Origin of the sequence: Pseudomonas sp. H3(2019), from assembly GCF_007713465.1 — a bacterium.
In the GTDB taxonomy this organism is placed as follows: domain Bacteria; phylum Pseudomonadota; class Gammaproteobacteria; order Pseudomonadales; family Pseudomonadaceae; genus Aquipseudomonas.
The window spans coordinates 1-41769 of the sequence record NZ_VMSG01000038.1 but is presented as its reverse complement, the minus strand read 5'-3'; the positions used below and the strand labels follow the sequence as shown (position 1 = coordinate 41769).

Below are 41769 nucleotides of genomic sequence, written 5' to 3'. Positions count from 1 at the left end.
ACCGCTTCACCCCCATGTCCCAATTCGCCACCGACTGCCCAGTCCTGCACATCGACAGCGACGTCCCGCTCCGCGAACTCCACAACTGCGTCAACGAACGCCTCAACGCCGTCCTCAAATACCTCAACCTCATGGCCTGCACCAGCCTCCCCGACTACGCCGAGAACGACATCAACACCGTCACCAACATCGCCCGGATCATGGTCCAGGATATTGCTGATGTGTTTGGGGTGATTGAGCAGCGTGGGTTTGATACGCCCAAGGGTCAGTGACCCGCATTTAGTTGAAAAAAAAACGTATTGCTGCGGTTTTTTGCCTGCTTACATTCCGTTTTTATCCTGCCGGAAGCGGTTAGTCGATTACGACTGACCGCTTCCACAACCCAAAGCTGACGGTCGCGACAGGCAGAGAACGGCCAAGAGCGGACGTTTAGAGCAGAGAAATAAATCTGTTCTCTTTTCCCAATGGACATCACCGCGGCGTACGCAGGACTATCGCGTGGTGCGCGCAGCGCTCTCTACAAAGGCACCTGAGCACTTGGCGCCGCGCAATGAGGCGAAGCATGGACTTCGCGTACGCTAACGTTATGCCTGAGCCAATGCATTAAAGAACCACTCGTAGAGTGCCTGTGGGTGGTATTGGGGAAAATACGCAACTAGCACGGTTGAAGTTACAAGCGCCAGCACCACCAACAGCGCGGTAAGTAGCTTTACCAACGTCGAGAGAGGTGGATTGGGCGGGCCGTATTTATTAATCGCTTTACGCCCCGGAAGCATGATGAGCGGAAGCGTTATCACAAAACCGATAACAGGGAATACGGAGAGCATTCCCCATATCGGACTCCAGCCTAGATCACGTGCCCTGCGTACCAGTAGAGACACGTTGAGCAGGATGGCAGGAACGACAACGGTGACACCGACTATCAGCAAAACCACCAGTTGATGGCGCAACCCCACCATAAAGAACAACAGCAAAATGCACGGAAGAACCAGCACCAAGGGCACATGAATCAGCCAGAAGCGCGCCAGAGAAATACGCCCGGAAAAATCAAAAATCTTGGAGTTTGAAAACGTGACAACCTCGTCGTCAATCAGTTGGGCGTCGCCCGGTTGGTATGGGTTTTCGATTTCGCTGCTGATGCTGCCGAAAACGGGCTCTATCCTGGCCATTTAGTGCTATTCCCTTGTGTTTGATGGTGCTATTCACGTCACAACGTTTACGCCTCATATCTAATCGAAGGCCGGCATCAAACTCAAGAGAAAAGACGCTATCGTGTAAGGGGGGCTGTGTGCACCACAGCATGTGTGGGGCTGTCGCATGGTGCGCGCAGTACACCTTATGAAGTGTTTTGCCGCTAGTAAGAAGGCGGGTCATGTCCCTACTCTGAACGACGGCTTCTGGCCGTTTTCTGCCTGTCACGAATGACCGGTTTGGCAAAGCGGACAGTCAATAGCGCCAGGTGCTACCGACCAAAAGAGGCCACTCAGATGCATCTACATAACCGTCCAGGCAACACACCCTTTGATGCCGTCGCCTAAGGTATGTATCTGCCAAACACATCTGCCTCTCGAGCTTTCACACCGCTTGCAAAAATTGTGCGAGCGGGGCTAGATCACCTTTAAACGTCCATCCACCATATGTCCTGTCACTAGGTTCTATCAATGCCGCTGAGTTTTCATAAAATGCACGCCAATGGCGATGACTTCGTTATCGTAGACTCGCGAAATTCGTCCAATCCAATGACAAGTAACATGGCGCGGCGGATGGGGGATCGGAACCAAGGAGTCGGATTCAATCAACTCGCAGTGGTGCTCGATTGCGATGATGCAGATGCGCGCTTGATGTTTTGGAATGCAGATGGTTCCACGCTGGACGTTTGTGGCAGCGCAACGCGGGGTGCCGCGGATATGCTGATGCGCGAATCCAATATTACTTCGATAGCGCTCCGAACCAACCGTGGTCTCCTGACTTGCGAACGAACCTCAACCGGCGCAATTTCGGTCGACATGGGAGAGCCACTTTTCGGCTGGTCGGATATTCCTCTGGCTCTGGAAATGGACACAGCTGTTTTGCCGCTTGCTGGTGACCCATCAGCTTGCAGCATGGGAAATCCGCACTGCACCTATTTTGTGGATGATCTAACAGCTGTTGATATCGCGACAATCGGGCCGGCAATTGAAACCAACCCCCTATTTCCCCTCAGGACGAACGTGCATTTCGTCCAGATCATTGACCGAAAGCACATTCGATTGCGCATTTGGGAGCGCTGGGGCGGTATTCCGCTTGGTTCAGGTTCCTGCTCTTGCGGCGCTGCTGTTAACGGAATTCGTCGTGGTTTGTTAGACAACTCCGTGGAGGTTGAATGTGATGGCGGGACTGTAACGGTTCAATGGGATGGCGTGGGACCTGTCTTTCTGACCGGACCGGTCGAGGCGATTTTTTCGGGAATAATTACAGATGGCCTGGTACAGGCTTTGTAGTTTCTATATCTGTGACAACAGCGAAATTAATCATTCACAACCAAAATCTGGTACTTATTGCGTAACAAAGGGGACACCCATTAGCCTTGATTTGAGACCGATTAATGGGCGCGTCCCTTTTTCCAGGTCATTAACTTATCTGGCGGCAGTGACGCCTAATAGACGGTTCAAGGCCATTCGCGTCGCTTACTCGGAGCTGCACTCCGCAGCCCTCCCCTAAACCAAACATTAGGCTTCGTATGCATCCAGTAGCGAAAAAATATTTTGAGTTACATCCAGAGAAACAAAAAAAGGTCCAGATTGATCTTTGCAAAAAGGCTTATAAGCTTTGGCTTAACTACACCAGCAACAACGGAATCACTGAATACCGTGAAACCATTGCAGGAACAGTGCAAAAAATTGACTTTTCTTTACCCTACGACGCAATAGAAGCAGTCATCCATGGCAAAGACGAATTAAATATTAATGAGCGATACTTAGAACCTGCTGCGGCCCTACAAGACGAAGATCTAAAATTTAGCGCCGACATGGAAATGGCATATTATTCAATTTACAACCTTTACCAGCACCACATAACAGGGAAGCTAGGTGATAGCTGGGTTATAGTTAATCAGGCTCTATCGGCACTCGGAGAGTACGATACGATTAAACATTTAGAAGCTGCAATTAACAGTGCAGCCTAACCCTATACAAAGGTGACCTATCTATTTACTCAAATAGATAGGTCACCTTTTTCCTGGCACCTTTTTCCTAAGCAGATTTCCGGCCCGCTGATTAACCAAACGCTGGTAGATTTTACGTAGCAACGCAGACTTCAAAACGGCGCATGCGTTTTCACCCAGCCTGGGGCGAAAGTGGACGCTCGCATCACCTGTGCTAACGTACAGCGAAATTTTCAGGCTCGTTCGACCGACATGAATACTTCATACCTCGATCCACTGCGTCAGACTATCGGCCAGCTTCCCATCTCCCCACCACCGTCCCCTTGGGAGATCGCCGCTCAGTTTGCCGTGGGAAGCCTTCTGGAAGTTGGTTTCGACCGCGACTCCGAACTGTTACTGGTGACCTCCAGCTCAGGACGTAGCGTTATCGATTGCCTGACAGGTCAGAAGATCGCAAGAGACTATACGGAGGATGTCGAAAGTAATCAGTACTTGGAGGCTGAAGGTATCGGTCCACTGACAGGCAAGACTATTCCCATGGCCGGTATCAATGGAGGCAGCCTGCCTGTGGGTGCTTTCGACGGTTGGATGATCGAGAACGTTCCCTTGAATTGGCCGTGCCATCATTTACTTCTGGTCGAGCCGGGTTCATGCCTGTATGGCGCCCGATATAAACAGGCCAGTGCCTTTCACAAACTGGCGATCGAGATCGGACTGAGAGCTTTCGGGTTCTCCTATACTGGCCAAACCTTAATTATCGCTACATCGGACAGCCTGATCGTTTACAGGCGTAGCACAACACCAAACGCTGCTCTGTGAGTTCAATGTCCGTCTATAGATAACAAAGGGGCCACAGATTTATTTTTGGGCCAAGATTTGTGCCTAGGAGCGGAACCCGCCAAGGCAGTAAATAAATCCACCCCTTCCTGTTTTTGTACAAAAGGTAGACATCACTGTGGAGAGATTCTCAATTTATAGCGGAGATGTTTTGGTAGGCCACTCGACACTCGAACAAGGGGATCCACCCATGGGCGTAGTTTTTGGTCAGTTCGAACCTGCCGATGGGTATTCTGTAATCCAGAATGAATGTTGCACAAACCATCACGATCAGTCCGCACTAAATATTTCTGTTCAGACTGAAGCAGGTATGGTTATTCCATGCGCTGGTGTGAGCATCCTGGATTATTCGAAAGAGCTTCTGCCTCCTTGCATTGAGATAAATATACTCGGCGTTCCGTATCACTTATATGAGAAATTATTTACTCAACACGTTGCTTTGTACGAATACCAGTTTAGCTAAACGAATGTGAAGGCAGCCCCAGTGACGTCAAACGGGCTACCTATAAGGGAATTTCTTGCAAGGCCCTGTCTCCAGGGCCTGCCAGACAATTGCGGTTAGTAAACCTGCGCCCGCCACAGCTCCCGCGAGGCGGAAGCCGCCGACATCGGCAGTCGGCCGTGCAGCGTCCGATAGTTGTCGATCAGCACCAGATCACCTTCGCTCCATTGATGGGCGATCAGGCAGTCCGGGTCATAAACCAGCGCGTTGACCTGTTCAAGCAGCGCCTGCTGGGCCTGCTCATCATGGTCCTGCACAGACTGGCTCAGTGTCTGCAATCCTGAGTCGGTGCCCTCTTGGTAACGCAGGATGAGTTCGCCGCTACGGGGGTGATGATCCACCAGGCTGAACATGCGCGGCGAACCACCGAAGTAAGTCATCTTGGTGTAGTAGGTGATGTTCACCGCCTGCCATTGTCGGGCGACTTGCTGCCCGGCTTTTCGCAGCACGTTTCGGCTGTCGACGATGATCGTCTGACCCTCGCCCGGCTGCGGCGCTGTCTTGCAATACAGCATGAATTTGCTGGCGCAGAATTTCGGATTGCGCTGAACCTGTGGGTCGCTGTCGGGCAGCATGTTCAGGTCCCAGTGCAATGGCGTTTTCTCCAGCGAGTGCACCACGCCTTGGGGTTTGTCCGCGGGCTTGACCACATTCACGGCACCGAAGGCCCACTCGTACAGCGTGCCAAAGCGTTCGCAGCTGCGAGCGAAACTGTCCTGGTCGTCGAAGCGACAGCCCTTGAGACAGACGAAACCAAAGGTTTCCACCAGTGCCTCCAGCAGGCCGCTGGACAGTCGCTCGAAACCCAGCCCCAGCGGGTCTCGCACCACCAGGCCAAATAGCGGAAGCTTTTGTAGTTCGTATTCGAAGCCTTGGGCCTGCGGGCTTTCGGTTTGGTGGTAGAGCCATGGCCGCCCCTGCCAGGTGACCAGCACATGGTGGTCGAGGTCGACCTGGGCCCGTGCGCGAAGACGCTGGCTACCATCGATGTTGCACACCGGCACGGCATGCCAGGGGCTGTCGACACGGGTCAGCCCTTCAGCCATCCCAACGGTGAATTTGGGCCCGGCATTGCTGTACTGATGGACCGATAATCGAATGTCGTCGCCGAAGAAACGATCCACTACCGCATTCAATGCCTGCCCACGAAACATCATCTGGTAGGCCTTGAAGTTAATTTGCTGCAGGTACTCGTCCTCGCTCTGCCCGTCCTCACGGCACAGGCGCAGGTCGTTATACAAATGACTGCAGAGGTTGTCATGGGCCTGGCCGAGGGATTCATCGTGCCGGCTCTGCTCGATCAGTTCTCCAAGGTTTTTCCAGGGTAGACGGGCCTGCTTGACCAGGCTGGCGCGGACCGCCTCGGCACTTTGGGCCTGCGGGAACAGGTCTTCCATGCTGACCCACTGAATCGTATGGGTGGTGCACAGTTCACGCAACGCCCGGTTGTAGGCTGCGCGAACGTCGTCGGCCACCCCAACGATGTCATTGAACGTCGTCCCGTCGCTGAGGATCGACACCACACAGCCCGGTGTGTGCAACGCGGCGATCGCTTGGCCGAGCTGGTCAAGGCGCTCGATGGCCATTACCTCACCATAATCCGGCAGCACGCCGAAGGTCTGGTCACTGGCATTTGGCGACTTGCAAGGGAAACCTGGCAGTACCAGACGCACTGGCAGGTTTTGATCAAAGTACTGCCCCAGGCTGCGCGCCAGATGCGCCCGGCCTTGTGTTTCGAAACAATCATCCGTGCCTTTGAGCAGATAACCAGACAGCAAATCGCTGACGGCAGCGATCCAGGCATCTCTATGTTCCATAGAACAACTTCCTTGAGGGTTTGTGTGTATCAATAGGATTTGACGGTATCGCCATGTTCGGTGAGCGCATGCGCTGTCCCGCAGACTTGCTGCAGAATGCGCAACAACCCGGCCGGTTGCTCACAGCAGAAGTCCGGAGTGTGGGCCTGCAACGTATGAGTCAGGCCATACCCCCAGGTGACCGCTGCCGAGTACATACCTGCAGCACGGGCAGTTTTCAGGTCGATCTCTGTGTCACCGACGAACAAACAGCGTTGCGGATCAACCGACAACCGCCGGGCGGCTTCCCAAGCGACATCCGGCTGAGGTTTGAGTGACCTGCCCGTGCGATGCCCCAGAATCGGCCCGAAAGCATTCTGCGGCAGCAATGTTCTGGAAACCTGCAAGGCCATTTCCTCGGCCTTGTTGGTCACGATAGCCAGCGGCAGCTGTAATTGGCGGCAGCCTTCGAGCAACTCCAATACACCGCTGAATGGCCGGGAAAATTGAACCAGGTTGTGCTGATATAGCGTCACATAGCGCTGGTGCAGGGCAATCGCATCCGCGATAGCAAACTGCGCGGCAACCCGCTCAATCATCGCAGTGGTCCCGCCACCGATATACCCCCGCACCGTTTCCGCAGTCAGCGCCGGGCAACCGTGTTCGAGTAACAGCTGGTTCAGGCACCAGGTGATGTCAGGCAAGGTGTCCACCAGGGTTCCATCCAAATCGAAGAGTACGGCTTCGACCCGCAACCGAGACGCCATCATTGAGCGCTGGCGTAGTGACAAGGACGCCCCTTGCGGAACACCAGACGGTGGTAGCGCTCATCGACATTACTGCGTTTTTCGAGGGTGACCACACCCCGTCGCTTGATGGCTACCGAATGCCAGGGAGTACGCCACAGGTCACTGGTTGGCACCAGCCGGATACCGATCTTCGTCGACACCGCCAGTTGCGGGTGAATCGACAGGCGCAGGCAATGCGGGTAGCGCGCCAGTAACAGGGCGCTCCAGGCTTCACTGCGCTGAATCACCCGCTGGGAGGCCGGCTTGGCGACCTTCTTCACCGCATTCAGGCTCATGCCGGCGAATACCTTGAGCCCCGAGTAATCCTCGGAAAGAAAGCGATGGATACCGCAGTACATCAACATCATGTGCGGTTCATCCTTGAAGCGCTGCTGCAATAGAAGCAATGACTGGCCGTGCTCGATCATCATTTCCTCACGCATGGAGTCCAGACAATCAAGCTGAGGATAGGCATCCCTGAGGTCGAAATGGGCGAACGTACCGGGATAAAGCTGATCGGCGTAATCCTGGATAGCGTCGGTGTAAGCCTTGACGTCAGAATCGGGAACATGCACCAGATCAGAGAACACATAGCCATCGGAGCAGATATGAATCAGCGCACCCGGCGCATAGATCTCCCGGATCTCCTCACACAGGCGGTGTAACTCGTCGATTGCATGGTGTTCAGCTAGATCAGGGAGATGGCTCAGGGTTTTCTTGCGGCTGGGCGACTTGCCGGGAAAGGCTGGCAAGACCATTTCGACCTTGCGACCGCTCTCGACCGCCTGCATTACCTTCGCCAGATGGGGTTCCAGCACCTGCAACGAAAGCTCATGATCCTGTTCCGGGGCAAGACTACGACGCCGAAACAGACATTCGAGGATTTGCTGGGCAATGTTCATGTGCGGGGTGTTCTGATGCGCATGCACCAGCTGACCGCCCGCCTGTTGGGCAACGGTATTTGAACCTTGCATAGACAATCCTTTGTATGGTGATTAACGGCCGTTTTTTGGCCATTAGCAGATATGTCCTACCTGCGGGGCGGCTAAATTCCTACAAGTCGTGAGAGTTTGTCAATCGTAGCCATCTGGAATATTACGTCCTGCACGAGCCCCCCGCCCCGGGGTCTGCAGCCAGTTAAGCAACTAACCCATGCCTGGCCTACAAAAGCCCTTTCACCATCGGTACACAAGCCAACTGAAGCCCGGAAGGTGAATAGTAAATAGCAGGTTCGTCACCCACGAAACCGCATCGCCGGTAAAAGGCAGCAGCGTTCAACGTAGCGTCCAGATTGACTGCTTTTAGCCCCATGTTCCGCGCCCGGCATTCGAGGTGGTTCAGGATTTTCAAGCCGATGCCTTGCTGCATAAAACCGGGAAGCACAAAGATTGCGCCAATTTCGCTGCTCTCCAGATCAAGCATTCCCGTCGCCACGGGTTCTCCTTGAATACAGCCCAGATAAAAGTGTTTTTCCATCAGGTCGCTGTACCCGTCCTTGGCTGATCCTGCCGTCCAGGCCAGCATTTGCTCCGTGGTGTAGGCGCCGATGCATTGATGCCGAAGGTGGTGCGCCAACCCACGAGGCCGCCCAACCAAGTGCCAAGTGGCACGCCCAGGGACAGGGCAATTGGTGTGCCGACCATGGCCAGCGCCTTGCCCTGTTGATGAGGCGCGACCATGCGTCGGGCGTAGCCGGCCAGCAGGCTCCAGGCCAGCCCCGCCGCGACACCGGCAAAGAAGCGCGCCACCAGGGTCACGCCGTAGTGGGATGACAGCGCGGTGATGGAGTTGAACAGCAAGAAACCGACGACTGCCCGTTTTCGTTCCCACTGACCAAACAATTACATTGGAGCCGACCACCGTTTACATCAGGCATTGACCAATGCCTGCCGAAGAAGCGACCGGTTGAATCCACAGTCGATTTCGGCCAGTCATAACAGGCAGAAATCGACCGAGAGTGCGTAAAAAAACAACTACGCTCAAAGGCCCTGTATCCAGTTATTATTTCGTTGTACGTTGAGGCCACGGTCGGCCTTGAACTGAAAGATGAGCGTCCCCGGCCACAACACTCGCAAGGAATGCACATGATCGATGGTCCCGCCGTTTTGACAGTCTTTCTGGTTTACCTGGCTGGCGTCCTTATTCCAGGGCCAAATTTCGTTGCGGTAGTCCACAAAGCGGTGGCGGCTACGCGGTCAGAAGCTTTGGCCTTAGTAGCAGGCATCGTATTGGTCAATTTATTCTGGGCCACCTGCGCAATCGCAGGTATCGGCGTTGTATTTGCTGCGTTCCCTTGGGCGGCGCTGATCGTAAAAGTTCTGGGGGCGGCCTATCTGATGTGGTTTGGATTCCGACTGCTGATCAAGGCTGGGAAGAGCGCGCTTACCCCCTGCAACAATCTTGTCGTCGGAAACTTTCGGCAGTCATTCAAGGGGTCGTTACGAATATTGGCAACCCTAAATCTATGGCCTTCTATGCCGCTATTTTTTCAGCGGCAGCCCCTGCCCACGTTTCACCAGGCACGTTTTTGTCGATGCTGGCAGTCGTAGTGGTGGTTTCGATGACGTGGTATGGAGTGGTCGCAATCGCCCTTTCGCAACCTAAGATCGCTTCAGCGTATCGAAGGGGGAAAAAAGCTATTGATCGATTATGCGGCGGTTTGATTTTGTCTCTAGGGATCCGGCAGTTGGTTCAATAAGTTACCTTTTTCTTTGGCCTACCCACCTCTCGCCCGGGTCTCTCAATGCCGCTGAGTTTTCATAAAATGCACGCCAATGGCGAAGCCCGCTAAGGATGCTCCGATCGACTTGCCGCACGGCGGCAAGTCGAAATTTCCTCGGTACTCACCGCTACTTGCCGAAAAATGCCTCATGTATAGCGTTTTTAGGGCTTTGCCACCCGGTCTTCCGTGTTATGCGCGCAACACGCCCATACCCATCAGCTGTTTTCGAGCCATCCACAGGTTTGAAAGGGCGAACAGCGTGGTCAGCTGAGCCGTTTTTTTCATCCGCCCACGAGAGCGCACTTTCATGTAACCAAACTGGCGCTTGGCCGTGATTTCGTAGAGTGCTTCTTCCATGGCCGGATCGCTCAGGGAGAACCCGTTCTGCAACAGGTGGATGCGCAGCATGGTTTCCAGGGGGTAGGGTTTTCTACCGCCGCCGGCCTTGGGGTAGAACGGTTCGATCAGCCCTAGCAGGCCTGTCCAGGGCACGACCTGATCCATCTCGGCGAGGAAGCGTTCGCGGCGTGTCTGCTTGCGCTTGCCGGCGTATTCGAAGTCGGAAAAGTTCATCTGGCTCATGGGCTGCTCGGATCAGGTGGTCAGGCGTATTTCAGCACATTTGAAGACTTGTTCGGAGATTCCCTAGAGCCAGATATCGAACTGGCGCTCCTCAAAGACCAGCGGTTGACCTTGCTCGAGCAACCGTCGAATACTCGGCCCAAGCAGGTCTTGCGGGCCATCCAGAGGTGCGACCAAGGACGCCTGGAAGCGTCGCTGATTGGCGCTGACCTGCTCCAGTATCTGTCGGTCCTGGCGCAGGACCACCCGAAACAACTGGCGCAATACGCTACGTTTGACCGCAGCGGGAAGCCAGCCGCGCGCTGTGGCGATCCGAGCAAACAGGCGTAACTGACTGTCGCCGCAAGGAGTCAGCCAAGCGCTGACCTGCAGATTGAGGCGGTCGCGGTGGTCGCGATACTCGATTTCCGCCAGGCCCGGCAGACGGAAACGTCCCATGCTAGCGCCTCGCTCACGTTCGAACAGTCGCGAGATCAGCCCGGACTGTTTGCCTTCCTCGCTGTACACCGCCTCGACGCCATCGGCGAGCGGGCGTACTCGGGCGCTGATTTTCTGCCGTTGCTTGTCATGGCGGATCCAGCCGGCGTGGACGAAATGGGTGTGGAAACCGTCGAGGAAATTCTCTGCCGCGTCCTGCAACGAACATTGCACTTGATCCGTGATCCAGAACGTGTCGAGTTTTTCCCGATGTTCGGCGGGGGCAACAGGCGGCACTGACGGGCGTTCGGCACTAAGGCCGACCCACACCAGCCCATGGGCTTCGCAACTAGGGAGACTGTCGAGTAGCGGCTTGCTGCACGGACCCAGCTCGGTGCCAGGCACGCGGGTGCAACGCCCGTCGGCGGCAAACCGCCAACCGTGATAAGGGCACTCGATCTGCCCGTCGCGGACCTTGCCCGCGCTCAACGGCGCGAAGCGGTGCGGACAGCGATCCGGCAGCGCGGCAGGGCGGCCGTCGTTGGCGCGGAACAGCACCAGCGGCGTGTCATGCACCTGGCACGCCAACGGTGTGTTTCGCAGTTCGTGGCTGAGTGCCACCGGCCACCACTGAGCAAGCGGATTCACAGTTTGAGCTTCCTCATCATGGGCACGCCGATTCCATGCAGCAGGCGGCTGAGCACGGTCCATACCAGCCGTCGGCCCCAGGACAGATGAGCGACGTGGATCAGGCTGTATTCGATCTGCGGTTGACCGCCGCGCAAGCGTTTGAACTCGGCGGCACCGGAGCTAAAATTCAGCACCTGGCGGCGCTCGACGGCTTCTTGCAGGCACAGGCGGGTCAGTTGCCGATACAGCCCGGCCCGTTGCGGCAGCGCGGTGTCGTAACCGACTATCGGAGTGCTGATCACTGCCGCATTGGCGAACCAGCCCAGCGCGCCGTCGATACGTCCGTCAGGGTTGCGCAAGGCGCGTAATTCGAGCCAGCCCTCGCGTTGGCCGCGCTGCATCCACTGAGCGCTGTAGTGCGGGTTTAACGTGCAGTACTTGTCCAGATAAAGCAGGTTGTAGAGGTGTTCGATGCGCTGGAAGTCGGCGTCGCTGAGCGCAGTGCCCGGCACCACTTCATACGGGCTGCGTCGTAACAGTGTGGCGTCCAGTCGGGTGTTGTGGTGCTTGAGAAACGGCGCCTGTGCCCCGGCCCTGCCGTCAAACAGATAGACCTGGCGGCTGGGGATGCTTAGGTAGCCGAGGGCCTCCAGGCATTGGCGCAACTCACGGTTGCTGAAGTCGTTTAGCGACCGAAAGCCGAACCCGTGATCTGGGAAGGCTCGCTGCAACAAAGCAGTGATCGCTGGCAGTTCGGCGACGTTCCAGTTGCTCGGGTAGAGGTTGGTCGACAGCAGCCAGTTGTTGACCTGCACCAGTTTGTCGACCTTGGCCGCGCTCAGCAGGCGGGCAACGCATTGGGTCAGCAGCTTCAGCGGCCAGGTCAGCCATGGCCGGCCGAGGCGCCTGAGTTCTTCGCGGGCATAACCGCTGTAGGCGGTCTGGGGCGACACTACGTAGCAGTTGTCGTCCGGTTCGTTGCCTTCGGTGATGCTGACCGGAAACTGCTGTGCGCCGGTGTCGAGCAGCGCCATGCGGGTGCTGACATTGCCGATCAAGCCCCCTGCGGCGCAGGCCCGTACGTAGTGCCGGGCGAGGCTGTCATCTGGGTTGGCAGGCTCGCTGAGGAGTTGTTCTTCGAACAGCAATTTCATTGCGTGTGCTCGCTTAACGGTTGACCGTTCCACTCGATGTCTGCCGTGGACGCAGCCAGCATACCGCAGCGCCGGGACGCGGCCCGGGCGATAATTTCTGCGAGGCTCAACACTTGCGCACCCAGCGGCCAGAAGTCGCCTTTCTGGACGATCGCATCGCGGGCAGCGACGTAGTCACGCCAGAACGGAGCGCTCAAGGCGCGTTGCGGTGCCGCCAGCAGAAGCATGGCTAGCGCGATCATCCGGGGTTCCGGTGTCGGTTCCAGCACGCGCTCGGGTGGGTCGATCAAACTGCTCACCAATGACCGGCGCTGGTTGTCGAACAGGTGCACGCCGCTGGTGGCCCGTGGGTTGCATTCCAGCACATGGAAACGGCCGTCGCGGTCCTCAATAAAGTCGAAGCCCACCTGGCCGGTGTAGCCTGTTTCACGGCCAAACTGTTCGAGGAACCGGCGCACCGACTCCGGTGCGCTCGGCTGGAAGTAGATCCCCGAGCCACGGCCCACCCGGTAGCGCGGGTGATAACAGCTGTGAGCGCGCAGGTCGCCGTCGATCAGTACGCTGAAACTGCAAAACTCCCGTCCTTCGATGAATCGCTGCGCCACCCACGGTGCGGCGTTAGTGGGCTGCACGGTGCGCAACTGTTGGGCAGACGGGCGAATCAAGGTCTGCGAGGCGAAGCGCGAATACGCCGGCTTGAACACCCACTGCGCGGTCTCGTCGGGGAGAGCCAGCAACGCCTGACGATCCGTCAGCAGACGGGTTTCGGGTGCGGCCAGCGCCCAGCCATGGGTCATGGCCGCGAAGTGACCCTTGTGATGCAAACGGTGCAACAGCGCAAAGTCGCTGGTCAGCACCCGGCACAGCGCTGCCAGGCGTACGACGCCGTGGGCCAGGTAAAACACTTCTTCGCAGGTCGGCAGCAACAGGTCGATGCGCTGCGTCTCGATCACCTTCGCGAGCGTTTCGACCCAGGCCGCCGGATCCTTTCTCGGTTCCGGCAGGCGCACGAAGTGCTTCGCCGAGCGGCTGAAACGGCTGAGCGGCTGGCTCAGCGAATCACCGACGCTGACGGTCCATCCGGCCTCGTCAAAGGCCCGCGCCCACTCCAGGCAGGCCGGCGCACGCGCGCCGAGAATCAGTACGTGCATGGCAAACCCTCGGGTAATTGCAGACGTTTCAGGCGTCGGAGTTTGGCGTGTGGCGGCGGCGCTTGCCAATGGCCGCAGCTCAACGCCGGAGGTTGCAGGCCGTGCTGGCGGATTTCATATTCCAGCCCGCACGAAGCGATATCCGAACAGACCAGCAGAATGCGTTGGTAGCGCCCGGCAATCAGCGGCCACGACAGAGTCGTCGACGGCGGCGATGAAGCCCAGGCAACGGGTGTTGATGTCCATGGCCGGAATCTCGGCGCAGGCCCCGAGCACCTTTCGTACGTTGATCGACGATGCGTTACCCAATATGCGCAACATTCCATGTCCTTATCGTTCAGGGTAGAAAGACCTCAACGCTTTCAAGGAGAAAGAGCGTGGATTCCAGTCTCGTTTCCCGCTCTGGATGTTGATCTACAGAGCTCCACAGCAGTCTGTAAGTCATTGAAAGTAGCCGCTTCGGCCTCTTTTTTCGTGCCGGAGAATTCTACCGAAAACCCGCTCCAGCTGCACATTTTGTGTACATCAATAAGTACTCTGACGCCTTTGATCACAGCATGAGTGACGACATTGCGCGTAGTTACCGATGTAGGACCGTCAGGCGATCTGCCAGAGCACTTCACGATTTTCGTGCTCCTTGCGCTTTTCGACACCGGTGTAACCGGCATCGACATACACCGCGTTTTCCTCGCCATGCAGCAGTTCGGCAGCCTGGGTGACATCGGCTACATTCGCCGCCGAGCCGTGAACGTGGTGAACCAGCACCGACTCGACGTCAGCCCCGATATGCGCCTTCATCCCAAAGAAATATTGGTTCCCTTTCTTCGTTTGGTGCATCTCCGGATCGCGCTTGCCGTCCTCGTTTTTGGTCGAACTGGGCGCGTGAATAATCGTCGCATCGACGATGGTGCCCTGGCGCAGCGAGAGGCCTTTTTCCTGCAAATAACCATTGATGACCAAATGGCGATGGTAATTTAGCAGTCGCCTTGAACGAGTCAGCACTTTACCTGGGAAGCGCATTAGGTGCTGGCGCAGGAGGTTTCCTATTGCTGTTGGAAATGCCAAGTTGGACGCTAGCGATCGGGGCCGGTGCAGTGGCGTTTCTTGGCACCGCATTGCAGCTTCTGGAGCTGCGCACACATCGATTTCGCCTATTCGGTAAAGTATTTCGAGCATCGGTCGCTGACCGCTTTAAATAAACAGCCGACCTCTGTTTCACTTCTCGAACTCGTTGTCGAACACGTTAAGCTTGCTTCAAGTTTTGCCTTTCACGTTCATCGACTTTAGAACGTGAAGGAGTGACCTCGGAAAGCAATCACCAACATTAACTTCATCGACTTTCAGGACGTCTCCAAGATGCCGACCACCGCTCGCTCGATTGAGAAATACATCCTTGCCAAGGACGGAAACCGACCAGACCTTCTGCGGCAATGCTTCACTCCCGACGCAACCCTTGAGATGGTTGTGCGTACAGGCGTCATTTCATTTCCCCCCCATGTCAACGGCCGAGCAGGCATCGCGGACATATTAGTGCGCCGCTTTGGCCAGTGTTATGAGAACGTTTATACTTTCTGCCTCGGCGAGCCACCAAAGACAGAGGCCACCGCACATACCTGCAAATGGTTGGTGGGGATGTCAGTTAAAGAAACTGGCGAACTGCGCGTAGGCTGCGGAGAATATCACTGGCGGTTCCTGCAAAAATCAGGGCTTGCATCGCATCTACGTATCACGATCGAACACATGCAAGCCTGCACAGCACAGGACCTGGAGTCAGTAATGAATTGGCTGCAGAGCCTCAATTATCCGTGGTGTCTCTCCAGCGATATGATTGATACAGCGCCGCATATCGGCAACATTGATCAAATCGTTGAATACCTTAAAACCTGAATATTGAGACATCCAACCAGTACAACTAACGTGATTGGATGGAAGCCCGCCGATGCGGCAGCAGCTCAATGCCTCTGCATGAACACCTCGGTTTTCCAGCGCAGCTTTCAGGCGGCCCGCACGATCCCTCGCCGCATCGTGCGTAGTTGCCTTATCGGTATACCCGACCTCACATCAGGTCGAACGTAAAAAACCGAGAACGCGAAAACCACATTCAGTGTCATCCCGACGCCAAGCTGCAAATGCTCCAGGATCACGACCTTGGTTTTGTAGACACGACTGAGTGACTCCGCTTGGCCGATTTCCGCCTGCAGCAACTAGCGTAATGGGTCGACTCCGGCCTGTGACGACCGGCAACAGTCAACCCGATATGGCGGTCCACAATGCCTCACCAATTGGGCCGCTGAGAGGCCGCTCTTAATGTGGGTGTACCGTTAAAGACACCAGTTTGAGCACAATGGGGCGAACGACCAGTATGCACAGGAATGCAACGGGCATAGCCAGTTTATAGGCATGCAGCGTATTACTTAGATAATCAGTCTCAATGCCGGAATTTGCCGCAGTGATCACGAGTGACATCAAGAGCGCCATGATGGTGGCCATATAGAGTGCGAAAATATAGTGAGTCGTGCGAGCCGAGAGCTTGCGCCGGTTGAAAAATAGAGCTTTAGAGGATGCTTGGGGATTCATATCAGACCTTTTTGATCTTCAATTGATAGGGGATGAGTACCATAACAAGATCAAAAATCAGCAACTAGACGATTAACTGTAATTACTTTATAAAGAAAATCTTATGAATGGTTTTTCTCGTTGGGCTAAAGATGAACCTGTTAGGTGCGATTGATAGCTTTATCAAGGTGGTTGAAGCGGGCTCCATCGTGGGCGCAGCCAAAACCCTGGGCGTCAGTGCCGCAGCTGTTAGCCAGACCATAAATCGCTTGGAAACCCATCTAGGCACACGCCTTCTCCAGCGCACCACACGTAGCATGGTGTTGACCGAGAGCGGCGCGGTGTACTACGAAAAGGTGAAGCGCATCGCGCGTGATCTCGAATCGGCGCAAAGTGCGATCACCAGCGCGCAGACTCAACTCCAAGGGCGACTGTGCATCGCTTCTACCTCGGCTTTCGGGCGGCATGTGCTGGCTTCAATAATCGCCGGTTTCGCTACCCGTTACCCACGCCTGACAGTTGAACTCTCAACCACCGATCGCAAAATTAATCATATTCAAGAAGGCATTGATCTGAGCCTGCGGATCAAACCACAACTAGAAGAGGGGATCGTCGCTCGCAAGATCGTTTCGGTCCCTTTTATCATCTGCGCGTCACCCACCTATTTGGAACGAGCCGGCTGGCCACGCACCCCTGAAGAACTCCAACAGCACGCCTGCCTAGCCTTTCGCTACCCGCTAGATGGACGCTTTCTACGTTGGGGCTTTATCCGGGATGGGCAACGTTACGACGCTACTCTCAATGCGACCGCAATCAGTGACGATATTGACGCTCTAGCCCAAATGGCTATCCACGGCGCAGGAATTACCCGCTTAGCAGAGTTCGTGGCGGCACCCTATATCGAGAGTGGCCAACTCGTTCCTCTGTTTGAACATCGCCACGCTTCAACTTATGCCTACGCTGAACCGCTCGATATTTATGTATGCGTCCAAGAACGTGCCGCCATCACACCCAAGGTCAAAGCTTTTATGAATTATTTGACTGAATATCTAGAAATGCGCTGGCCGATGAACACCACCGGTTCCCCTTGAATACAGCCCAGATAAAAGTGTTTTTCCATCAGGTCGCTGTACCCGTCCTTGGCTGAGCCTGCCGTCCAGGCCAGCATTTGCTCCGTGGTATAGGCGCCGATGCATTGGTGCCGTATCGCTTGAAGCCGAATGTCGAATGCGGTTTGGGAATCGCTTGGCGTGGCGCGTCTGATCTCGAACATTTCGTTCTCCGTTAGCCATCGGTGGACGGAGCACTAAAAAGCCCCGTCCATTTCTGGCGGGGCCTTGGTAATTACGTCAAATCCTACGAACGCATGACCTCACGGCCCGCCAGAGGCGGTCATGGAGGAGCACATCATGTTCATGCGGCGTGTATAGGTCATGGGCTGATAGTGTTTTGGGTGATCCGGCTTGTCAATCTCGGAGCGGAGTTACGAAACTTCCGCGTCCGACTCAGGCTGTTTGAAAACGTTCGGGCTCGAAAACAGCCGCCGAGGCCGCTTTCACATCAGAAGTTAGCTGGCGTATTCGCACTAATTATCTCTGCCTCATCGGCCCCAATATTCCGAAACCGATGCGGCAGCGTCGTCGGAAAATAATACCCATCCCCGGCATTCAGCACGCTAATCTGCCCATCCACGGTCAGCTCAACGGTGCCACGGGTAACGAGCCCACACTCCTCCCCTTCCACATGCACAATCGGCTCTTCGCCAGAACTGGCCCCAGGTGCGTATTGCTCGCGCAGCAGACGCATCTGCCGACTCGGCACCGACGCGCCGATCAACAAAAGGCGCAGGCCATCACGGCCCAGGTCGGGCTGCTCGTTGGCGCGAAAGACGTATTTGTGCTCTTGGGGCGGTTGATCGAAGGTGAAGAAGTCCGCCAAAGACATGGGAATGCTTTCGAGGAGTTTTTTCAGGGAACTGACAGAAGGACTGACTCGATTCTGTTCGATCAGGGAGATGGTGGCATTGGTGACGCCGCTACGCCGGGCCAGCTCGCGCTGGGACAGTTTGTAGCTTTCGCGTACTAATTTGAGTCGAGAACCCGTATCCATGACAGCCTTATGTGAGAACGACTTAAGGGTAATGGGGGTGGGTGACGGGTGGGCGCGGTGGCCGCGTATCACGCCGTTCCCCTGTCCCGGAACCGTGAAAGGCGGCTATTAAATCACGTTTGCTGGTGTTGCTCAGCAGGTTCGATAAACGGCTGATAAAAAAGCCGGCGGCCCCATTTTGCGGTGGCCACCGGCGAGGTGCAACCTAGATACCGAAACGGTCACGCAGTGCGTAATACGCGGCGCCCATGGCGGTGAGCGGGGCCTGGAAGGTGCGACCGCCGAACATGGGCATGTGCGGCAGGGAGGCGAACGCGTCGAAGCGTTCGGCGTCGCCGCGGATCATTTCCGAGATCAGTTTGCCGGCCAGGTGCGAGCAGGTGACGCCGTGACCGCTGTAACCCTGCATGTAGTAGGCGTTTTTCTCGATTCGGCCGAATTGCGGCATGCGTGACATGGTCAGCAGGAAATTGCCAGTCCAGCGGTAGTCGATCTTCACGTCCTTCAATTGCGGGAAGGTCTTGAGGATTTTCGGGCGGATCAGTTGTTCGATGTCGTCCGGTTCGCGGGCGCCGTAGACCACGCCGCCACCGTACAGCAGGCGGTTGTCGGCGGTCAGGCGGTAGTAGTCGAGCAGGTAGTTGCAGTCTTCGACGCAGTAGTTGTTGGCGATCAGGCTCTTGGCGACTTTGGCCGACAAGGGCTCGGTGACCACGATTTGCGAACCACACGGCATGCTCTTGCGGGTGACGCGGCTGTCGAGGCCCTGAGGCAAGTAGGCGTTACCGGCGATCAGCAGGTATTTGGCTCGTACCACGCCTTTGGCGGTGCGCACGGTAATCGGCTCGCCGTAGGTGATTTCCACCGCTGCCGATTGCTCGTAGATCTTGCCGCCCAGGCTGATGATGGCCGAGGCTTCACCGAGGGCCAGGTTCAACGGATGGATGTGGCCACCCTGCATGTCCAGCAGACCACCGACGTAGTTGTCGCAACCGACTTCGCGCTTGATCTCGGCCGCGTCGAGCATCCTCAGGTTCTTGTTGCCGTAGCGCTCCCAGCTGCTTTTCTGTTCGGCCAGGCCTTTGAGCTGCTTCTTGTTCAGCGCCGCGAAAATACCGCCAGGCTTGTAGTCGCACTGGATGTCGTACTGCTTGATGCGCGAACGGATGATGTCCGCGCCCTCAAAGATCATGCTGCCGAGTACTTCGGCAGTCTTGTCGCCGTAACGCTCTTCGATGACATCGACGTCGCGACTGTAGGAGTTGACCAACTGACCGCCGTTGCGACCGCTGGCGCCGTAGCCGACCTTGGCGGCCTCGAGCACGGTGACGCTGTAGCCCGCCTCACTGAGGAACAGGGCCGACGACAAACCGGTGTAGCCGGCGCCGATGACGCAGACATCGCACTCGACCAGCTCTTCGAGCACCGGAAAATCGATGGTCTCGTTGCGGGTTGCGGCGTAGTAGCTGTTTACATGTTTTTGCATGATTGAGTTCCCGAACGGTCGCACGCACACGCCTGCGACCGCCGTTGTAGAAGTGTTAGAGCTTGATCCAGGTCGCTTTGAGTTCGGTGTATTTATCGAACGCATGCAGCGATTTGTCCCGACCGTTACCCGACTGCTTGAACCCGCCGAACGGCGCGGTCATGTCGCCGCCGTCGTACTGGTTGACCCAGACGCTGCCGGCGCGCAAGCCGCGAGCAAAGGTGTGGGCCTTGCTCAGGTTGCTGGTCCAGACCCCAGCGGCCAGACCGAAGATGCTGTCGTTGGCAATTGCCAATGCTTCTTCAGCGGTGTCGAAGGTGATCAGCGACAGCACCGGGCCGAAGATCTCTTCACGAGCAATGGTCATGGCGTTGGTCACGCCGTCGAAAATCGCCGGTTCCACGTACAGGCCGCCGGTGTCTTCAAGGGCGCGATTGCCGCCCGCAATCAGTTTGGCGCCCTGCTCTTTGCCAATGCTGATGTAGCGCAGCACGTTGTCCAGTTGGCGCTGATCGACGACTGCGCCGACGGTGGTTTCCGGATCGAGGGCATGTCCCGGCTTCCAGGCTTGCAGTGCTTCCACCAGCAGCGGAATGAACTGCTCGCGAATCGAGCGCTCGACCAGCAAACGCGAACCGGCGGTGCAGACTTCGCCCTGGTTGAAGGCAATCGCACCAGCCGCAGCTGCAGCTGCTGCGCGCAAATCCGGAGCGTCGGCAAACACCACGTTCGGACTCTTGCCACCGGCTTCCAGCCAGACGCGTTTCATGTTGCTTTGCCCGGCGTAGATCAGCAGTTGCTTGGCAATCGCCGTCGAGCCGGTGAAGGCCAGCACGTCGACGTCCATGTGCAGCGCCAGCGCCTTGCCGACGGTGTGACCGAAGCCCGGCAGGACGTTGAACACGCCTTTCGGGATGCCCGCGTCCAGCGCCAGTTGGGCGATACGGATTGCCGTCAGTGGCGACTTTTCCGAAGGCTTGAGGATGAACGAGTTACCCGCCGCCAGGGCCGGTGCGAACTTCCAGCTGGCCATGATCAACGGGAAGTTCCACGGCACGATGGCCGCGACCACGCCCGACGGTTCACGGGTGACCAAGCCCAACTGATCGTGCGGCGTCGCCGCAACTTCGTCGTAGAGCTTGTCGACGGCTTCGGCGCTCCAGCGGATCGCGTTGGCGGTCGCCGGAATGTCGATGCTCATGGCGTCGCTGATCGGCTTGCCCATGTCGAGGGTTTCCAGCAGCGCCAGTTCTTCCTGGTTCGCCAGAATCAGATCGGCGAAACGAATCAGGATGCGCTTGCGCTCGGCCGGGGCCAGCGTGGCCCAGACGCCGGACTCGAACGTGCGGCGCGCAACCGACACCGCCGCATTCGCATCGGCTTCGTCGGTACTGGCGACGTTCGCCAGGAAGCGGCCGTCCACCGGGCTCACGCATTCAAAGGTGTCGCGGCTGAGTGCCGAGCAGTATTGGCCGTCAATGAATGCCCGACCTTCGATTGTTAGGGACTGGAAGCGTTGCTCCCAGTCGCTGCGAGTGTTTGTCATGGTTGTGACTCGACGCAGGGGAATTGGGTGGTTCTCTGGCTGATGTGTTCTGCTGGGGATCCAGCCCTCACCCTAGCCCTCTCCCGGGGGGAGAGGGAACTTGACCAAGTTGTCTCAAGACATTCAGCGACCTGACCGATCCAGTCGATTATGGATTCGATACAAAAGCGTCAGGTCGCAGGAGTTCCCGAGCATCTCCCGATCAGTCCCCTCTCCCTTTGGGAGAGGGTTAGGGTGAGGGGCTTCGCAGACTCAGACCGTGTGCAGATACCAGTTGTACTCAAGGTCCGAGATGGAGTTCTCGAACTCGGCCAGCTCGCTTTCCTTGCACGCCACGAACACGTCGATGTACAGCGGGTCGATGTACCTGGCCATGACTTCGCTGTCGTCCAGCTCGCGCAGTGCATCGCGCAGGTTGTTCGGCAGGCTCTGCTCGTTCTGCTCGTAGCTGTTGCCTTCGACCGGTGGGCCCGGCTCGATTTCGTTGGTCAAACCGTGGTGAATACCAGCCAGCACCGACGCCATCAGCAGGTACGGGTTGGCGTCAGCGCCAGCGACACGGTGCTCGATACGTACGGCATCGGCAGAACCGGTCGGCACACGGACCGCAACGGTGCGGTTGTCGATGCCCCAGCTCGGCGAGTTGGGCACGTAGAACTGTGCGCCGAAACGACGGTACGAGTTGACGTTCGGGCAGAGGAAGGCCATCTGCGCTGGCAGGGTCTCGAGCACACCGCCGATCGCGTGACGCAGTGCGGCGTTCTGCTCGGGATCCTCGCTGGCAAAGATGTTGTTGCCTTCTTTGTCGAGAATCGAAATGTGCACGTGCAGACCGTTGCCCGCCTGGCCCGGATAAGGCTTGGCCATGAAGGTGGTGTCCATCTCATGGTCGTAGGCGATGTTCTTCACCAGACGCTTGAGCAACACCGCGTAGTCGCAGGCCTTGATCGGGTCGGAGACGTGGTGCAGGTTCACTTCGAACTGCGCCGGGGCGCTTTCCTTGACGATCGCGTCGGCTGGGATGCCCTGCTCTTTCGCGCCTTCGAGGATGTCTTGCAGACAGTCGACGTATTCGTCGAGGTCATCGATCAGGTACACCTGGGTCGACATCGGACGCTTGCCAGACACCGGCGAACGTGGCGACTGCGGACGACCGTTCACGTTGTCCTGGTCGATCAGGTAGAACTCCAGTTCGAACGCGGCGCAGATGGTCAGGCCCATGTCGTCGAACTTGCGCACCACATTGGCCAGCACTTCACGCGGGTCGGCGAAGAACGGCTCGCCTTCGAGTTCGTGCATGGTCATCAACAGTTGCGCGGTGGGGCGCTTCTGCCAGGGCTCGATGCTCAGGGTGCCGGGAATCGGGTAGCAGATTCGATCGGAGTCGCCGATGTCCAGACCCAGGCCGGTGCTTTCCACCGTGGAACCGTTGATGTCCAGAGCGAACAGCGACGCCGGCAGGTTAATGCCTTTTTCGTAAACCTTATGAAGACTGGTGCGCTCGATGCGCTTGCCGCGCACCACACCGTTCATATCCGCAATCAGAAGGTCGACGTACAAAACCTCAGGATATTTCTTAAGGAATGCGTTTGCTTCGTTGAGTTGAACGGCACGCAGAGGGACCGACATGATGCACCTATTAGCTGTTAATTATTATGTTCACTGCACTTTCACGAGCCCAGTCAATCCGAAAGACAAAGTGAAGTCAATAGCGAAGAAAGCGCCTTTTACGTTGAATTTATTGGCCGTATCAGCCACTCGTCGACCTGTTTACTGCCTGAAACCCGCGCCAGCTCAGATTCCCGTGCGCTTTTCCGTTTAGAATTTTTTACATGAGAGTTGTTAATTAAAATCAACGAGGCTAAGCTCCGGAAAAGCTCGTTCAAGTGTGAAACTTCGAGGTGATAAAAATGGCACTCAAGCCATTGATCGGCGTTACTGCGTGCGTCAAACAGATTGGCCTGCACCCCTACCACGTCAGCGGCGACAAGTACTTGCGTGCTGTCAGCGTCGCGGCTTTGGGATTGCCGGTGGTCATTCCTTCCCTGGCCGAACTCACCGAGATTGATGAGTTGCTCGCGCATCTCGACGGTTTGTTGCTGACCGGCTCGCCGTCGAATGTGGAACCCTTCCACTATCAAGGCCCCGCCAGCGCACCCGGCACGGACCACGATCCTGCCCGGGACAGCACCACCCTGCCCTTATTGCGTGCAGCGATTGCCGCCGGTGTTCCGGTGCTCGGTATCTGTCGCGGTTTTCAGGAAATGAACGTGGCGTTCGGTGGCAGCCTGCATCAGAAGGTCCACGAACTGCCCGGCATGCTTGATCACCGGGAAGCGGATCTTCCGGATCTGGCGGTGCAGTACGCACCGGCTCATGCGGTCAACGTGCAACCGGGCGGTGTGTTCGAAGCGCTGGAATTGCCGCAGGCATTCCAGGTCAATTCGATTCACAGCCAAGGCATCGACCGACTGGCCCCCGGCCTGCGCGCCGAAGCCATAGCTCCTGATGGCCTGATAGAGGCGATCTCCGTTGAGCACAGCAAGGCCTTCGCCCTCGGCGTGCAATGGCACCCGGAATGGCAGGTCCTGGCCAACCCTCCCTACTTGAGTATTTTCCAGGCGTTTGGCGACGCGTGCCGGCAACGAGCCGCGCTGCGTAATACGCGCTGACTGACGACCTCAACCAGCACTCAACGATTTAACTGCCCCCGTGAGCCCGGCGGGTGCGCTCTTGCGCGCCCGCCATTCACGAATACAACAAAACGCTAGAACAAAAAGCACCACCCGGCAGCCAGGAAGGCGGCGCCGAATCAGGCCTGCTCAATGCGGGTTCGCAATCAACTATTAAGTCAGGCCGCATTGGCCCGACGACTGACACCTGTTGGGAGTTTCACATGGCAAACGCCTCCAGCATTTACAGGAAGGCTCTAGAAGGTAACCAGCAACCTAAAAAGGTTCTGGTAAGAGTCGACCGCGTAACCAAGAAATTTGACGAAACCGTTGCCGTAGACGATGTGTCCCTGGACATCTACCAAGGCGAAATCTTCGCCATGCTGGGCGGTTCGGGCTCCGGCAAATCGACACTCCTGCGCATGCTGGCAGGCTTTGAGCGACCAACCGAAGGGCGGATCTACCTCGATGGCGTAGACATCACCGATATGCCGCCATACGAGCGGCCGATCAACATGATGTTCCAGTCCTACGCGCTGTTCCCGCACATGACCGTGGCGCAGAACATTGCCTTCGGCCTGAAGCAGGACCGTCTGCCCGCCAGTGAAATCGACGCCCGCGTCGAAGAAATGCTCAAGCTGGTGCACATGACCCAGTACGCCAAGCGCAAGCCGCATCAGCTCTCTGGTGGTCAGCGCCAGCGTGTTGCGCTGGCCCGCTCGTTGGCCAAGCGTCCGAAGCTGCTACTGCTCGATGAGCCGATGGGCGCACTGGATAAAAAGCTGCGCTCGCAGATGCAACTCGAACTGGTGGAAATCATCGAGCGCGTCGGCGTGACCTGCGTGATGGTGACCCACGACCAGGAAGAAGCCATGACCATGGCCCAACGCATTGCGATCATGCACCTGGGCTGGATCGCCCAGATCGGCAGCCCGGTCGACATTTATGAAGCACCGGTCAGTCGCATGGTCTGCGAATTCATCGGCAACGTGAACGCCTTCGACGGCACTGTCGTAGAAGATCTGGAAGGTCACGCGATCATTCATAGCCCGGACCTGGAGCAGAAGATCTACGTCGGTCACGGCGTGAGTACGTCGGTGCAGGACAAGTCGATCACCTACGCCATCCGCCCGGAAAAACTGCTGGTCAGCACCGTCAAACCCGAGAGCCGTTACAACTGGTCCCAGGGCAAGGTGCATGACATCGCTTACCTCGGCGGGCACTCGGTGTTTTACGTGGAGCTGCCCGGCGGCAAGGTCGTGCAGTCGTTCATGGCCAATGCCGAACGCCGTGGCACACGCCCGACGTGGGACGATCAGGTCTACGTCTGGTGGGAAGACGACAGCGGCGTGGTACTGCGCGCATGAACACTCTCACTCAGCAGTTTCAGCGGTTTTTGCCGAGCGGCCGTAAAGTCGTGATCGGTATTCCATTCCTGTGGCTGTGCCTGTTCTTCATGCTGCCGTTTTTCCTGGTGATGAAGATCAGTTTTTCCGAAGCAGCCCTGGCCATTCCACCCTACTCCGAGATCTACAGCTTCGCTGAACAGAAATTCCAGCTGCTGTTGAACCTCGGCAACTACGCCATGCTGGGCGACGATGAGCTGTACATCTCGGCTTATCTGGGCTCCTTGAAAATGGCTTTCCTCAGCACGGCGATGTGCCTGGTGATCGGTTTCCCGATGGCCTACGCCATTTCCAAGGCCAGCAAGGAAGCGCAGAACGTCTTGCTGCTGCTGATCATGATGCCGACCTGGACGGCGATCCTGATCCGCGTGTATGCGTGGATGGGCATTCTCAGCAACAACGGTTTGCTCAATGCATTCCTGCTGTGGACCGGGCTGATTTCGGAGCCGATCGAAATCCTCAACACCAACACCGCGGTCTACATCGGCGTGGTGTATGCATACCTGCCGTTCATGGTGCTGCCGCTCTACGCCAACCTGGTCAAGCATGACCAGAGTCTGCTGGAAGCCGCATCGGACCTGGGTTCGAGCAACTTCAACAACTTCTGGAAAATCACCGTCCCGCTGGCCAGGAACGGCATCATTGCAGGTTGCATGCTGGTGTTCATTCCGGTGGTCGGTGAGTTTGTGATTCCGGAACTGCTCGGTGGCCCGGAAACCCTGATGATCGGTCGCGTGCTGTGGCAGGAGTTCTTCAACAACCGTGACTGGCCGGTGGCGTCTGCCTTGGCGGTGGTGATGCTGGCGATCCTGATTGTGCCGATCATCCTGTTCAACCGCAGCCAGGCCAAAGAGATGGAGGGACGGGCATGAACCGTTTCAGATTTTCAAGAATGATGCTGGTGCTCGGCCTGTTGTTCATCTACCTGCCGATGCTGATTCTGGTGATCTACTCGTTCAACGCCTCGAAACTGGTGACGGTCTGGGGTGGCTGGTCGGTGAAGTGGTACGTCGGCCTGCTGGACAACACCCAACTGATGGGGTCGGTGGTGCGCTCGCTGGAAATCGCCTGCTACACCGCGATTGCTGCGGTAGCGCTGGGCACCCTCGCCGCCTTCGTGCTGACCCGCGTGACCCGCTTCAAGGGTCGCACGCTGTTCGGCGGGCTGGTCACCGCGCCGTTGGTGATGCCGGAAGTGATCACCGGTCTGTCGCTGTTGCTGCTGTTCGTGGCGATGGCGCAGATGATCGGTTGGCCGCAGGAACGTGGCATCGTCACCATCTGGATCGCCCACACCACGTTCTGCGCCGCCTATGTGGCAGTGGTGGTATCGGCACGTTTGCGTGAGCTGGACCTGTCCATCGAAGAGGCCGCGATGGACCTCGGTGCTCGGCCATTGAAGGTGTTCTTCCTGATCACCATTCCCATGATTGCACCGTCGCTGGCAGCCGGCGGCATGATGTCGTTCGCCCTGTCGCTGGACGACCTGGTGCTGGCGAGCTTCGTCTCCGGTCCGGGTTCCACGACCTTGCCGATGGAAGTGTTCTCGGCTGTGCGTCTGGGCGTGAAACCCGAGATCAACGCCGTGGCCAGCCTGATTCTGTTGGCCGTTTCGATCGTAACCTTCATGGTCTGGTACTTCAGCCGCAAAGCCGAAGCCACTCGCAAGCGCGCGATCCAGGAAGCCATGGATCAGACCGCGAGCGAATCCTGGAAGCAACCGGTTTCACAACGGCCTGTTACCCAACCGATCGGTGCGACGGCTTAACGCCGTCGCGCTTCATCGCGACAGCATTGAATAGACAACGGTATGCCCCTGGGCATGTCACACCATTCCGTTCACGCAGCGCCTTACCACCGCCGCAGTTACACGAACGGCCTCACCTGGCTCCTCGGTTAAGGTGATTTTGGGCGCCCTCGGGCGCCCTTTTTGCTTCCAGCCACCCTCGTGACCTCAGTAGTAACGTCGCGGGTCGGAATCGATCAGACTGGTCAGTTTGGTCAGGGCGAAGCGTAATTCGTCCTGGCTGGTAGGCGACATCAGTACCAGCCGCACGCAGCGGGTAATCCCTGAACGTTCGGCCTGGAACTGGGTGCCACTGAGCACCAGCACACCATTGGCCCGGGCCAGCATGGCGAACTCGTCGCTGGTCCACGGCTCGGGCAGCGTCAACCAGACGTGGTAGGAATACGGCTGGGTCTTGAGCTCGAAATTGGCAAAGATTTCCTGGGCAATCGCTTGCCGCCCGGCGGCTTCGTTGCGCTGGATGCGGATCAGTTTTTTGTCGAGGCCTTCGGTGATCACATTGCTGGCCAATTGCGCGGTCAGCGGCGACGGCATCCAGACGCTGCTGCGCACCATTGAGGTCAGGCGTGACAGCAATTTGGGCGGGCTATAGAGATAGCCGACGCGTAGCGCCGGCATGATCGATTTCGACAGGCTGGTCAGGTACACCGAACGATCCGGCGCAAACGCTGACAACGGCTTGATCGACGGGTCGGTGGCGAGGAAGCCGTAGATGTCATCATCCAGAATGATGAAGTCGAACTCTTCGGCCAGTGCCGCGATTTGTGCTCGGCGTTTTTGCGACATGATCGCCGCCGTCGGGTTCTGGCAGGTCGCGACGCAAACCAGCATCGCCGGCTTCTCGCGCAGGCACAGTTCGCGCAGTGCTTCGGGAATAATCCCTTCATCGTCCATCGGCACGCCACGCAGGCGGCGCTCAAGACCATGAGCCAGGGAAATGATGCCGGGGTAGCAAAGCTGTTCGCAGAGCACCAGGTCACCGGCATTGGTCAGGGCACTCATCGCGACCATCAAGCCATGCTGGGCACCGGCGGTGATCACCACTTGCTGCCATTGCGCATCGGGCAACGAATGGCGCAACCACTGCGCCCCCGCCTCGCGATGAGCCGGGTGACCGCCGTCCGGCGCGTAATCCAGGGTACGGGCGAAATCGGTGCTCTTGGCCATGCCCACCAACGCGTCGCGCAACCAGTATTCCAGGGTTTCGCTGTAGGGCTTGATGATCGACAGATCGAGTAATTCGGGTTGCCCCAGGTTCAGCGGCGCGGCGCTGTTGCTGGCTGGCAGTTCCAACTGCTGCTGATTGAGCACGTAAGTGCCCCGCCCTACCTCCCCCTGCACCAGACGACGTCGATGGGCTTCGCTGTAGGCCCGGCTGATGGTGCCCGGCGTGACATTCAGGGTGGTGGCCAGCTCCCGCAGGGTCGGCAGACGATCACCTTCGCTCAACACGCCGCTGCTGATATCGCGCGCCAACGCATCGGCAATCGACAAATACATCGGCTGGCTGAACTCGCTTAGCTGGGGAACCCACATGAATGTTCACTGCCCATCGTAGAAATGATGAATGTCCGAGCATATCACATGGAGTTTAGGCAATTAATCAATCGACCCAATCGGTAAATTGAGTCGATTGATTCGACAGTTGAATCGATATGCAGTGCCGCCTGAAGATATTTTTACAAGAGTAAATAAACTTATAAATCAAATAATTAAACGCCTATCAGCGAAAAAAACAGGCACTGATAGCAAAAAAACATCTCGCAACGACCTCACTATCTATTGAATCAACTCAATCCATTCAAATACACTCATCTCGAATCGAATCAATCGACTCAATCAACCCCTGATCACTGCGCGACCCTGCCGCGCCAAGTCGAGACATCATGGACACACTCAGAAAGGATCTATCCCTGTCAGCGGTCATTGCGGGCTTCATCGCCGTGATCATTTCCTATGCCGGCCCTTTGATCATCGTGTTTCAGGCGGCCAAGGAAGCCCATCTGCCCAACGACGTGGTGTCTTCGTGGATCTGGGCCATTTCCATCGGCAGCGGCATTACCGGCCTGTTCCTGAGCTGGCGTCTGCGGATTCCGGTGATCACGGCGTGGTCGACGCCGGGCGCGGCATTGCTGGTGTCGATGTTGCCCACCGTTACCCTGCCCCAAGCCATCGGCGCCTATACAGTGGCGTCGGTGATCATCGCCGTGGTCGGTTTGTCCGGGGCGTTCGACAAACTGATGAGTCGCCTGCCCAAAGCCATCGCCGCCGCCATGCTCGCGGGTATTCTGTTTCGATTCGGCGCCGAGCTGTTCACCTCGATCAAACTGCAACCGGCGCTGGTGCTGTCGATGATTGCGGCCTACCTGATCTTCAAACGCTTTTCGCCGCGCTACGCGATTCTCTCAGTGCTGATTATCGGTTGTGCCGTGGCCGCCTCGTTCGGTGAACTCAACAGCAGCTCGATCACCATCGCCGTGGCCCACCCGGTCTTCATCGCCCCCGAGTGGAGCTGGCACGCAATCATCAACATCGGTCTGCCACTGGCCCTGGTGACCCTGACCGGCCAATACGTCCCCGGTATGGCGGTGTTGCGCACCTCGGGCTACAACACCCCGGCGCGCTCGATCATTTCGGTCACCGCGATTGGCTCGATTCTGATGGCCCCGTTCGGCTCCCACGGCTTTAACCTGGCAGCGATTACGGCGGCGATCTGCACCGGCCGCGAAGCCCACGAAGACCGTGACAAACGCTACATCGCCGGGATTGCCTGCGGGGTGTTCTACATTCTGATGGGCACCTTTGGCGCGACCCTGGCCTCGGTGTTTTCCGCCCTGCCTAAGGAGTTGATTGCCTCCCTCGCCGGCCTGGCCTTGTTCGGTGCAATCAGCGCCGGGTTGACCGGTGCCATGGCGGACGAGAAACAACGTGAAGCGGCGTTGATCACCTTCCTGGTCACTGCCTCGGGCATGAGTTTCCTCGGTTTGGCCGCCGCGTTCTGGGGCTTGATCTTCGGCCTCGTGGCGCATTTCGTGTTGACTTACACCCGGGAAAGCAAAGCCGCCGTCATCGCCGAGGGCAGCCGACCATGAGCCTGCAGAATTTCGACCCCGCCATCGCCCGCCTGATCGATCGCGAACGTAATCGCCAGGAAACCCACCTGGAGCTGATCGCTTCAGAAAACTATGTCAGCGAAGAAGTGCTCCAGGCACAGGGTTCGGTGCTCACCAACAAATATGCCGAAGGCTATCCGGGTAAGCGCTACTACGGCGGCTGCAAGGTCGTCGACGAGATCGAAAACCTGGCCATCGAGCGCGCCCGCAAACTGTTCAACTGCGAGTACGTCAACGTCCAGCCGCATTCCGGGTCCCAGGCCAACCAAGCGGTGTTTCTGGCGGTACTCGAACCCGGCGATACGATTCTGGGGATGTCCCTGGCTCATGGCGGGCACCTGACCCATGGTGCCTCGGTGAATTTTTCCGGCAAGTTCTACAAGGCATTTTCCTATGGGCTGGAGAAGGGAACCGAGACCCTCGACTACGCCGAAATGGAAGCGCTAGCCCGGGAGCACCGGCCGAAGATGATCATTGCCGGGGCCTCGGCGTATTCCCGAACCATTGATTTCCAGCGCTTTCGCAACATCTGCGATGAAATCGGCGCTTACCTGATGGTTGACATGGCGCACTACGCGGGGCTGATTGCGGCGGGCGTGTACCCGTCACCGGTCGGCATCGCCGACTTCATCACATCCACCACGCACAAAACCCTGCGTGGCCCGCGCGGCGGTCTGATCCTGGCCAAAGCACAATACGCTGCGCTGCTGGACAAGACGATTTTCCCGGTTTACCAAGGTGGGCCGCTGATGCACGTCATCGCGGCCAAGGCCGTGGCGTTCAACGAAGCCCTTGGCGATGGGTTCAAGCATTACCAGCAACGGGTGATCAACAACGCCCGGACCATGGCCGACATCTTGACCCGCCGTGGTTTGCGCGTGGTGTCCGGCGGCACCGACTGCCACATGTTCCTGCTCGATCTGCGCTCGATGAACATCACCGGCAAAGATGCCGAAGCGCTGCTGGAAAGCGCCCACATCACGCTAAACAAAAACGCGATTCCCGACGACCCGCAGAAACCGGCAATCACCAGCGGCATCCGCATTGGCACGCCAGCACTGACGACCCGGGGCTTTGGCGAGGCTGAGTGCGCTGAAGTGGCGAACCTGATCGCCGACCTGCTGGAACAACCGAACAACGCGGCGCTGCTGGATAACATCCGGCGCAGGGTGATGCACTTGTGTGAGTGTTTTCCGGTGTATCTGCTGAGTTGATTGCTGGAGGCAACCTACCGGCCAGGTTGGACTGAGCGTGCGCAGGAACAACTCACTGCACTAACAAGAAGCCCCGCAGATGCGGGGCTTTTGAGTGGTTGGCAAAGCCATTGCCGGTGTTCGCGACCGGGTGTTCCTGGTCAGCAAGGTCTATCCGCACAACGCCAGCCAACGCGGTATTCCCCTGGCCTGCGAACGCAGCTTGCGCCGCTTGGGGACCGACTACATCGATCTGTATCTGCTGCACTGGCGCGGCCAGTTTCCGCTCGCAGAGACCGTCGAAGCCTTCGAACGCCTGCGTGACGACGGCAAGATTGGTCGTTGGGGCGTGTCCAATTTCGATGTCGCGGACCTGTATGAACTAGGCCCTAGAACCTGCGCGACCAATCAGGTGCTCTACAACCTCGAGGAGCGCGGTATCGAATTCGATCTGCTGCCCTGGTGCCAGCAACAGCGCATGCCGTTGATGGCTTATTGTCCGATCGCCCAGGCCGGGGGCCTTCTGGTCGAACCGACACTAAAGCAGATCGCCGCACGCCATAACGTCACTGCGGCACAGGTGTCACTGGCCTGGATTCTGCGTCAGGACGGCGTGATTGCCATCCCCAAAGCGGTACATCCAGAACACCTGCAGTTGAACGCTGCCGCCAGCGAATTGAAGCTCGACGCTGAAGATTTTCAGGCACTGGATCAAGCGTTTGGCGCGCCCACCCGCAAGCATCGGCTGGCGATGGTCTGAGGCTTAGAACAAACCCAATTGCCCGCCAATCAGCGTGCTGAAATCATCATCGACAAACGGCAGGATCGCGTCCGCCACCGGCTGCAGCTGGCGGCTGACGTAATGGTCGTAGTCAATCGGCGCGCTGCGGGTTTCCAGCGGTTCGGGCCCCGCCACCGTAATCACGTAACTGATCCAGCCGCCGCTCTGATACTGGCGTGGCCGGCCCAGCCGATCGTTGTATTCGTCGGCCAGGCGTGCGGCCCGCACATGGGGCGGAACGTTGCGTTGATAGTCGTCCAATCGCCGACGCAGGCGCTTGCGATAGATCAGCAGGTCATCGTGCTCACCGGCCAGCGTCGCACGGACAAACTCGCGAACATAATCCTGATACGGCCGACGGTGAAAGATCCGCAGGTAGAGCTCTTGCTGAAATTGCCGGGCCAGCGGCGACCAGTCGGTGCGTACGGTTTCCAGGCCTTTGTAGACCATTTCCTCTGTGCCGTCGGCGCGTGTCACCAGCCCGGCATAGCGCTTCTTGCTGCCCTCCTCTGCACCGCGAATGGTCGGCATCAGAAACCGTCGAAAGTGCGTTTCGAATTGCAGTTCGAGCACGCTGTGCAAACCGAACTCCTTGAGCAAGTGATCGCGCCACCACTGGTTGACGTATTCGACCAGAGACCGGCCGATCTGCGCCGCTTCTTCCTGACCGTGTGCACGCCGCAGCCAGACGAAGGTCGAGTCGGTGTCACCATAAATCACCGCGTGCCCTTGCGCCTCGATCAACTGGCGAGTCTTGAGCATGATCTCGTGCCCGCGCAAGGTGATCGATGACGCCAGGCGCGTATCGAAAAACCGGCAGCCACTGGAGCCGAGTACGCCATAGAACGCGTTCATGATGATCTTCAAGGCTTGGGAAAGCGGCGCGTTGTGCTCGCGCTTGGCGACTTCCCGGCCTTCCGATACACGGGCAACAATCGCTGGCAGGCAGTGCCGGGTCCGCGAGAAACGCGCACCACGAAAACCCGGTACCGACTCGTTGTCGTCGGGGTGGCGCAAACCCTCTACCAGCCCCACCGGGTCGATCAAAAAGGTCCGGATGATCGACGGGTACAGGCTCTTGTAGTCGAGCACCAACACCGATTCGTACAGCCCTGGTTGCGAGTCCATGACAAAACCGCCGGGACTGGCCTGCGGAGGACGCTCGCCGAGGTTCGGCGCGACAAAGCCCTGACGGTGCATCAACGGCATGTAGAGGTGAGTGAAGGCCGCAACCGAACCGCCGCTGCGATCGGCCGGTAACCCGGTGACACTGGCGCGCTCGAGCAAGAAGGTCAGCAGTTCGGTCTTGTGGAAGATCCGCGTGACCAGTTCGCAGTCCTTGAGGTTGTAGCGCGCCAGTGCGGGCTTGTCCTCGGCGAACATGCGGTTGATTTCGTCCATGCGCTGATACGGGTTATCGATCGACTTGCCTTCACCGAGCAGCGTCTGCGCGACGTTTTCCAGGCTGAACGACGGAAAGCTCCAGGTTGCCGAGCGCAGTGATTCGATGCCATCGATGATCAGCCGACCAGCGGCGGCAGCGAAGAAGTGATTGTTGCCCGAGCCGTGTTCGCGCCATTGCATTTCCTCACCGCCACGCCCCAGACGCAACGGCACCGCCAGGCGCCGGGCATGCTCGTGCAGCACGCGTAGATCGAACTGCACCAGATTCCAGCCGATGATTGCGTCGGGGTCATGAAGCGCGAACCACTCATTGAGTTTTTTCAGCAACAGGGTTCGCGAGTCGCAGTACTCAAGCGCAAAGTCCACCAGTGAGTCATTGCCATTTGGCGCCCCGAGCATGTAGACCTGGCGCTGACCACAGCCTTCCAGTGCGATCGAATACAGTTCGCCCTGCTCGGTGGTTTCGATATCCAGCGAAACCAGCTTCAGGCTCGGGCGATAGTCCGGTGCAGGCTTGAGATGAGCGTCGAGCAGTGTGCCGGAGTCGTCCGCCGTTCCCGTGAACGACACCGGCGCGGTGATGAAGCGCTCCATCAGGTAGCGTTCCGGAGGGCGAATGTCTGCTTCGAAGACATCGACGCCGGCCCTGCGCAACAGCGTGTCGAGATGCATCAACTGGCGGTGTTGCTGGCAATACAGTCCGAACACTGGCCGATGCTGAAAATCCTGCAACCCCAGCGGGCGAAGCTCGACCCCCTGCTCGTCTCGCAACAGCAATTCGGCCTGCTCGCGCTGCTGCTCGGGAATGAACGCCACCGACGGCTGGACCGGCAGCCGGACAAACCTTGGGCCTTGATCGGTCGCCAACCAGAACTCGACTTGCGTGCCGGCCGGGGTATCGCGCCAATGCCGGGTCAAGACGAAGCCCTGCTGTAAATCCACCACTGCAACCTCGAAGACTATTTCACAGGGTGATTCTACGCGTCATCGGTGCTCACGGCTGCCTTTGCGTTTGTCCCGCAAGTGATTGTAGGACAAGGCTCTAGGCTGACCCTGCGGGCGCCAAAGTGTTTTATGTAGTGATTTAAAATATTCACTACAAAACCGTTGACGAGTTGTTTTTCCCCTTGCATGATGCGGACGTCTCCCCGATCGGGAGCATTGGCAAAAGTGTTGTGAAAAAGCTCGACTGACCGCCGAGCTGCTCCCGGATGTGTACTGCCCACAAGGCAGATTGATGAAGCTGACCCAGCATGAGCGTCCAGTACAAGGACGAGAAACGCTGGCGATCAATCCTCAAGATGCTTGTGGCCGAGCTGAATAATGTCGGTAGCAACGTCCAGGTAATCGCTGTTTCTCCCCGCTGTGCCGCACGTGCGTAGCAGTTTCTCGGCAAGACTACATGCATCCTGCTCAAGGCCCTGCCGATATTCGGCAGACACCCACTGTCGCCCTGGTTTCGGTACCAGATATCAACTTACCGATGCAGAGAAGTGAATTAGCGAACCAACTAGACAGATCAAACACTGGTCAAGGGGCTTACACATGAATCTGAACAATCAACCGACTATTGATGAACTGGCTCGGATGTTCGCAGCACACAAAGACAGCCATGACAGCCATATCCTGTGGATTGCCGAGTCTGGCCAGGTGCATATCGACTGCCTGTCGCCCCACGCTCATGAAGATGAGTTCGAAAAGAACAAACATGACTTGCGTGCCCGACTGAAGATGTACCGTCGCGGCCAGGGTTATGTTGGCAAGAAAGCCGCCGCCGACAAAGACTTTGTCGCGCGTGTTCTTGAGACGCTGAATCAGGCGTGGAAAAGTGCACAGGGTCAGTCCGGTGTCTGCGTGATCGATCGCTACTGCTAAGCCAGCGTGTCAGGACGCTGATAGCCCGCCCGGGCTATCAGCGACTGCCAACAGCGAAACCGCACTGCTGATAGCGCGAACTCCCTTCGATGACGCTTTTAGAACCCCTGAATGCCGCTTTGCCCTCTTGCTCTGTTGGCCTGCGTCTATGATTCTGTATAAGCGTCAACGCGCTTGGCGACGCCTGATAAATACAACACCGGAGAGGCCCTCATGAAGACCGTCGCGCAACTGCTCAAGTTAAAGGCCGAACAGAACCAGCAGGTTCATACCATCAACTCGCATCAGATGGTGCTCGAAGCCCTGATGGTCATGGCCGCAAAAAACGTCGGTGCATTGCCGGTACTCAAAGACGGTCGAATAGTTGGCGTGATCAGTGAACGCGACTATGCGCGCAAACTGGTGCTCAAAGGTCGCTCTTCGGTCGGCACGCCCGTCAGCGACATCATGAACTCGCCGGTAATCACGGTGGACTCCCATCAATCCGTGCAAACCTGCATGAATATCATGACCGACAAGCACCTGCGTCATTTGCCGGTGGTGGAAAACGGCCAACTGCTGGGCCTGCTGTCTATCGGCGACCTGGTCAAGGAAGCCATTGCCGAGCAAGCCGAATTGATCCAGCAGCTGGAGCAGTACATTCGCGGCGAATAGCCCCCCCTCGCCCATCAATCCGAACCTCTGACTGCGCGCTCCTGATCATCAAGAACGCGCAGTTTTCGTTATGAGGGCCGGTGAATCATCACCGCTCCCCCCCCCGCATCATCCCCAGCCCCGCACTTAAAATTTGCTCTATCGCGAGGCACTTCTATATTGAATTAACTGCCTGCAGCTTCCGACTTCCGATTGAGCGCGAACCATGACCAGGACTGATCATTTGATCATCTGTGAACATTGCGATTGCGTGTATGAAAAAGTCGCGCTCGCCAATCATCAAACCGCCCTGTGTCCGCGTTGTGGCGGAGTACTTCAGCGCTACAGCGGATTGTCGGTAGAGCAACGCCTGGCCTTGAGCCTGACAGCCGCCGTGCTGTGGATTTTCGCCAATTTCTATCCGGTGATGAGCATCAGCCTGCAAGGCCAGAAGAACAGCGCCACCTTATGGGACTCGGTACTGGCGCTCAGTCAAGGGCCGATCACCTTCATGGCCATGGTCGCGGCTATCGCCATGATTATTGCGCCGGTCATCCAACTGCTGTTGCTGATCTGGGTCCTGGGTTTCGCCCTTGCAGCCAGGCGCTCACCGGCGTTCAAGTTGTGCATGCGCTGGCTGGAAACCCTCAGGCCCTGGAGCATGCTCGAGGTCTGTCTGCTGGGGGCGATGGTCGCGGTGTTCAAGCTCGCTGGCCTGCTTGATGTGCTGCCAGGTATCGGACTGTTTGCGCTCGCGGTGCTGAGCCTGTTGCTGATCCGCATTGCCGGTCGCGATGTACGCGAGCTGTGGGACATTTTATGAACACCCCCCCCGTGGCCCGCGACCTCAACCTTTGCCTGTGCCACAGTTGCGGCAACGCCTGTGACATGACCGACCACCCCCACGAGTGCGAGCGCTGCGGCGCCCCCTTGCATGCCCGCAAAGCCAACTCACTGACCCGGACCTGGGCCTACCTGTTGGCCTCTCTGGTGTTTTATGTCCCGGCCAATCTGCTGCCGGTGATGAACACCAGTCTGTTCGGCAGTGGCTCCGACAGCACCATCATCGGCGGCGTGCTGGAGTTCTGGGAACATGGTGCCTGGGACATTGCGCTGATCATTTTCATCGCCAGCATTGCGGTGCCGGGCATCAAGTTCGTGGCCCTCTCGCTGCTGCTGATCACGGTACAACGCGGTAGCCTCTGGGCTCGCAAAGAACGTTCAAAGCTCTACCGTTTCGTCGAGCTGATCGGCTACTGGTCGATGCTCGATGTGATTGTCGTCGCACTGGTAGCGGCGTTGGTGAAGTTCCAGGCGCTGGGCGATATCGAACCCCGCCTGGGGATTCTGTTCTTTGGTCTGGTGGTGGTGTTCACCATGCTCTCGGCGATGAGTTTTGACCCGCGCCTGATTTGGGAAAACCGAAAATCCGAGGAGGTCATGGATGGAGTCGCAAACCACTGAGGCACAGCCAGCCCCCGGCCACGCCAGCATCAAGACCCGTCGCTGGAGTGTTTCGCTGGTATGGATCGTGCCGATCGTCGCGGTCCTGGTCGGGGTGTCCCTGGTGGTGCACAACATACTGCAACAAGGACCAACCATCATTATCAACTTCAAGACCGGCGAAGGTCTGGCGGCCAACAAGACCGAGGTCAAGTATCGCAATGTAGTGATCGGCCACGTCTCCGACGTTGAATTGAGCGACGATCAGAAGAGCGTCAACGCCACGGTGAAACTCGTCAAACAGGCGGAATCCTTCACCCGCAAAGACTCGAAGTTCTGGGTCGTGCGGCCACGCATTGGTGCCGGCGGCGTATCTGGATTTGACACTTTACTCTCGGGCGCCTTTGTCGGTGCCGACGCCGGTCGCGCCGATGCCCGCGCCAAAATTTTCACCGGTCTAGAGGTCCCCCCGCCCCTTACCTATGACGAGCCGGGCAAGCATTTCATGTTGCACACGCAGGATCTCGGCTCACTGGATGTTGGCTCTCCTGTTTATTTCCGCAAGATCCCGGTGGGCCAAGTGGTCGCCTATACCCTGGATTCAGAGGGCAAGGGTGTAGACATCCAGGTTTTCGTCAAGGCGCCGAACGATGCCCACGTCACCGAAAACACTCGTTTCTGGAACGTCAGCGGTATTGCCATCGACGTCGGCGCCAATGGCTTTGCGCTCAAAACCGAGTCACTGTCAGCCATGCTGGTGGGCGGCATTACCTTCCGTGCTCCGGACTACAACCCCAACGACCAACCGGCGGCCGAAGACAGGAACTTCGAACTGTTCGACGATCAACAGACTGCTCTCGCCCCCCCCAACGGCAAGGCGCAATTCCTGTTGCTGCGTTTCGATCAGGAGTTGCGCGGGTTGAAGGTGGATGCCCCCGTGGAATTCCGGGGACTGGAGATCGGCAAGGTGGTTGCGATCAATCTGGACTACGACGAGAAGACCCGCAGTTTCCCCATCAACGTGGGTATCGTGTTCTACCCGCAACGTCTGGGTCAGGCCCGTATCAAGATGATTAATGCCTTGAACCACAACCCTGAAGACGAACAGGCCAGCACCCGGCTCATAGGGACATTTGTCGACCATGGTTTGCGTGCTCAGGCCCGCAGTGGCAGCTTGTTGACCGGGCAGTTGTACATTGCACTGGATTTCTTCCCCAAAGCCGAAAAAGTTGCCTTCGATCCCAATGCCCGGCCGGTCAGGATACCCACCGTTCCCGCCAGCCTGGAACAGTTGCAAGAACAGCTCCAAGCGATGGTCGAAAAGATCAACAAACTGCCGATCGAGCGCATCGCCAACAACCTCGATAGCAATCTGACGGAACTGCGCAATGGCCTCAAACAGTTCAACGGCAAGACACTGCCTGGTGTACAGAACACCTTGCAGGACATGAGCAAAACCCTGCAATCGGCCAGTTCGACCCTTGCCGAAGGTTCGCCACAACGTGAACAACTGAGTGAAACCCTGGACGAAGTCGGGCGCGCGTCACGCTCGCTGCGTGAACTGTCAGACTACCTGACACGCCATCCGGAATCTCTGGTGCGCGGACGGCCCAAAGGTGCCCCCGCGCAAGACCTGCAACCGTCTTCGAGCAACTGACCCCAGGAGCAACTCCATGTCTTTATCGCTGAAAATCTCCTTGCTCAGCCTGGCGGTGTTGCTCGCTGCATGTCGCAGTGATCCTATTCATTACCACACCCTGACTCCGGCCCAACCGACTGCAGGTGCGCGTGGCGGCGCAGATATCCAGATTGAGCGGCTCACCGTGCCACCCCAGGTCGACCGCCCGCAAATCGTCATTCGCCAAGGCAGCAGTGGCCTGGCAATTATGGAAACCGAATGGTGGGGAGCCAACCTGTCCGATGAATTGAAAAGTGCTTTGGTTGATCAGTTGTCCGGCACGGCAGCTCAGCACAAAGTATCGCTGCGGGTGGAGGTGCAGCGTTTTGATTCTATTCCCGGTCACTACGCACTCGTCGATGCGAAATGGCGCCTGAGAACTGCGGAAACTGATGCAAGCAGCACATCGCCGACCTGCCGCACAACGCTGCAAACGCCGGCGGGTCCAACCATCGATGATCTGGTGGCGGCTCATCAGAACAACATAAAACGCCTGGCCAGCCTGATCAGTAAAATGGCCAGCGCGCCCCTCAACGGATGTCCTACTGGCGAGTAGCGGGTGAGCTATTCATACCCGTTTAGAGCGTCGAAAGAGCTGCTGTAGTGTTTTCTTCCCTATTGCAGAGCCTGACCGCTTTGCAGGGGAATCTGATTGTCTGGCAATGGAGACTCTAGCGGCGCAGGTTCGGGCAAGACCGGCAAATTTTTGGTGAGACTGCCCTCTATCTGTCCCGAAATGTAGTAGACCCCCGCCATAACCCCATTGGCCTCGTTCTCCATCAGCCCGAGCCACGCTTTGTCGAACGCGTCACCCAGGCTTTTGCGTAGCTGCACTTCCGTCTCCGGTCGATCTTTCTCGTTCGAGAAGGCACCAATACTCGCCGATACAACGGAAATCACTGCGCCCGCCACTCGACCAACTGCCGCGGCAACAGCGCCGGCCGCACTGCGGGTGGCGATCTGGCCCTCGAGTTTTTCACCGGCTCGCTTGGCCACCGACGATATACCGGCGTCCGATAACCCTGCCCCCGCACCGCTGTTAGCGCTGCGGACTCGTTCGATCAGGGCCTGATAGGCCGGCAGATTGGCAACCGGTTCGGCGTGAGCAATTTGATAAAGCGAAGCGTTGCGAACGGGGGGAGGTGCCAACGCAATTGCCGGAATGTCGTTGAGTCGACGGTCGAATTGCTCTTGAGGTGCACTGTAGTGCTGCTGGATCTCCACGAGATGCGCGTCGAGGGTCTGTAAATACAGGGCAATTGCATCGACCATGATCGTGTTGGGATCGGTGACCTTGGCGACAGGGTCCAGCACACGCTCATGGTATTGCTCCTGCAGGTAGACCGTTAAACGGTTTACCACAGGATCGACCTCTCCCCCGCTGCTCATCTTGTACCAGCCCACCTTCGCAGACAGCCATTGCTGGGTCCAATAGCTGGTAAACCACGGGATGAAGTCCGTTTCGGTGCGCTGGTAGACCATCTCTCTCCAGCGCTCCATGGCGCTGCGCGTGTAACGTTTGACTATCCCCTTGGAGGCTAAAGAAGCAGTGTCTATGTCTTGATCAATCTGCTGCCAGGTCGCCTCCGCAATCACAACCGGCGCAGTCGGCTCGGAGGCGCGATGTACCGTGGCACATCCTGCCAACACCACCAGCAAGGCAACGAGCAGGAAACGCAGATTCAAGATCGCAGTCCCCTAGAAATGATACGGCAGCGCTAACCTTTACGCTGTCCGAACGAAACGAGCAGCATTTCCAACCATGGTATTTTGAGTATAGGTGCCGAGAGGCAGGACAAAAAATCACCGCGTGAATCTGTGGTTTTGGTGAAGTCGAGTAGCCTTACTTCAACAAAACTGCATATTCGGCGGCTATGGAAAACAATCAGAGGACGGAGTCGTCATGCTTTACCGAATAGCCGCCGACGGGCTGGTACTGCTTCATCTGTTGTTCATTCTGTTCGTGCTTTTCGGCGGCCTGTTGACGCTCAAATGGCGGCACTTGATCTGGTGGCACCTGCCTGCAGCTGTGTGGGGCGTGGTCGTCGAAGTATTCCAGTTGACCTGCCCACTGACCCGCTGGGAAAACCTCTGGCGCCAATCTGCCGGACAGGGCGGTTACGGTGACAGTTTCATCGAGCACTATGTGTGGCCGTTGATATACCCGGCCGGACTGACACCGGCGATACAGCTAGGGCTGGGCTGCCTGGTGCTTCTCATCAACGTGATTGTCTATGTGCATCTGGCCAGGCAGTGGAAGCTGGCGCGGGCAACCTAGTCAGGTCGTCCAGGCACTTTCTCGCAGGCAAAACAAAACCCCTACCTGCATACGCAGATAGGGGTTTC

At 57.5% G+C, this 41769-nt stretch carries 34 protein-coding genes and 10 pseudogenes; 22 read left to right on the top strand and 22 right to left on the bottom strand.

Going from position 1 to position 41769, the window contains the following annotated elements; all coding sequences use genetic code 11:
• Positions 1 to 272: fructose-bisphosphate aldolase (locus FPT12_RS26750; RefSeq protein WP_145022365.1), on the top strand; the 272-nt coding region annotated here is incomplete at its 5' end.
• Positions 273 to 584: 312 nt separating this feature from the next.
• Here the strand turns inward: FPT12_RS26750 and FPT12_RS26745 are convergent.
• Positions 585 to 1169, bottom strand: coding sequence for a DUF805 domain-containing protein (locus tag FPT12_RS26745; protein WP_145022362.1), 585 nt, complete (start codon positions 1167 to 1169; stop codon positions 585 to 587).
• A 492-nt stretch (positions 1170 to 1661) separates the two neighbouring features.
• Between FPT12_RS26745 and dapF the strand changes: the two genes are divergently transcribed.
• From dapF to FPT12_RS26730, 3 genes are all read left to right on the top strand, one after another.
• Positions 1662 to 2480, top strand: coding sequence for a diaminopimelate epimerase (gene dapF, locus FPT12_RS26740; protein ID WP_145022359.1), 819 nt, complete (start codon positions 1662 to 1664; stop codon positions 2478 to 2480).
• 239 nt (positions 2481 to 2719) lie between these two features.
• Positions 2720 to 3163: a hypothetical protein gene (locus tag FPT12_RS26735; protein ID WP_145022356.1), complete on the top strand. Its 444-nt coding sequence runs from the start codon at positions 2720 to 2722 to the stop codon at positions 3161 to 3163.
• Positions 3164 to 3334: 171 nt separating this feature from the next.
• A complete protein-coding gene (locus tag FPT12_RS26730; RefSeq protein WP_256676873.1) occupies positions 3335 to 3961 on the top strand; it encodes a hypothetical protein in 627 nt (208 codons plus the stop codon).
• Between the two features lie 576 nt (positions 3962 to 4537).
• Here the strand turns inward: FPT12_RS26730 and FPT12_RS26720 are convergent.
• The 5 genes and pseudogenes from FPT12_RS26720 to FPT12_RS26700 form a co-directional block, all read right to left on the bottom strand.
• Positions 4538 to 6298 (bottom strand): L-tyrosine/L-tryptophan isonitrile synthase family protein, encoded by a 1761-nt coding sequence (locus FPT12_RS26720; RefSeq protein WP_145022350.1) that lies wholly within the window; start codon positions 6296 to 6298, stop codon positions 4538 to 4540.
• A gap of 29 nt (positions 6299 to 6327) precedes the next feature.
• On the bottom strand, positions 6328 to 7044 hold the full coding sequence (locus FPT12_RS26715; RefSeq protein WP_145022374.1) for an HAD family hydrolase: 717 nt from the start codon (positions 7042 to 7044) through the stop codon (positions 6328 to 6330).
• The gene (locus FPT12_RS26710; protein WP_145022348.1) at positions 7044 to 8039 is read right to left on the bottom strand and encodes an isocyanide synthase family protein; all 996 of its coding nucleotides are present in this window, start codon (positions 8037 to 8039) and stop codon (positions 7044 to 7046) included. Before FPT12_RS26710 ends, FPT12_RS26715 begins: the two co-directional genes overlap by 1 nt.
• A gap of 187 nt (positions 8040 to 8226) precedes the next feature.
• Positions 8227 to 8628 (bottom strand): annotated as a pseudogene (locus FPT12_RS26705) (GNAT family N-acetyltransferase); the annotation flags it as partial.
• Positions 8619 to 8876: pseudogene (locus FPT12_RS26700) on the bottom strand (MFS transporter); the annotation flags it as partial. The pseudogenes FPT12_RS26700 and FPT12_RS26705, both read right to left, overlap by 10 nt.
• A 273-nt stretch (positions 8877 to 9149) precedes the next feature.
• Between FPT12_RS26700 and FPT12_RS26695 the strand changes: the two are divergent.
• Positions 9150 to 9763: pseudogene (locus tag FPT12_RS26695) on the top strand (LysE family translocator).
• A gap of 213 nt (positions 9764 to 9976) precedes the next feature.
• Here the strand turns inward: FPT12_RS26695 and FPT12_RS28470 are convergent.
• The 7 genes and pseudogenes from FPT12_RS28470 to FPT12_RS26665 form a co-directional block, all read right to left on the bottom strand.
• Positions 9977 to 10114: pseudogene (locus FPT12_RS28470) on the bottom strand (IS5/IS1182 family transposase); the annotation flags it as partial.
• Positions 10103 to 10369 (bottom strand): annotated as a pseudogene (locus FPT12_RS26690) (transposase); the annotation flags it as partial. The pseudogenes FPT12_RS26690 and FPT12_RS28470, both read right to left, overlap by 12 nt.
• A gap of 63 nt (positions 10370 to 10432) precedes the next feature.
• Entirely contained in the window at positions 10433 to 11434 is a 1002-nt protein-coding gene (locus FPT12_RS26685) for an aromatic ring-hydroxylating dioxygenase subunit alpha (RefSeq protein ID WP_145022342.1), read from the bottom strand.
• The gene (locus FPT12_RS26680; protein WP_145022339.1) at positions 11431 to 12570 is read right to left on the bottom strand and encodes a GNAT family N-acetyltransferase; all 1140 of its coding nucleotides are present in this window, start codon (positions 12568 to 12570) and stop codon (positions 11431 to 11433) included. The genes FPT12_RS26685 and FPT12_RS26680 overlap by 4 nt, the downstream gene beginning before the upstream one ends.
• Positions 12567 to 13721: an ATP-grasp domain-containing protein gene (locus FPT12_RS26675; protein ID WP_145022336.1), complete on the bottom strand. Its 1155-nt coding sequence runs from the start codon at positions 13719 to 13721 to the stop codon at positions 12567 to 12569. Before FPT12_RS26675 ends, FPT12_RS26680 begins: the two co-directional genes overlap by 4 nt.
• A gap of 255 nt (positions 13722 to 13976) precedes the next feature.
• A pseudogene (locus FPT12_RS27780) lies at positions 13977 to 14042 on the bottom strand (glutathione S-transferase); the annotation flags it as partial.
• 279 nt (positions 14043 to 14321) lie between these two features.
• Positions 14322 to 14744 (bottom strand): annotated as a pseudogene (locus FPT12_RS26665) (IS5 family transposase); the annotation flags it as partial.
• On the opposite strand from FPT12_RS26665, the pseudogene FPT12_RS28170 reads away from it, so the two are divergent.
• Positions 14684 to 14920, top strand: a pseudogene (locus FPT12_RS28170) (MFS transporter); the annotation flags it as partial. The pseudogenes FPT12_RS26665 and FPT12_RS28170 overlap by 61 nt on opposite strands.
• A 157-nt stretch (positions 14921 to 15077) precedes the next feature.
• Complete coding sequence (locus FPT12_RS26655; RefSeq protein ID WP_145022332.1) at positions 15078 to 15608, top strand: nuclear transport factor 2 family protein; 531 nt, start codon at positions 15078 to 15080, stop codon at positions 15606 to 15608.
• A gap of 417 nt (positions 15609 to 16025) precedes the next feature.
• On the opposite strand, the gene FPT12_RS26645 is transcribed toward FPT12_RS26655, so the two are convergent.
• Positions 16026 to 16298 carry a DUF2798 domain-containing protein gene (locus FPT12_RS26645; protein ID WP_054598115.1) on the bottom strand — a complete coding sequence of 91 codons (273 nt, stop codon included), beginning with the start codon at positions 16296 to 16298 and terminating at the stop codon, positions 16026 to 16028.
• Between the two features lie 131 nt (positions 16299 to 16429).
• Between FPT12_RS26645 and FPT12_RS26640 the strand changes: the two genes are divergently transcribed.
• Positions 16430 to 17368: a LysR family transcriptional regulator gene (locus FPT12_RS26640; protein WP_145022371.1), complete on the top strand. Its 939-nt coding sequence runs from the start codon at positions 16430 to 16432 to the stop codon at positions 17366 to 17368.
• On the opposite strand, the pseudogene FPT12_RS28465 reads toward FPT12_RS26640, so the two are convergent.
• The 5 genes and pseudogenes from FPT12_RS28465 to FPT12_RS26615 all read right to left on the bottom strand — a co-directional run.
• Positions 17353 to 17550: pseudogene (locus tag FPT12_RS28465) on the bottom strand (GNAT family N-acetyltransferase); the annotation flags it as partial. The gene FPT12_RS26640 and the pseudogene FPT12_RS28465 sit on opposite strands and share 16 nt — an antisense overlap.
• Before the next feature lie 287 nt (positions 17551 to 17837).
• Positions 17838 to 18386 carry a cupin domain-containing protein gene (locus FPT12_RS26630; RefSeq protein ID WP_054598121.1) on the bottom strand — a complete coding sequence of 183 codons (549 nt, stop codon included), beginning with the start codon at positions 18384 to 18386 and terminating at the stop codon, positions 17838 to 17840.
• 205 nt (positions 18387 to 18591) lie between these two features.
• On the bottom strand, positions 18592 to 19875 hold the full coding sequence (locus tag FPT12_RS26625) for an FAD-binding oxidoreductase (RefSeq protein ID WP_145022368.1): 1284 nt from the start codon (positions 19873 to 19875) through the stop codon (positions 18592 to 18594).
• A gap of 52 nt (positions 19876 to 19927) precedes the next feature.
• Complete coding sequence (locus FPT12_RS26620; RefSeq protein WP_145022330.1) at positions 19928 to 21418, bottom strand: aldehyde dehydrogenase; 1491 nt, start codon at positions 21416 to 21418, stop codon at positions 19928 to 19930.
• Positions 21419 to 21670: 252 nt separating this feature from the next.
• Positions 21671 to 23047 (bottom strand): glutamine synthetase family protein, encoded by a 1377-nt coding sequence (locus tag FPT12_RS26615; protein ID WP_019689634.1) that lies wholly within the window; start codon positions 23045 to 23047, stop codon positions 21671 to 21673.
• Positions 23048 to 23328: 281 nt separating this feature from the next.
• Here FPT12_RS26615 and FPT12_RS26605 point away from each other — a divergent pair, with 281 nt between their 5' ends.
• From FPT12_RS26605 to FPT12_RS26590, 4 genes are all read left to right on the top strand, one after another.
• Positions 23329 to 24090: a gamma-glutamyl-gamma-aminobutyrate hydrolase family protein gene (locus tag FPT12_RS26605; RefSeq protein WP_145022324.1), complete on the top strand. Its 762-nt coding sequence runs from the start codon at positions 23329 to 23331 to the stop codon at positions 24088 to 24090.
• Positions 24091 to 24314: 224 nt separating this feature from the next.
• A complete protein-coding gene (potA, locus tag FPT12_RS26600) occupies positions 24315 to 25457 on the top strand; it encodes a polyamine ABC transporter ATP-binding protein (protein ID WP_145022321.1) in 1143 nt (380 codons plus the stop codon).
• A gap of 29 nt (positions 25458 to 25486) precedes the next feature.
• The gene (locus FPT12_RS26595; RefSeq protein WP_178098918.1) at positions 25487 to 26368 is read left to right on the top strand and encodes an ABC transporter permease subunit; all 882 of its coding nucleotides are present in this window, start codon (positions 25487 to 25489) and stop codon (positions 26366 to 26368) included.
• Positions 26365 to 27264, top strand: a complete 900-nt coding sequence (locus FPT12_RS26590) for an ABC transporter permease subunit (RefSeq protein WP_145022315.1) — start codon at positions 26365 to 26367, stop codon at positions 27262 to 27264. The genes FPT12_RS26595 and FPT12_RS26590 overlap by 4 nt, the downstream gene beginning before the upstream one ends.
• Positions 27265 to 27450: 186 nt before the next feature.
• Here the strand turns inward: FPT12_RS26590 and FPT12_RS26585 are convergent, their stop codons facing one another.
• Complete coding sequence (locus FPT12_RS26585) at positions 27451 to 28839, bottom strand: PLP-dependent aminotransferase family protein (protein WP_145022312.1); 1389 nt, start codon at positions 28837 to 28839, stop codon at positions 27451 to 27453.
• 350 nt (positions 28840 to 29189) lie between these two features.
• Between FPT12_RS26585 and FPT12_RS26580 the strand changes: the two genes are divergently transcribed.
• The 3 genes and pseudogenes from FPT12_RS26580 to FPT12_RS26570 all read left to right on the top strand — a co-directional run.
• On the top strand, positions 29190 to 30395 hold the full coding sequence (locus tag FPT12_RS26580) for a benzoate/H(+) symporter BenE family transporter (RefSeq protein ID WP_145022310.1): 1206 nt from the start codon (positions 29190 to 29192) through the stop codon (positions 30393 to 30395).
• On the top strand, positions 30392 to 31630 hold the full coding sequence (gene glyA / locus FPT12_RS26575) for a serine hydroxymethyltransferase (protein WP_145022307.1): 1239 nt from the start codon (positions 30392 to 30394) through the stop codon (positions 31628 to 31630). Before FPT12_RS26580 ends, glyA begins: the two co-directional genes overlap by 4 nt.
• A 94-nt stretch (positions 31631 to 31724) precedes the next feature.
• A pseudogene (locus tag FPT12_RS26570) lies at positions 31725 to 32369 on the top strand (aldo/keto reductase); the annotation flags it as partial.
• Between the two features lie 3 nt (positions 32370 to 32372).
• Here the strand turns inward: FPT12_RS26570 and FPT12_RS26565 are convergent.
• On the bottom strand, positions 32373 to 34736 hold the full coding sequence (locus FPT12_RS26565) for a DNA polymerase II (RefSeq protein ID WP_178098914.1): 2364 nt from the start codon (positions 34734 to 34736) through the stop codon (positions 32373 to 32375).
• Positions 34737 to 35339: 603 nt separating this feature from the next.
• Between FPT12_RS26565 and FPT12_RS26560 the strand changes: the two genes are divergently transcribed.
• The 6 genes from FPT12_RS26560 (at position 35340) to FPT12_RS26535 (ending at position 39979) form a co-directional block, all read left to right on the top strand.
• Positions 35340 to 35669 carry a hypothetical protein gene (locus FPT12_RS26560; RefSeq protein ID WP_054598133.1) on the top strand — a complete coding sequence of 110 codons (330 nt, stop codon included), beginning with the start codon at positions 35340 to 35342 and terminating at the stop codon, positions 35667 to 35669.
• Between the two features lie 213 nt (positions 35670 to 35882).
• Positions 35883 to 36323, top strand: a complete 441-nt coding sequence (locus FPT12_RS26555) for a CBS domain-containing protein (protein WP_054598134.1) — start codon at positions 35883 to 35885, stop codon at positions 36321 to 36323.
• A gap of 205 nt (positions 36324 to 36528) precedes the next feature.
• On the top strand, positions 36529 to 37125 hold the full coding sequence (locus tag FPT12_RS26550; protein ID WP_145022301.1) for a paraquat-inducible protein A: 597 nt from the start codon (positions 36529 to 36531) through the stop codon (positions 37123 to 37125).
• Positions 37122 to 37766 (top strand): paraquat-inducible protein A, encoded by a 645-nt coding sequence (locus tag FPT12_RS26545; RefSeq protein WP_145022298.1) that lies wholly within the window; start codon positions 37122 to 37124, stop codon positions 37764 to 37766. Before FPT12_RS26550 ends, FPT12_RS26545 begins: the two co-directional genes overlap by 4 nt.
• Positions 37747 to 39402, top strand: a complete 1656-nt coding sequence (locus tag FPT12_RS26540; RefSeq protein WP_145022295.1) for an intermembrane transport protein PqiB — start codon at positions 37747 to 37749, stop codon at positions 39400 to 39402. The genes FPT12_RS26545 and FPT12_RS26540 overlap by 20 nt, the downstream gene beginning before the upstream one ends.
• 16 nt (positions 39403 to 39418) lie before the next feature.
• Positions 39419 to 39979, top strand: a complete 561-nt coding sequence (locus tag FPT12_RS26535) for a membrane integrity-associated transporter subunit PqiC (RefSeq protein WP_145022292.1) — start codon at positions 39419 to 39421, stop codon at positions 39977 to 39979.
• A 59-nt stretch (positions 39980 to 40038) separates the two neighbouring features.
• On the opposite strand, the gene FPT12_RS26530 is transcribed toward FPT12_RS26535, so the two are convergent.
• Entirely contained in the window at positions 40039 to 41109 is a 1071-nt protein-coding gene (locus FPT12_RS26530) for a hypothetical protein (RefSeq protein ID WP_145022289.1), read from the bottom strand.
• Positions 41110 to 41326: 217 nt separating this feature from the next.
• On the opposite strand from FPT12_RS26530, the gene FPT12_RS26525 reads away from it, so the two are divergent.
• Positions 41327 to 41701, top strand: coding sequence for a DUF2784 domain-containing protein (locus FPT12_RS26525; RefSeq protein ID WP_145022286.1), 375 nt, complete (start codon positions 41327 to 41329; stop codon positions 41699 to 41701).
• Positions 41702 to 41769 lie beyond the last annotated feature (68 nt).

Coding starts and splice junctions, on each gene's coding strand:
- FPT12_RS26620 (WP_145022330.1), bottom strand. CDS start 21,418: ATGACAAACACTCGCAGCGACTGGGAGCAACGCTTCCAGTCCCTAACA.
- FPT12_RS26720 (WP_145022350.1), bottom strand. CDS start 6,298: ATGGAACATAGAGATGCCTGGATCGCTGCCGTCAGCGATTTGCTGTCT.
- FPT12_RS26550 (WP_145022301.1), top strand. CDS start 36,529: ATGACCAGGACTGATCATTTGATCATCTGTGAACATTGCGATTGCGTG.
- dapF (WP_145022359.1), top strand. CDS start 1,662: ATGCCGCTGAGTTTTCATAAAATGCACGCCAATGGCGATGACTTCGTT.
- FPT12_RS26590 (WP_145022315.1), top strand. CDS start 26,365: ATGAACCGTTTCAGATTTTCAAGAATGATGCTGGTGCTCGGCCTGTTG.
- FPT12_RS26525 (WP_145022286.1), top strand. CDS start 41,327: ATGCTTTACCGAATAGCCGCCGACGGGCTGGTACTGCTTCATCTGTTG.
- FPT12_RS26675 (WP_145022336.1), bottom strand. CDS start 13,721: ATGCACGTACTGATTCTCGGCGCGCGTGCGCCGGCCTGCCTGGAGTGG.
- FPT12_RS26535 (WP_145022292.1), top strand. CDS start 39,419: ATGTCTTTATCGCTGAAAATCTCCTTGCTCAGCCTGGCGGTGTTGCTC.
- FPT12_RS26710 (WP_145022348.1), bottom strand. CDS start 8,039: ATGCAAGGTTCAAATACCGTTGCCCAACAGGCGGGCGGTCAGCTGGTG.
- FPT12_RS26735 (WP_145022356.1), top strand. CDS start 2,720: ATGCATCCAGTAGCGAAAAAATATTTTGAGTTACATCCAGAGAAACAA.
- FPT12_RS26605 (WP_145022324.1), top strand. CDS start 23,329: ATGGCACTCAAGCCATTGATCGGCGTTACTGCGTGCGTCAAACAGATT.
- FPT12_RS26540 (WP_145022295.1), top strand. CDS start 37,747: ATGGAGTCGCAAACCACTGAGGCACAGCCAGCCCCCGGCCACGCCAGC.
- FPT12_RS26560 (WP_054598133.1), top strand. CDS start 35,340: ATGAATCTGAACAATCAACCGACTATTGATGAACTGGCTCGGATGTTC.
- FPT12_RS26545 (WP_145022298.1), top strand. CDS start 37,122: ATGAACACCCCCCCCGTGGCCCGCGACCTCAACCTTTGCCTGTGCCAC.
- FPT12_RS26630 (WP_054598121.1), bottom strand. CDS start 18,386: ATGGATACGGGTTCTCGACTCAAATTAGTACGCGAAAGCTACAAACTG.
- FPT12_RS26715 (WP_145022374.1), bottom strand. CDS start 7,044: ATGGCGTCTCGGTTGCGGGTCGAAGCCGTACTCTTCGATTTGGATGGA.
- FPT12_RS26580 (WP_145022310.1), top strand. CDS start 29,190: ATGGACACACTCAGAAAGGATCTATCCCTGTCAGCGGTCATTGCGGGC.
- FPT12_RS26645 (WP_054598115.1), bottom strand. CDS start 16,298: ATGAATCCCCAAGCATCCTCTAAAGCTCTATTTTTCAACCGGCGCAAG.
- FPT12_RS26585 (WP_145022312.1), bottom strand. CDS start 28,839: ATGTGGGTTCCCCAGCTAAGCGAGTTCAGCCAGCCGATGTATTTGTCG.
- FPT12_RS26745 (WP_145022362.1), bottom strand. CDS start 1,169: ATGGCCAGGATAGAGCCCGTTTTCGGCAGCATCAGCAGCGAAATCGAA.
- glyA (WP_145022307.1), top strand. CDS start 30,392: ATGAGCCTGCAGAATTTCGACCCCGCCATCGCCCGCCTGATCGATCGC.
- FPT12_RS26640 (WP_145022371.1), top strand. CDS start 16,430: ATGAACCTGTTAGGTGCGATTGATAGCTTTATCAAGGTGGTTGAAGCG.
- FPT12_RS26680 (WP_145022339.1), bottom strand. CDS start 12,570: ATGAAATTGCTGTTCGAAGAACAACTCCTCAGCGAGCCTGCCAACCCA.
- FPT12_RS26555 (WP_054598134.1), top strand. CDS start 35,883: ATGAAGACCGTCGCGCAACTGCTCAAGTTAAAGGCCGAACAGAACCAG.
- FPT12_RS26655 (WP_145022332.1), top strand. CDS start 15,078: ATGCCGACCACCGCTCGCTCGATTGAGAAATACATCCTTGCCAAGGAC.
- FPT12_RS26615 (WP_019689634.1), bottom strand. CDS start 23,047: ATGTCGGTCCCTCTGCGTGCCGTTCAACTCAACGAAGCAAACGCATTC.
- potA (WP_145022321.1), top strand. CDS start 24,315: ATGGCAAACGCCTCCAGCATTTACAGGAAGGCTCTAGAAGGTAACCAG.